The sequence below is a fragment of the Sulfuricella sp. T08 genome (genome assembly GCF_000971475.1).
Taxonomy (GTDB): Bacteria; Pseudomonadota; Gammaproteobacteria; order Burkholderiales; family Sulfuricellaceae; genus Sulfuricella.
In genome coordinates this window covers 1-57488 of sequence record NZ_DF967520.1, presented here as the reverse complement: position 1 = coordinate 57488, position 57488 = coordinate 1, and the positions used below count along the sequence as shown (strand labels likewise).

Sequence of the window (57488 nt, the reverse complement as noted above, 5' to 3'; positions counted from 1 at the left end):
TGCCAAAACACAACTCCATCTCGAATGATTTGACCTGGCGATCGAGCATCCAACGTAAATATGGTCTCTTAACCTTATAAGCATCCATCGCTCTTTTATATTCAACCAACTTAACGACATGCGCTTTGAGATACTTGTCATCCACCCTGCCACTAACTTTCAGAGTGGATTTTAGTTGCCCAATGATGCTTTCAGAGTGCTGACGGTATAAGACAAGTGGCTCCGATATGCCGGCAACACCATTGCCAAGCAAAGCACGAAAGGAATAAACAAAATCTTCAGCTATAACCCCACCGCTTAATGGCCCCACAAAGAAATGTAGCGATCTCGAATAAGCAGCTACACACCCCCCCGCAATAAAAACTTTACGACCTGTGATCGTATCGTCGATGGATGGAGTCTTTTCAACAACTATTGTATCCTTAGAAATTACATTCCCATCTTCATCAATACGTACAACGCCGGAATACACAAGATCGGGGCGCGGCTCGCGTGACATCCATGCTTCTACCAACTTCGACGTACGATGCGGCAAAGAGATGTCATCGCCCCCCTGAAAAATCACCAACTCACCTGAAGACAGCTCCCACACTTTATTCACATTTTCAGCGAGCCCAAGATTGTATGCATTTCTGTGGATAATAATTTTATGCGGCCCAGTATAGTTAGAAGCGATATTTGCTATCACGGAAAAAGTAGCATCAGTTGAGAAATCGTCGGAAACAACCACTTCCAACGGACTGTATGTCTGAGCCAGCGCGCTCTCAAGTGCTTCTGCAATAAATCGTTCGTGGTTATAGCTAATCACTGCAAAAGTAACAAGAGGACTAATGTTAGGCATATTCTCTATCACTTGTACTCGATCAGGTGTGCCGTCTTCCCTGCCAGCCTGTTATAAAGAAAGCTCAACTGCCCCATCGCCTCTGGAAACTTGCCCAGCACCAGAAATAAGGCGCGCCACCAGTTTTCCCTCACGGATCGAGTACCGCACAAAGCAAGGCGTACAACCTGAGCAGGATAAATCAGTAGTATCGCCAGACCCCACGTCCCCAACCAGATCGCCAAGCTGACTGTAACCACAGGAATCCCCAAACCCCATATCCAGATGCGCCGTGACTCCTTCACCTGATGCCTCTCCGGCGGCGCGCCGTGCAAATGCGCCCCCTCGGCAAAAGCATAGCCACCACGCAGAGACCGTTTACGCCACTGTCCAAAACGTGTCATTGCCGCATCATGCAACGTCATTTCCTCGCCGATTCTCCATATCTTCCAGCCTGCCGCCCTAAACCGCACGCAGAGCTCCGGCTCCTCTCCGGCAATCAGTCCTTCACGATATGTCCCCACGCATTCAAGGGCGTCGGTGCGCATCAAGGCGTCGCCACCGCAGGCTTTTGCCTCACCCACTGGAGTGTCCCATTCGATGTCGCACAACATGTTGTACACGGAGCGGTCCGGAAAACGTTCACGACGCCGACCGCAAACTACGGCCACATCGGTGTGTCCATCAAGAAACCGTGCTGCCTTTTCCAGCCAGCCTGGCACAACCTCACAGTCCCCATCCACAAACTGGACGTAGGTTAAACCAGGTACCAGTTCAAGCAGTTTGTTGAACCCTTCATTTCGTGCTCGAGCCGCTGTAAAAGACGTGTTCAAATCCAACTCAACAACCCCCAAACCCATGCCAAGCGCCATAGCAACGGATCCGTCAGTCGAACCGGAATCGACATAAACCACCCGATCCGCGATTTCCTTAACAGATTCCAGACACTTTCGCAGACGCTCTCCCTCATTGCGCCCGATAACGACAACCCCGATACTCATGATTGCTTCCCGACACGGGGGATAAATGCCCGGCCCGTCATGATCGCCCACAGATCACCCCACAGCAGATCAAACATGAACCATCGGGGGTCATTGTTTTTATTACTGCGGGCGCCGATGTGCAAGCCTCTGCGCAGCAGGAACGAGAATCGTCCAATAGCCCAGAGTACATCCGCTGCAACAAGCCCGGTAATGCCGTAATGCTTGACAAAAAAACGTCGTCGCGAATCGTACCAATACTTGGCCCTTCTCTTCGCTGCGGCACGTATGCCGGTAGACGCACCCTCCAGATGCATCACCAGCGAATCGGGCACATACCAGCATCCCCACCCAGCCTGCTGGGTACGGTGGCAAAAATCCACCTCCTCGAAATACAGAAAATAATTTTCGTCCATCAGACCGATATCCTCGATAACCTGGCGGCGAATAATCATGCTCGCCCCGGACACCCAGTCACAGGAATGGGCCACGGACTGCGGCGGAGAGCTGACAACATAACGACGCAGCAAACGGCTGAGCACACCCAAACGAGCCCCTGCATCCAGTTCACTCAATGGAGAGGGGAACGTATGTGCAGAGCATTCCACGTCCCCATCAGCATTTTCCAGTTGACTGCCCGCAATGCCGACGCGGGGGTGGGCATCCATGAAATCCACCAAGGTCTTCACCGCTCCTGGTCGAGTCACGGTGTCTGGGTTGAGCAGCATCACATAATCAAGCAACTCGGTCGAGGCCAGCGCCATCCGTATGCTTGCGTTGTTGCCAAAAGCAAAACCGCCATTTCTATCCAGCGGCATAACGTCAACCCATGACGACCAACCCTCGCGCTCTATGGCGGCAGTCAGTTTCTCAACAGAATCGTCCCCCGAGGCATTGTCAACCACAACGAGGCGGTTGCCCGCCAGATCGGCCGCTTGCGTGGACAGAGCGCGCAGACAGTCGATAGTCAACTCTGACGTACGGTAATTTACGATAATGATCCAGACACTGCCCATTTTCAGTTGCATCCACCCAAATTTATTAGTTATTTCAGATTTGCATCATCTATTTTATTAACCATACATCTTATACGTAGGTATGCTTCTTTAAGCCCAAGCCGCCTTGTTATGACTTCCAGGAACAGCAGCACTGCGCCATATTTCCGAATCCGGTAAATTAATGAACCAAGTCTTGAATGCCCGTAAAGGTATCGTTTTTCGATTTTTGATAGTGTAACTCTCGGATAGCCACTCAATTCGTAACCCCTTAACAGCAATCTATCACCTATTTTCTCTTCAATTTTCTGAATGACTTCCTTGCTCGTCTTTAATTTCCAATGACCAACCAAGTTAGGATTAAGCGGCTCATAAGTGCTGTTTTTAACATAGTCGAACATGCGATCACTGTATTCAACGCCAAGAAAATGACAAATCCGGGTTAATTGTTCCTTAGGATGAATTAAGATATCGTTGTAACGCACCTCGATCCATGCCTCCTCTGGAAGGGTTCCGCAGCAACGCTCCCATTCAGTTTCCGCTCGCAGCCACCAGTCTGCTGCAACATAAGCATTTCCAGCCCAACCCATCCCCACGACCGAATTAGCGACATCACGACCGTCCCGAAGCAAATAGATGTATTTCGCCTTTGGCCAGATTCTGCCAATTTTGCTGAACTGATAATGAATGGTCGCACCAACAATCGCTTTCCCATCGCGGGTTCGCTTTTGTTCGAGAAAGTCGTTCGCCATGGACACAAAATCAAAATGACCTTTAATTTCAAAGTGGCTATGCTGGAAAACACGATCGTTTCTCAAAAAATCGCAATAATCCTCGATATCAGGGTAATTCCCATCATCTGAAATCTGGCTTACCAAAAATTCAGATTCAAGATTAAAAGCGATATCAGGGTGATGATCTAGCATCAAGCGCAACAGTGTTGTCCCTGATCGCTCGGAACCAACCAAAAAAATAGGTGAATTGGAGTTCATATTCATGATATTACGAGGAACAAATATTTATAGCTTTCGGAAGTATTGTTGAGTACCCGCCCCAATTGCACCACCAACGATTTGCTTTGCCACGGTTTTGACGACACGCATCGGATCAGTTGTAACGAAAGACACTGGTTTCTTAATCGGCGCAAACCCCATACTTTCAGCGAGACCGCGCATCGTAGCCGGCGTGAAGCCATTAATGTGTTCCAAGGGATGAATTTTCCGATAGTCGTCGAGAGTGGAAATACCATTTATCCCTGAACAATCCGGTGTTTCAAGAATCAATATTCCGCCTGTAACCAAATACTCCTTGAGCACTTCAAGAAGTGATCTTGGATCATCAAGATGCTCAAGAACCTCAAAAAGGGTAATCACATGGAACGCGGAAATCCCTGAACTCTTCAGATCTTCAAGCTCTGGGAATATCCTGGCGAATCGCCCGTTTTCACGCTTTGCAGAGGATCGGTCAACACCGTATGCCTCAAAACCATATAAGTCACACATTGCAAGAAATTCACCATAGCCGCACCCAAAATCGAGGAGGCGAACAGGCTTTCCGCTACACAAACTCCTGCTGAGGCGTTCTAGCTGTAAAACATGCTTTGTATACTGTACGGCTTTACTAAAAACATATTCAGTCGTCTTAAATGGTCGCTCAAACTCTTCAATCGCCTCTTGCGTCATCCATTGCGAAAACCGCCGCTCGTTCCAGTCTGGCGCGAGAATGTACTTGTGGAACGCTTGTCCGCAGTCACTGCACTGCACATAACTCCAGTGCTTCCCCCTTAGATATGGAGCGGGGTTCTCGCCCCATGGGTCATTTAAAATGAAGTCGCACAGAGGCTTTTCATTGAACAACCCGGTTGACAATTCAGCGAGCCTAGTGGATCCACAACTAATACATGTAGTCCGTTCAACAAATTGAGCGCTATCCATATTTTTCATAAATAGCTTTTCAATCGTTCATATAATCGATGATCGACGGCAACGAGAAAAATCTCGATGTGTCCGGGGAATAACAGTTAGTCCAGAGACCCATGGGGACGAACATATGACAAAATAAAATCATTAGTTAAGCAGCGGTTTCATAATGTGCTTTATCATTACTGATGAAACATTCTCCCAAGATAGATCAAGAACCTTTTCTCTAGCTAAATCTATTTTTTGGGAAATCACTGACACATCCTCACCTACCATTTTTTCAACACAAACGGCCACACTCTTAGGATCATTTATAGGTACAAGAAACGTGGTGGTGTCATCACCCGGAAAATACCCGGTCGTTACTACGGGCGTTCCACAAGCCATAGACTCAAGCACTGGATAATGTGGAGCACCCAACTGAATAGTTGCCAATGCAAACATAATGTCGACGGACCGATAAAAATCAGCCAGCTCCTTATCATTCCTGGGGACTACAACCTCTATACGCCCCTCTAGCCCTTTCAGTTCACTTTCAGGCAAGTGGTGGCCATAAGCAACCTTAAGGCGAACATCATACCCGCGACTAATCAACTCTTTTACCGAATCGACTGCTTGAGCCGTTCCCTTCCATATGTCTTTTCTTCCGATAATCCCGATGGTGAGAGTCGCCGGAAAACCTTCAAAAGGTTTTTTCCAATACAAATCCAAATCGATACCTGGCGGGACAACCGGAGCAGCAGTCCTTATATTTTTATAACCCACATAGATCGGGGAATTTACAAAACACTTTTGCTTGGGGATTACATAATAAGTTGCCCATAAAAAGACTGAAAGTATTTTCATCCTCATCGATGGAATTGCAAAAAAAACTTCTGATTCATATAACTGAATATAATAAAAACATTTCTTCCTTACGCCAGCAGCTATCGAAGGCCATACAGTCAATGAATGATTCAGCAATACAACATCATAACCTTTTTCGATCGTTAAAATTGCTTTCCTCATTACAAGAAATAATTCAATAAACCCTAGCGATCTATTAGAGGGCTCAGGCTCATCCACTATTTCAGCCTTCGAATTAACCCAGATAACTTCTGCATCTGTAGGGAAATAAGGCGCGCCCCCCCCCGCATGCGACAGAAAAATGACTCGATGGCCAAGTTTCACCCACTCAGTTGCAAGATTGCTCAGCACCCTACTTCCCCCAGCGGGAGCAAGACTAAGAACTGGGATCAATATATTCATCTAGATCCTTAGATGGATTTTCCATTAAGTAAAACCTCAACCTTGTGGATCACACTCTCTACATCTTCATCACTCATGGTTGGCCCAAGAGGCAAACTCAACACCTCACGATGAATTATTTCTGCAATTGGGAAGTCGCCTTCCTTCTTACCCAACTCGGCATAAGCAGGTTGCAGATGAGGAGGAATTGGATAGTGAATTACTGTTCCTATACCCTGGCTAGACAAATAATCCTGCAATGCACCGCGCTGAGAATTTCTCACCACATACAGGTGCCATGCAGGAGAACTCCACTCTGGAACGTGCGGCAACACCAAGTCTGGAATCCCCTTTAACCCTTCACTATATCGTTCAGCAATTTCCGCCCGTCGACTATTGTCACTATCTAATAGTTGTAACTTGGCACTGAGAAATGCGGCCTGTAGCTCATCTAAACGACTGTTATAACCTTTAGCTAAATTATGATATTTCTTTTCCGAACCATAATTCCTGAGCATACGGATGCTCTGCGCAAGCTTGGTATCACTGGTAGTAACCGCTCCACCATCCCCCAGCGCCCCCAGGTTTTTCCCTGGATAGAAACTGAATCCTGCGGCATCGCCGAGCGAACCTGCCTTTCTACCTTTATAAAGAGCCCCATGTGCCTGGGCAGCATCTTCGACTACCTTGAGGCCATGCTTTTCCGCAATTGCCATAATAGGATCCATATCAGCGCATTGACCATAGAGATGGACGACAATAATGGCTTTAGTTCGTGGCGTAATAGCTTCTTCAATACGGTCAGGATCAATATTGTAAGTCTGTTCATCCGGTTCAACGGGAACGGGGATTGCACCTGCATAATTTACCGCCAACCACGTTGCGATATAGGTATTGGACGGAACAATCACCTCATCCCCTACACCAATCCCCATACCGCGCAAAATCAGATGCAACGCCTCTAAGCCATTGCCTACGCCTATGCATTGTCCGCTTTCACAGTACGTTGAGAATTCGGATTCAAATGCTTCCGTTTCCTTACCGAGAATCAACCAACCACTGTCCAGCACCCGGGTCAGCGCATCGGAAAACGCATCAGCGGAACGCAAGTTGATCGATTTCAGATCAAGAAATGGGATGTTCATTTGTCTTTCACCAGCTTTAAAAATTCATCATAATCTCGCACATATTCACCCGCATCGTACTTCTCTGATGTAAGTACCAGCAACACGGCATCGGCAGTATATTTATACTGAATCCCCCACACCAAAGGCGGAATATGAATAGCGATCCCGGGCGTGTTGAGTTCATACTCTTCACGATTACAGCCATCGTCAACGACAACCGAGCAAGAGCCTTTTACACATACCAGAAACTGGTGAAGTCTGCGGTGCGCATGCTCCCCACGAATTTCGTTACTCTTGACATCGAAAACAAGGAAATATCTTTTCGGTTCAAAAGGCAGGTATTGCTCAACCTGGGCAAATGACAGGCTACCTCGCATGTCTTCAATAATTGGCAGTTTATATACCCCAACACCTTTTACTCGCGGGCCCTCAATCTTGCCATACTCACCCGTAGCTTTAATCTGTTTAAGACTGGTGTCTACTCGTGAATCCGCATAGCCCTTGATGCGGGCAGGATTACCGACAACGATAGCATATGGAGGAACATCCTTGGTGACTACAGCACCCGCCCCAACCATGGCATATTTCCCTACTCTTACTCCTGCCAGGATGGTTGCATTCGCCCCGATTGAAGACCCTTTCTCAATCAGAGTTTTTTCAAAGCGTTCGGGATATTGCTTGCTGCGAGGGAACAGGTCATTGGTAAACGTGGCGTTGGGGCCAATAAAGACATCATCCTCGACCTCTATCCCATCCCAAAGCTGCACACCACTTTTGACAGTTACACGGTCACCTATAATCACTTCTGTTTCGATCAGAACATGGGCGCAGATATTGCAGTCTTTTCCGATCTTCGCACCTTCCAGAACAACACAGAATTGCCAAATTTTTGTTCCATCACCAATAGTCTGGCTCTGAACATCCGACAACTGATGCACAAACATCTTACGCTCCGTTTCTTAATCATTAAGTCAGCCAATTCACAACCGCGTGAATTACGCCGACATTTTATTTTGAACGAGTTAATGAATAAAACCAAGCCTCATTAAATGAATTAATCTTTGATCAACCTGATAACGTCACTAAAACCCGCATAAACAACCACCCCACTGCCAAAGCAAGCAAGAATACCGGCAACACGGCAAATTCCCTCCACCAGTTTAACAGCCCATGTTGCGCCTTGTAGTAAAACACCACAGGCCAGGCTGCGTAAAAACTAAGAGATATGCCATATAAAGCGCCCTCCATTCCTGCAAGCCGATAGCCCAAAGGCAACGCAGCATACAAAACCAGTAAACGAATAAAATTGGATGCGATCAAATATCGCATATGGCCTTTGGCCATCCATAGAAATTCAATTACTGCGTATCGTGCTCCTATTAAGCTAAGCGCCAATATACTTAGCATATTACCGGCGCCATGGTAACGAGCATCATATAGTATGCTGACTACCCCTTCTCCAGCGACCAAGAGAAATCCCGCGACGCCAAACAAACTGAAATCCGAGATAATCCGGATACGCTGATAAACATTTCTCAAATTCTCAGGGCGATTTTGCACAACTTCACTGAGTGCTGGAAACAACACACGCGATAGAATAGATGAGTATAAGGACATTGCTGAATTACTCAGGAGATAAGCAATCGAGTACACTCCCAACCAGGTAGCATCCAGCATTCCACCCAGAATCAGTCGATCACCATTCAGAAACAAGAAGCCCAAAAGCGAGAGCAAAAAAATCCATTTCCCGAAATGAAATATCTCCTTGAAAGCCTGCGAATCCCACCCGAATCTGTTGGCCGGACCAGGGAGCCACAAATGCCCCATTACACAACGCACTGTAGTAGAAACAATAGCGCCGCCCACAAGAGCCCATATACTGGGGTACAGCCAAACCCATATCAGCATCACAAGAAGAGCCGTAATCTGACTGAATAATTCGATGAAAGTAACCCGCTTAAGTTGAACCATGCGCTGTGCCAGCGCAAATTTGGTGCTTTCGAAACCTTGGATAAGCGAAGTAAATGAGAATAGCGTCAGTATTGACGGCAATAGTGGATCAGCATACACCGACCCGGCAGGAACCCATTTCATGCTGACAACCGCCGGTAAACTATAGGCAATAAGTAAAATCGCCACCCAAATCAACACCCCCCTTAAAATCTGCACGACCCAGGCAGTATTCAGAAATTCCGGGCTATCTCCCCGCCGGTTTTGAATAATGCTCTGATTAATCCCGAGATCTGAAAATAGCGCCAGCCCCGCCATAAGAACATAAACAATCGCCATCAACCCGAACGCCTCGGGAAAAAGCAATCGAGTGAGAACAAGGTTACCCCCCAGGCGAATGACTTGAGAAGTAACAAAACCGGTTACCGTCCACCCCCCTGCACGAATGACTCTCTTCCTAAGAGTCATCGTTGTCGTTGCCATCTGAGATACGCGAACACAGAAAACCTTTCAACAAGCCGAACTTTCATCTGGCCGATCACGCCCGCCGTATAGCGCCATTTCAGCAGCAAACCGGCAAGCCTACACATAACTCGGCAACTCTTTAGCAATAAGAACCACGCGGTGGGTCCCAAATCCTCGGCCCGAAGCAGAACCTGCCTCAGGGTGGCTGGATTTATGGATAATTATGCAAATCACATGACCGCGGCAACGATCCTCTCACACTTTTGTGTCAAGATAATGATTCGCGCATTACTTTCGCAAGGAATATAATTGATTTTTATTGAACTCGACACCACACAATAACAAACCAAGCATGCCAGAACATCTCCGAGCATTATTTATTATTCTTGTCCTTTCAACGGCTGTCTTTGCTTTCGCACACCGGCCTGCATGCGCCATTACAGCCGCCAGAGATTATACTCGAAGACGAAATCTTTGGTTCTCAATAACGCTTGCCGCCTTTCTGGCACACAGCTTTTGGGTGTATACGCTTATCGCCACACTGCTGTTGATTTACGCAAACCGACGCGAAACCAATCCACCCGCACTGTATTTTTTCATCTTGTTCGCCCTACCCGCAGCCACCATCCCCATTCCCGGGATGGGCTTGATCAACTACTTCTTCGATCTTTCCCACGCCAGGATACTGGCACTGTTCATTCTGCTTCCCGTATTTTTTGCCCTGATCCGACGAACCGGCACTCTCTCCTTCGGTAGGACAGGGCCTGACAAAGTATTAGCCGCCTATCTCTTGCTAACGGCCCTGCTCTACCTGCGCGAAACCAGTGTAACGGACACCTTGCGACAAACCTTCTACCTGTTCATCGATGTATTTCTCCCCTATTTTATCATCAGCCGCTCACTGAAAAATCTGCAAGCCTTTCGCGACGCCCTGTTAAGCCTTGTGCTGGCGATCATGGTAGTTGCACTGTTCGCGGCTTTTGAGGCCGCAAAGCAATGGCTACTCTATCAACCCCTTCTTGGTGTGCTTGGATTAGGGGGGGTGGGTGGTTACCTTATGCGGGATGGAATTCTCAGGGCGTTGGTCACAACAGGACAACCTATTGCATTGGGTTATCTCATGGTTACAGGGATGGGCTTTTACTTGTTTCTGCAACGCTCCATCCGGCAAAAGCTCGTCCGCAGGCTCGGCATGGCGTTGCTGGCTGCCGGCTTGATCGCTCCTTTGTCACGCGGCCCCTGGGTAGGTGCAGCCGTGCTATTTGTTGTTTTCATCGCCACCGGTCGTGATGCCATTCGCCGCCTGATGATCTTGGCGCTGGCGGCAATGTTCGCGTTGCCTTTGGTCGCCATACTACCCGGCGGCGAGAAGGTGATCAATTTGCTGCCCTTTATCGGATCGACGGAAAAAGGAAACATCACCTACCGCGAGGACCTGATCACTAACGCAATAATCGTGATCAAGCGCAACCCCTGGTTCGGCTCTGTCAATTATCTCAACACACCCGAGATGGAGGCCATGCGTCAGGGCCAGGGCATCATCGACATTGTCAATAGTTATATCGGAATCGCACTGGAAACAGGATTAGTGGGGCTTACGCTGTTTGTTGGTTTCTTTATCCTGACGCTCCAGGGTATATACCGAGCCATGCGCTCAATCCCCGACAGGAATAGCGAGGAACGTTTGCTTGGCAGGACATTATTGGCCACACTGCTGGCCATCCTAATAATGATATTTACCGTGAGCAGCATTACAATCATTCCAATGATGTACTGGTCCGTTGCCGGGTTGGGGGTGGCTTATGCGCAAATGGTACGAAAACGGGTGCTCAGTTCGGGAGGTTAGAGGCGTTGCGGGCAGTCGATGTACTTATCAAGTGGCTACAAATGGCATTATGTGTAAGAATGTTTCGCGTTGCGGTAGAAACTTAGAGTACACATGTTACGAAATATTGAGCATTTCATCAGCAAAACGTTGATAAGCTCAATCCTAACCGCGATCGTCCTCGCCGACCTGATGGGCGCATTTGACGTGATAGTGATGGGGTACAACCATGCTTGGCTCGGTATCGGCAGTCATCCATGCTTCTTCTAAAAAATCATGCCTTGGTAAAGATTATGCACTGGTTCCTTTCAGCCCCCTTTATCGAAAAACCTGACGCCGACACATGGCTGGCACCTTTCGTGCCAGGCACAAGGCACACGTTTCAGCCAGTACCGGCCCCATATCAGCATGACCGCTCGCGGCGGCAAACTAACACTTCCCAGTGGAAAGACTATTACTCGCATGGCGCTGCCACTTGGTCAGCAAGCAGGCAATATTCCAACAATACCGGCATCATCACCGTTTTCCCTCAGTTGGCACTCACCGTCGGCCTGCACAAAAGGCTTGCGCGCCGAGCAACGCCGTTGCTGGCTTGGACTTTCAACCTTGGCAGCACCTATGGCGGTGCCAAGAAGATACTGGCCCGCTTTGCCTTGCAGAGTGTCGACCGCTTTATCGTCCATTCAAGGCGCGAAATAACCTCTTACAGCGACTGGTTGGATATTTCGCCCGATAGATTTCGCTTCGTTCCCTTGCAACGTCCAGTCGAGCCAATAAACTTTGCAGAAGATGAGGCCCGCCCCTTCGTACTCTCCATGGGTTCGGCGCGGCGCGACTACCGCCTTTTTTTCGAGGTAATGGCTGACCTCGCCTATCCCACGGTGGTTGTGGCTGGCGCCCAAGCTCTCGAAGGCTTGCACATTCCGAGCAATGTGACAGTCCATCACAACCTGAACATCACCCAATGTCACGAGCTGGCACAGAAGGCACGCATCAATGTAGTGCCGATAGATAATTCAACCACCGCCTCGGGGCAAGTGACGCTTATCGAATCCATGATGTATGCGCGTCCAACTATTGCGACACAGTCCATCGGCACTGAAGATTATGTCGAGGATGGGAAAACAGCTTTGCTAGTCCCTGCCGGCGATCATGATTCGATGAAACTTGCCATCCGGTCGCTGTGGGAAGACCAACAGCGACGTAAAGACTTAGGTCTGGCGGGGCGAAAATATGTTGAGGATTATTTGTCAGATGCAGCGGCAGGGCGCGAACTCGCCCTGGTTCTCGACGAATTGGAAGACAGATATCAACACGTTCGATGATAAAACGAACGATCAACTTCAACCCCCTTCTACCAAATTAAACCAGAGTACGTATTCCCATGATTCAACTTCTCATTCACCTATCCGCATTATCTAGCTCGATATCTCATAGCGTAGAGGTTGTCCGTGGCTGATCAGACGAAGGGGTGGCTGGCCGGGGTTTTTACAATCGCCTCGCTTCTTACTGGTTCCGTCCATGCGGACCAGCCCGGCGATGCCATCAGGAAACCCGCCGTTTTCAGGGTGACGACGGATGTCGTCAACCAAAACGTGCTCCCATTTACCGCCACCATCAACGGCTTCGGCAACTCGCTGATTAACGAGGGAGCTGGCTTCGAACCCGTTGTCTTCCGCGACAAACTCATTGCGCTTGAGGATTCGCCCAATCGCATCATCGCCGACCCTGTTGCTATATCGCGTTATGACACACTGCGCGAGGGTTTCCTTGACCAGGCAACGGTACAGATCTACCGCATTGAGAATGGCCGTTTCAGAATGGTGCGCGAAGACCGGGTCAAGACCGGTGGCTCGCACGCCAGCGGCTGGATCCGCGCCATCGATGACAGCCAGGTCGTCGCGCCTGGCACCACCCGCTTCAGTTTCAGCTGGGCCAGCTGGAACCGGCCGCGCGCCAAGTACTACTTTACCGTCCGCGCAATCGACAAGTACGGCAGCCTGTCTCCTGCTGCCCCAGCCTTCGAAATCGATAGCCCGGAAAAACTGGGCGCAGCCCCTGCGGCACAAAATGTGCTCGTCGCCTTCAAGCCAGCCAAGGCGCTTTTCTCCAGCCCGAAGCCGACACCCGCGCCGAGGGCTCTCAAAGGAAAACTCGGCAGCAACGGAGCGCTAACACTGGAATGGAACCCGGTCGACTCTCCTGATCTGGCCGGCTATATTGTCTATCGCTCCGACTACCCACCGCACCAGCACAGCGGTTACTACCTTCAACTGACCGGCACGCCCGCATCGGCAGTCCAACACATCAAAGCGGGCGACATGGTCATCGTCAGCAAAAAAAATTATTCGCCCTCGCGCAACCGCGATCTCTCCAACCGGGTCTGGGGAGTGGGGCCTGAATACAGTAACCTGTTGCCAAAATTACTCAACACCTTCCCCGATGAAACTCCCGGCAAGGGATGGTCGCTCGCTCCGCACGCAGCCAATACGCCGGTCGAGGAACCTGGCGAAACCTGCCTCAAGCTGCAGCTCGCGTCAGGCACCAAGGAATCGTTGACCATCTACAACCATAGCGGCACCGGCCAGTTCTGGTACGACGTGCTGGAGAAGAAGCCCTATACAGTAGAGGTCTGGATGCGTCAGGAGGGCAGCGGCACAGTGCAATTCAAATTGACCGGTTTTTACGATACGGTTCCGCAAAAAATCAAGCCTATGGTCTTCAATGTCGGCCACGACTGGAAAAAATACGTCGCACACTTCACCCCCACCGTGACCCAAGGAGGATCAACCCCCAACAGGATGGAGCTTGAATTCACCGGCCCGGCCACCTTTTATGTCGACAACTTTCGCGTCTATCGGGCGGATACAGCCTATCTGGACCTGCTGCCGCACGAACTTGAAGCCATCAAGTCATCAGGCATTTCCGCCCTGCGCACTCACGGCCTGATCAAGACCGGCACCCGCACCTACGACATGGAGCAGCTCACCAACAGCGGCGGCGTGATTAGCGGAACAGGGAAATCAAACACGCTGCCTCAGACCCTGATGATGATGCGCAAGGCCGGCGTGCAGCCCTGGCTGCAAATCGAGTTCCACATGAGCCCCCAGGAGTGGCTTGCTTTCATTGAGTACATGGCCGCCCCATTCAACCCGAAAGTCGATACCCCCGCCAGCAAGCCATGGGCCTACAAGCGCTACAGCCAGGGACAGGCCAAACCATGGACCGAAGAATTCGACCATATCTATTTCGAATTAAGCAACGAGACCTGGAACGGCCTCTTCGCGCCGTGGACTTTCAGCGCCATGACCGACGCCGCGTCGAAGAAGATATACAGCCCTGGGCAGGTTTATGGCTTGTTTCAGGAACACGTACGCGCCATCATGCGGAGCAGCCCCTATTGGCTGCCGGCAGCCCTCGACCGAAAATTCGTCTTCATGCTGGGAGGATGGGCGGGCAACATGGGCTACAGCCACGATGCGGCTTCAGCTTCCCCTTCGTCGAACTTTCTCACCATCGCGGCCTACAACGGCGGCTGGGATGAGGCGGAAGACCCTCCCAAGCTGGGTGCCACCGGCCTGTTCAACACTCTGGCCCAAGTCAACCAGTTGGCCATTCCGGTGGCAGAACTTTATGCGAAAGAACTGCTCGACCTGAAGGCCAAAGGCGCGGGAAAGTTGCACCTGGGCACCTACGAAGCGGGCCCGGGCTATGTACTAAATGGCCTCAACAATGCCCGGGTTACTGAAGAGCAGGCGAACGCACAGGAGCAAGTCATGAAAAGCCTGGCGGCCGGTACGGCAACGCTGGATTCATTCCTGGCCCGTGCCTACCGAGGCTTCGACGTGCAGAATTTCTTCACATTTGACAGCGGCATGCTATGGAAGTCGCACGCAAAGTGGTATCACGGCGGGCAGGCTTACCCATCCTGGAAGCTGCTCGCCCTGTTCAACAACGAGGCCAGCGGCGATATGCTGCGCACCGAAACCTTGAGCGTCCCTAGCACGGATCTCAAGGCATTCAGCCGCCGACAGACCATCAAGGACGCCCCACTGGCAGCGGTCTACGCAACGCACAAAGGCGATCGCTACAGCCTTTTTATGCTCTCCCGCAAAGTCCCGGATTACCCTGTTGGCGACGACGATGGTTACACCCCTGTCAACGTCGAACTTCCGTTCAGCGAAGCGAAATCCGTCACGCTCTACCGGATGACGGGCACTCCACAGGCGAACAATCTGCTGAGCGACAATGTCCGGATCGAGAAGCTTGAAATACCGCCATCAAAACTCGGCCGGCGCTTCAGCCTGAATGCCGAGACCGGTGCCGACGAGCGCGGCCTGCCGCCTGCGTCCACCTTCCTTTACGTGTTCGATGGTGTCAACGCCATAAAGGGCACAATCCAGTCACCGAAAAAATGACCCGTGAATTGCCAGACCCACTGCCCGGTATGGTTGTCTGCGTTGATGTTGTTTGTGGCCGCTACATTACAGTGCGCGCTTCTAGGAGCAACGAATCGTTTTATCAGAGTGCTCCCGTTACTTAATATGTTATAAACATATTAAGTAACGAAGCTTTTTTGACGAACGTTATTAAACGATCTGACCCTGAAGCAGACGGACAGGCTTTCGGAAAGCCGGTGCTCAACGATTCGCGTAACCGGCTGTAAAAAACCCTCTTCGCTCTGCTTTTTTGCTGTCCGTGTTGACGTGATTGCTATGCAACGTATTTGTGCTAACGCAGTTTTGTTCGTAGAGCGCGTCCAAATAGAATTCCGGTTTTTTCAACATACCTCACCATAAATAAACACACTAACAGCAATGCAATTAACGCTTGAACGTCGGGATTGAAAACCGAAACGCTGAAATGGGTTAACCCTCTTTTGGCAAAGTCAAAGAACCAGTTGTGAAATAGATAAACTGCGTAGGTCATATCAGAGAGAAGCAGAACCCAGGGGGCTGCTGTCAGATACCTTCGAAAAGCCCACGACACATAAAAAATAAAGAATGCCAGGATCGCAAAGTGGGCATTAAGCCAACTTTTTTGATGGATATCCATCAGGCTATAATATTGATAAAAAACCAACCCGATAAATAATAACAAAAAAGTGAATCCTATTTGTTTTTTCTCGAAAAGGTAAAACATTGAGCCCAATAAAAGGAATGGACCATATATCGTTAAATACCCTTTGGACCAAATATCGGCAGACGGAATCGGAGCAATAAAACCGCACAGTAGCGTTGCCGCTACAAAAACATAAGGCAGGATTTTGTAATTTGTCAGCAAATTTAACGAGCGCAAGACTGCCATAAAAACATAAAACGCAATCTCCACCCTCAATGTCCACTCAACACCATTCAAAGTATATGGCGTACCAAAAAAATCACCCACAAGTAATAACTGCGGCAACAATGTTGACAAGCTTGGTGCTTGCTGCCCAACGGCGACAAGAGAAATGTACTGAGCTAGAACAGCAACAATGTAAAGCGGATATATTCTGAAGGATCTTTTTATTAAGAATTCGCCAGTCTGTTCGGTTTGTAATACATGGATAATGATGTATCCAGAGACTAAAAAAAACACCACCACCCCTGCTCCACCTCCGTACAGAAAAGGTAGCAACAGGTTTGCAATGAACCTAGGTGTGGAATGCACTGTGGGGTCATCGGATAACGCCACTACATAAGCATAAAATTTGTGACCAATAAGAACGCTTACAAAGGCAAATATTCTTAGATAATCGAGAAATACGATTCGTCTGCTGTCTGCTGTCTGCTGTCTGCTGTCTGCTGTCTGCTGTCTGCTGTCTGTAAGCTTATTGTTCATGATATCCATGCAATTCCTATTTTGATTGCCTTCTTCCAAAATTACTTGACCACTACAGGGTATCTTTTCCATCTCTGCCCTCCGTTTCCAGCGTTTTACAGAAACATCGGACTCCGTTTTTCCAGCTTACCTTAATTCGGAACATAATCGCTTATTGATGGATTCAGCGTCTTCACGAAATCAACCAAGCGGCTGTCCGCATCTGCAAAATTTTCACCCGGCCTAAGTGGCGTTGTAATTCGTACGAGTGCGGCATCCGTTCTATTGAGGGTCAACGCATCCCAGAACACATACCATTTCAAAAGATACTCGTTGGTAATGCTGCGACCATGCATCTGGAACCAGTAGTAAACCAGTTGCTTGTTTTCTTCCAATTGAATGCCTACCCGATTGACTCTGAGGTTCTCGGAACCAACCCTAATTCCACTAATCTCCTTCTGAGAAAATTCTTGAAGCTTCCATCCGCCTCCCGGCATGCATGCGCGCGGCGAATGAATAGATGCACCCTTGCTTTGCGAGCCATAATAAGCAAAATACAAATTCACTGCCTGTTTCTGGTTATTTGCATAATCTGCAATCAAGTAATCATCTAGTTCGAGCGTGTCGAGAAAAATCCTCTCCAGACGATTCGTTTCCCCGTGCCAATCGCCAAGAGCCATCGGGAAGCCCGAAAATTCCTTCCTCGGAATTTTCACTTCGTCCCGTTTCACCGGCGTGATGAAAAGCCCTGCTGCAACCATTGCCACGATAACTGCGGCCGACCAGTAGGTACGACTTATTGGATGGTAGCGGGGCTGCACATCCTTGGGAGTAGGCACAGGGAAATCCAGGCCGAACACCTGCCGCAAGGGACGCCTATCTTTTCCCAATTTGGCCAGAACCCACATCTCCAGAAGTAATATTCCAGTGCTGGCCATAAAAACCACCCAGCCTTCAAAATCGTGCAGGAATCCTTCCGCCATGGATTGACCCCAATATTCGACCAGCACGCCGATCATGCCGATTCGAAAACTGTTCATAAGAACAGTGACAGGAATGCTGGACAGGAATACAAACGCTCTTTTCCAGAAGGCAACCTTATAAAAATAAGCTGCGATAAAGCCAAGCGTCATCAACGGAAAAAGGTAACGCAAGCCACTGCAAGCCTCGACAACCTGCAATTTCAAGGTACCCAGATCAATGACATTACCTTCCAGATAAACGCTGATATTGAATAGTCGGATTACCCATACACCCAAGCTGGAAGAGATCAATTGCAACGACTCGGAAATACCCTGAAATATCACCGCAGGCAAGGGGATCATGAAAAACAAAAGCAGAAACGGCACATAAACTTCTTTAAACCCACGCCACCCCATATAGGCGAAGGCCAAACCGGCAAGTGCAATAACAAAACCATATTGCATAATAATCGTGATGGCAGCGATATTGCCCAGCATGATAATGGCGACACCGGAAAACGTAACAGCCACACCCGCCCAGGATCCGCTAAATGCAATGCGCTCCAGCACATTTTTCTTTTGCCAAATCAGAAATGCAGATATGAAAGGAATCATCACGCCATGGCTGTATTCCTCTTTTTCAAACCAATAATCCACCATCCGGTTGAGACCATGCTTGTAGAGTGCAAGCACAAACAACGATGCCAGCACGACAAATGAAATCCAAAACAGGGGAGACTCTTTCCAGAAAACATCTTTTTCACTGTCAACAGCAGAAATAGTTGAAGTCATTCTTTGGCCTTAGCGATTAAGTACGAATTAATTTCCCACCTGACATCCAGGTAGAGCAGTCAAAATGGGGATGTAACAATTTTAAGGAGCCGCTGATTTATTCGTCGCACCGGCGAAAGCCGGTGTCCAGTGCTCTGAATTTTCTAGATTCCGGCTTTCGCCGGAATGACGAGTTGTCATTTAATCAGCGCTTCCTTAATTATTTTGTATCTCGGCACACTTTATCATGCCTATGCACGATTTTTAGAGCTTCCCTCTGCTTTTCGTCTTCAATGCCACTATGGCTATAACAAAAGCCATTAACTGGTGGTCAGTCACGTTAAACTAGCGGGATACCCCCCCTTTGAAAGGGGGGCAGGGGGGATTTAACGGTGGCGGCAAGCTCCGGCTCTGGTAAATCCCCCTCAATCCCCCTTTGAAAAGGGGGAGGCAGAAATCGTGTCGTATCCATGCGATTCAACTTGACTGACTACTGACCTGATATTCCATTCCATCAAAACACAAGCCCAAAGCAGTTTGCCAATCCGGCAATGACAATCCAAAGGTATTTTGCAACTTTTCGTTAGACATCACTGAATTCTGTGGTCGTGGGGCTGGCAAGGGATATTCCGTTGTAGGAATCGGCAACATCTTTGGAGAAAACTTCGCTCCCTGGAGTATGGCAAGTTCCACGATGGTCTTGGCAAAACCAAACCAGCTCGTTTTCCCCGCAGACGTCAAATGGTAAATACCGCTGAGTTCAGTGAGGCGTGAGGGGTAAGGAGTGGCCTGACTCAGTATCTGCGCGGTTACCTCGGCGATCATCCGACTCCATGTCGGCGCACCGATCTGGTCATCCACAATTTTGAGCTCATCCCTTTCTTGCGCCAATCGCAAGATAGTGCGAAGGAAGTTCTTGCCGCGTCCGCCATATACCCAACTGGTGCGCAGAATGATGTACTGCCCATTCACCTCCTGGATAGCCTGTTCTCCTGCCAGTTTGGTCTTGCCGTATATGCTGTGAGGGTTGGGCACGTCCTGCTCGGTATAACTCCCATTCTTTGCACCGTCAAAAACGTAATCGGTAGAATAATGGACCAGAAACGCATTAATCCGTCGAGCTTCCTCAGCCATTATCCCGGGTGCGATACCGTTGATCGACATGGCAAGCTCCGGCTCTGACTCGGCTTTGTCGACGGCAGTATAGGCAGCCGCGTTGACGATAATATCGGGTTTCACTTCGCGTATGGCAGCGACGATGGTGTCTGCTTTCGCAAGATCAACCACTTTCCGGTCAACGGCGATCACCCTGCCAAGTGGCGCTAACGTGCGCTCCAGCTCCCAGCCAACCTGTCCATTCTTGCCGATGAGGAGGATACGCTTCATGGAAACACCTCAGCATCCTTCAGTGCTATGCCCGCCTTGTCTTTGGCTGATAGTTGGGGCTCGGCATCAAGCGGCCAATCTATGGCGAGGTCCGGATCATTCCAGGCAATGCAGCGCTCGAACTCGGGGGCGTAGTAATCGGTTGTCTTGTACAGAAACTCCGCGTAGTCAGACAGCCCCAGGAAGCCATGCGCGAAGCCGGGTGGCACCCACATCATGCGTTTATTCTCGGCGCTGAGGCGAATGCCTACCCATTTTCCAAACGTGGGCGAGCTCTTGCGGATATCGACAGCCACGTCGAATACTTCACCCGCGGTTACCCGCACCAGTTTTCCCTGAGGTTGCTGAATCTGGTAATGCAAGCCACGCAACACATTCCTGGCTGAGCGGGAATGATTATCCTGCACGAAGGGGATGTCTATACCTGCCAGCTCTGCCAGAGTTTTCTGATTAAAACTTTCGAAGAAGAAACCGCGTTCGTCCCCAAATACTTTGGGCTCAAGAATGAGCACGTCAGGAAGTGTCGTTTGAATGACATTCATCAGAATATTCTCTCATGCGACAATTCCAGCAAATATTGACCATAGCCGTTTTTGCGCATCGGTTCAGCAAGTTGCTGCAGTTGTTCTGCGCTAAGGTAACCTAACCGATAGGCAATCTCTTCCGGGCAGGCAATCTTCAGCCCTTGGCGTTTTTCAATGGTCTGAATGAAGAGTGACGCCTCCAGGAGCGATTCGTGCGTTCCAGTATCAAGCCATGCCATGCCTCGCCCCATCACCATGACGTCAAGCAACCCTTCTTGCAGGTAAATCCTGTTGATATCGGTAATCTCAAGCTCACCACGAGGCGAAGGTTTGAGAGACTGGGCAATTTCTACTACACGGTTATCGTAAAAATAAAGACCCGTCACGGCATAGCGCGATTTTGGCTTAGCCGGTTTTTCTTCGATGGAAAGTGCTTTGCCGGATGGAGAAAATTCGACCACACCATAACGTTCCGGGTCGTGTACGGGGTAAGCGAACACGGTAGCCCCTTGCTGCTGGTTAGCGGCAGTTTTCATGTCATTAGAAAGATCATGGCCATAGAAAATATTGTCGCCCAATACCAGTGCACAAGTATCATTGCCGATGAAACTCTTGCCTATGATGAATGCCTGGGCAATGCCTTCTGGCTCAGGCTGCACCGCATAGGAAATATTCAACCCCCAGCGACCGCCATCCCCAAGCAGCTGCTCAAAGCGCGGCGTATCCTGTGGGGTAGAGATGATCAGAACATCCCGGATTCCTGCCAGCATCAGGGTGGATAGCGGGTAATAAATCATCGGCTTGTCATAAACCGGCAACAGTTGCTTAGAGACTACCTGCGTGACCGGATATAGCCGTGTGCCTGATCCGCCGGCGAGAATGATGCCCTTCATGGTTTTTCCCTGGTGTTGTAATTGGTTGTAAGCCATTTCTGGTATTCGCCACTAACAATGTTTTGCACCCAATCCTGATGCTCAAGATACCATTGCACCGTTTTGCGGATACCGGTCTCGAAGCTCTCCCTGGGTTGCCAAGCCAATTCGCTCTCAATCTTGCACGCATCGATGGCGTAGCGCTGGTCATGGCCTGGGCGGTCTTTGACAAAGGTGATTAACGAAGCGTGAGGCGTGACGGGCGAGTCCGGTCGGAACTCGTCCAGTATGGCGCAAACGGCGTTAATGACTTCCAGGTTGGTCTTCTCGTTATTGCCCCCGATATTGTAGGTTTCGCCCAACCGACCTTTGGCCAGCACAACGCGAATCGCTTCGCAATGGTCACCCACATACAACCAATCGCGTATGTTGAGTCCATCGCCATAAACAGGCAGCGGTTTGCCATTGAGTGCGTTGAGAATAATCAGCGGAATGAGTTTTTCCGGGAACTGGTAAGGGCCATAGTTATTGGAACAGTTGGTGGTCAGCGTAGGCAGCCCGTAGGTATGATGATAGGCCCGCACAAGGTGGTCGGATGCGGCCTTGGATGCCGAGTAGGGGCTATTTGGAGCATACGTGGTAGTTTCAGAAAACGGCGGATCGTTCGGCCCAAGGGATCCATAAACTTCATCTGTTGAAACGTGCAGAAAGCGGAACGCCGATTTCTCGGGCTCAGCAAGTTGCGTCCAGTAGGCACGAGCCGCTTCCAGCAGTTGGAAGGTGCCGTTAATGTTGGTCTGGATAAAATCTTCCGGTCCATGGATAGAACGATCGACGTGGCTTTCTGCCGCGAAGTGCACAATGGCACGAGGCTTGTGCTGGTGCAATAAGCCTTCAACCAGCGCACGATCATTGATGTCGCCGCGCACGAACTCATGCCGTGCATCATTTGCCAGACTGGCGAGATTCTCCATATTCCCGGCATAAGTGAGCTTATCCAGGTTGATAACTGGCGTACCCTCTGTAGCCAGCCAGTCAAGCACAAAATTTGAGCCGATAAAACCGGCTCCACCTGTCACAAGTATTTTTTGTTTGTTAGTCATTTGATCCGTTCCTTTAATGGATTCTTTCTCACCCATCCCCGTCTGCCTGCGTGTTAACCATTATGACCGGGAAAAAATCCCAACACAGTCGCGCCAAATATCTTCCCCACTATCCGGCTAGCCCCTACCCTACCCTTCCCTCCGCAAAGTGGAAATACCCCCCCATTTCAGTAACATCGAATTCCTCACTCACTGATGCTCCCAAGTATCCCTCGCTCAACAAGTACAGAAAAATCTGCTGCGCTGCCTGAACAGGAGAAAGCTCGGCGGTATTAATGCGTAACTCCGGGTGCTCCGGTACCTCATAGGGGTCGCTAATACCGGTGAATTCCGGAATCAGACCTTGCCTGGCCTTAGCATACAGTCCCTTGCGGTCGCGGCTTTCGCAAACTTCCAGCGACGTTTCAACATGGATTTCAATGAAAGCACTATGCTGTTTTATCATATTGCGCACGCTACGACGCATGCTCATATAGGGCGCAATCGGCGCGCAGATAGCCACACCGCCGTTCTTGGTGATCTCGCTCGCCACAAAGCCGATACGACGCACATTAAGGTCGCGATGTGCCTTAGAAAAACCCAACTCACTGGATAGGTTATGGCGAACCGCATCGCCATCGAGGAGTGTCACTGGACGTCCACCTGATTCAATAAATTTTGCAAATATGATTTTTGCCAAAGTGGATTTCCCTGCACCAGACAAGCCTGTAAAGAACAAGGTGATACCTTGCTTGCTTCGAGGAGGGCTGGCTTTGGTAAGCACATTGATAACCTCAGGAAATGAATACCATGACGGCGCTCTGAGCCCACGCGCCAGACAATCTACTAACTCACGTTGCCCAAAATCAGTAGTTTGCTTATTGCCCCTGGAAATTTCATCAACGGGCATATAGCGATGCTCATCCGGCACATAGGCATATTCAGGAATTTTAACCAGACGAATTTCCATTTCTTCCTGATATCGCTCTAGCAATTTCTGTGCCGATTCTGGTGGATAAAAACGTTTTCCTTCCTCATCTAGAACAGGAGGTTCAGCATGTTTTAAACCCACCATAAAATGAGAGCACCCATAATTTTGACGGATAATTGCATTCAGAATCGCTTCACGTGGACCAGCCATACGCATCGCCATGGGAAAAAGCGAAAGCATTGCAATACTATATGGGTAATGCTTGAGAATTGCCTTATAACAATGCACGCGGGCATAGTAGTTAAGATCCCCAGGCTTTGTCATACCCACTGCAGGGTGCAGCAGGATGTTAGCCTGTGCTTCTCTGGCCGCATTAAGGGTAATTTCCAGATGCAGTCGATGCATGGGTTTACTAATGTGAAAAGCCACCACACGATTCCAGCCATGCTTGTTGAATAGAAGCCTGAGCTCCTCCGGCGTATCGCGCAGAGTTTCAAAATCATAGTGCGCGGGTAACTGAACACCCTCCAGTGTACCCCCTACATATACCTCTCCCACCTGCTCAAACAAATAACTCACACCAGGATGCACCATAGACACAGTGCCATAAACCAGTTCTGCTTCACGTTTCTTGTCTGGCTGCCAGACACTCTCAACCAGCAGAACTGCAAGCATGAAACCTTCCTCATCATGTAGCGCTAAGCGCATACCTGGTTTGAGTTTCTCGGCAATAGATGCGGACACATCGAAGTTGATCGGAATCGGCCACAGCGTGCCATCCGGCAAACGCATGTCGGCAACAACGCCATCATAAACCTCTTGTGTCATGAATCCGCTAAGCGGCGAATAAGCACCGTTCATTAACAGTTCGAGGTCGCACAACTGACGCTGCGACAAGACCACCGACATCAAGTCCCGCGATTCCAGTTTAAGCTGTGCAACTCGCTCTTCACCAGCCAGCAGGCTAATCAGGTTTCCACCATACGGTTTGATTAAGGGATCCATCTTTTAATTAATGTTGTCTCTTTTTTATGCACTTGCTGCGAAATTAAAGTGATCAGGTTTTCGTTTCGATAGCCAACGGCTCTTATGGTACTCACTTCATATTACAGTTCGACTTCCTTCGATCGTAAATCAGTTGCTCCATCCTTACATTCGCCCTCTCGCCTACCCCACAAGTGTGAGAGGGATTCCGGATGAGTAAAATATCTGCTCATTGATCTGCTTGACTTGAGGTGCAAAAGCCGTTGGTTAACCAGCCAGATCATTGACATACCAGTCCATAGCCTCCTTGAGCCCCTCGACGATATGGTGTGTCGGAGCATATCCCAGCAGATTTTTTGCCTTGCTAATATCCGCCAGCGAATGGCGTACGTCACCAGCACGGAAGTCGCGGTAGGTCGGTTTGAAGTCTTTCAGGTGGGGGAAACGCGGTTCGAGCAAGCTGCGAACACCTTCGAACAGCTGGTTCAGGCTGGTGCGATCACCAACGGCCACATTATAAACCTGACCCACTGCGTCTGGATTGTCGGTGGTGGCGGCCAGCAGGTTGGCCTGTACGGTGTTGTCAATGTAGCAGAAGTCGCGGCTGGTTTCGCCGTCGCCGTTTACAAATACCGGCTCGTTCTTGATCATGCTAGCGACCCACTTGGGGATCACTGCGGCGTAGGCGCCTTCCGGGTCCTGGCGCTGACCGAAAATATTGAAGTAACGCAGGCCGACGGTTTTGAAACCATAGCAACGGGCAAATACATCCGCATAGAGTTCATTGACGTACTTGGTCACGGCATAGGGGGAAAGAGGTTTGCCGATCAGGTCTTCCACCTTGGGCAAGCCGGGATGATCGCCGTACGTGGAACTGGATGCCGCGTACACAAACCGTCGCACCTGCGCATCCCGCGCTGCCACCAGCATATTGAGGAAACCCGTAATATTGTTTTCATTGGTCAGGATAGGGTCTTCCAGCGAACGAGGAACGGAGCCCAACGCTGCCTGGTGCAAAACATAATCGATGCCATTGCATGCCGCTGTGCAATCGGCCAGGTTACGTATATCCCCTTCGATCAGGCGGAAGCTCTGCCATTGCGCCGTAGTGACCAGTGCTTTTACCTGCTCCAGGTTATGGCGGTGACCGGTAGAGAAGTTGTCCAGCCCGACCACTTTCTGGTCTAGCTTAAGCAGCGTTTCCAGTAAATTGGAGCCGATAAACCCGGCCACGCCAGTGATCAGCCAAGTATGTGGGTTGCCCTGAAGGTGCTGTTTGAGTTCATGATATTTTGTCATCGGTTTATCGGTATGTTGGGTGCGCATGGATCGCCATTTCTAACTGTCATGGCGAATTGCCACACCGTATCATGAAACAGCGCTTCGCCATGTCCATTTCCCTCTCCCCTACCCCTCTCCCACAAGTGGGAGAGGGGAACTGCAGCCCTCTCGCCCACTTGTGGGAGAGAGTTGGAGAGAGGGTGTAAACAGGCTTGTTTCACATTTCGAATATTACAGGCGCCAGACGGTCAGGCCGGCATCACGCAGGGCCTGGGTGTCATAGACGGATTTGACGTCAATGAAGGCGCCACCCTGTTTCAGCTTACCCAGAAAGTCGGACAGCGGCCGCTCCAGGAATTCTTTGTGTGCCACGGCGGCCACAATGGCGTCGGCCTGGGGCAACTTGTCCCAGTCGGTAAGGCTGACGCCGTATTCATGCTTGGCTTCGTCGGCATCGCCTATCGGTTCGTGCACCAAAACTTCGATGCCGTAGGTTTTGAGTTCGTTAATGATGTCGATCACCTTGGAGTTGCGCAAATCACCGCAGTTTTCCTTGAAGGTGAGACCGAGCACAATGACCTTGGCACCCTTGACGTGGCTACCCGCCTGTATCATCTGCTTGACGGTCTGTTCGGCGACAAACTTGCCCATGCCGTCGTTGATGCGCCGGCCTGCCAGAATGACTTGCGGGATGTAGCCGAGCATGTCGGCCTTGTGAGTAAGGTAGTAAGGGTCTACGCCGATGCAGTGGCCGCCTACGAGGCCGGGACGGAAGGGCAGGAAATTCCATTTGGTACCTGCCGCCTGCAGGACTTCGAGGGTGTCGATGCCCATCTTGTCGAAGATGATGGCGAGTTCGTTCATCAGTGCGATGTTGAGGTCGCGCTGGGTGTTTTCGATGACTTTGGCGGCTTCGGCCACCTTGATGCTGGAGGCGCGATGCACCCCAGCGGTGATGACCATTTCGTAGAGCTGAGCGACTTTCTCCATCGATTCGGCATCGTCACCGGAGACCACCTTGAGTATTTTGGTGACGGTGTGCTCTTTGTCGCCAGGGTTGATCCGCTCCGGGGAGTAGCCAATATGGAAGTCCTGCTTCCATTTCAGGCCGGATTCCTTTTCCAGGATGGGGACGCAGATTTCTTCGGTGGCGCCTGGGTAAACCGTGGATTCATAGATGACGATGGCACCCTTCTTCATGTGGCGGCCAACGCTGGTGCTGGAGCCGACCAAGGGGCTGAAGTCCGGTTGATGCGCTTTGTCCACCGGAGTGGGTACGGCGACGATGATGTAGTCGGCCTTGGCGATCAGTGCGGGGTCGGTGGTCAACGTGAGTTGGGTAGCGGCGCGCAAGTCGTCACCACTCATTTCACCGGTCGGGTCACAGAAGCGCTTGTAGCTTTCCACTTTCTCGCTAGACAGATCGAAACCGATGGTCTCGATTTTTTTGCCGAATTCCACTGCCAGAGGCAATCCCACATAGCCCAGACCAACAACCGCAACGATACTCATGATTTTCTCCCTAAAATAATCTAATTATCAACCTAAACTGGTACTACCCCCAGCAGGCTGGGGATTTATGTAATTTGATTATCCCATGAAACCCCGCTTACTTCACCCCAGTTACCGTGGCGAGCCACATAGACCTCATCATTCCTCCAGGATTGCGCACTCAGGCGTAACCCTCTGGATTGCCTACCTGCCAGCGCCAAGCATCTTCACACATTCTTTCAACACCGAATTGCGCCTTCCAGCCAAGCAGGCGTTCAGCCAAGGCGGGGTCGGCATAACACGTTGCAATATCGCCGGGGCGTCTGTCCACAATTTTGAATGGCACTGCACGGCCACTGGCTTTTTCGAAGGCCCGAACCATGTCCAGCACGGAATAGCCATGTCCCGTTCCCAGGTTGACCGTAAGCGGCTGGCTCCCTTCCCACCCGTTCAATGCCTGCAACGCCGCAAGATGGCCTTTTGCCAGGTCGACGACGTGAATGTAATCACGCACGCCAGTTCCATCCGGTGTGAGGTAATCGCCGCCAAACACGTTGAGGTGCGGGCGACGCCCCACTGCTACCTGGGAAACAAAGGGCATCAGGTTGTTGGGAATGCCGTTCGGGTCTTCGCCAATCAGGCCGCTTTCGTGTGCGCCAACGGGATTGAAGTAGCGCAGCAATGCTACCTTCCATGAAGGATCCGAGAGGACGAGGTCGCGCAGGACATCTTCGATGATCAGCTTGGAACGGCCGTAGGGGTTGGTGGCTGAAAGCGGAAAGTCTTCACGAATCGGCACTGTGGCCGGGTTGCCATAGACGGTGGCGGAGGAACTGAAGACGATCTGCCGCACGCCGGCTTTACGCATGGCGAGGAGCAAGGTCAGCGTGCCACTGATGTTGTTGTCGTAGTATTCGAGCGGCTTTTCCACCGATTCGCCCACCGCTTTGAGGCCGGCGAAATGGATGACGGCTTGCGGTTTCTCTGCTTCAAAAATTGTTGATAGCGCTGCTCCATCGCGCACATCGGCTTCATGGAATGATATTTTTTTGCCAGTGATGCCCTCCACGCGGCGTAGCGCTTCGCGCGAGCTGTTGCACAGGTTATCCACCACCGCAACGTCAAACCCGGCTTCAAGCAGCACCAGACAGGTGTGAGAACCGATGTAGCCGGCGCCTCCAGTAATCAATATTTTGGGATTTTTTGTCATTTTTCTCATTCTCTAAATTCAATCTGAGCTTGGTCGTTTTTTCCGGCTACTGCTGGCATCCGAAATCCGTAAACAAGTTCACCACCTTCCCCCTTTAGCAAAGGGGGATTGAGGGGGATTTAGCAGAGTTGGGCTTGCCGCCACCGTTAAATCCCCCCTTCCCCCCTTTTTAAAGGGGGGTATCCCGCTAGTTTAACTTGACTGACTACTAGCGATGTTTGCTCTTGCTCGTTCCGCATGACACCTTCCAGCGCATCCCATTCAAGGATGCACAGGCATGACGGTACTCAGCCATGTAATTCTGTGTGTTCACCAGATGCAGTCTTTGCTGGTTGGACAGTATCTGCGCAAGCGTTTCCGTCAAATGTTGGTTATTTTGATAATGACGGAAACCCTTTTATTAACAATTAAATTACCACCGGCAGAGCCGGCGGCTTATTGGGTGAGCGCCTCAAAGGCGCCGAAAACCCATCCGCCGTCCAAGGCGGCTGCAATCTTTGCCTCCCCCTTTTGCAAAGGGGGATACCCTTACTTGCTACAGCCTCGCCGCATCCCCACCCGGTTCCGGCACAATTCTGTAAAACAGGTTTTTCGCATTCCTCAGTTTGATTTCCTTCAAGCCGAATCCGACACGAACATGCCTTGCCACGGGATGCGATGGGCCAATGCCTGAATCCGCACCAAGTACCGCATAAAACCCCGGTGCCAAAGCGTGGGTGCGTATCGTCAGTTCGCCATTGTTGAACGATACCTGGTTGCCACCATAGGGATTTGCCAGCGGTTCCCCGATAAAAATACCCTGGCCGGGCATCGCAACGCTTTTCCAATAGGCTTCGATCAGAGTTTCGCCGCTGGTGTAGTGGCCCACCAGTACGCCCGGATGCGGAAATTTTCCCAGGTAATTGCACGGTTCGACTACCGCACCATAGCTGCCGGTCGCTCCCGCCTCCAGCCAGCGCAGGCTACTCATCTGGGCACTGTCAGTAAGCTGACCGCCAGCGGAAGTCAGGTGATCGGCAATCGCTCCGGGAACGAATGTATTGCTTGTTAGCTTGGCGACCTGCGTCATGCCGGTGAAATAAAATAGCACGTCAGGCTTTTTCTCGATGTAGTCCTCCTTGATCTGTTCCAGCTTTACTACACGTCCGAGGTAGCGGCGTAGCGGCTCGAAACCCGCCGCCCTCACGTTGCGGTTCTTGTCGCTGGTGTCCACCAGATAGCCTGTGCCTGCCGGATAGGTGCTGTCGGATTGCACACCGCGGTCGATCAGCTTTTTCACTTCCTCAAAACTCGATCCCGCCAGGCTGATGGTCGGGCGCAGGCCGAAATCCCTGAACGGTGTGACACTGGTCGAATCAAAATAGGGGTTGGGTTTCGTTAACGCACAGCCATTTGCACAGAATTTTTTGTCAAACCCGGCGGCAAACGCAGTGGTGATAGACATACAGTCGACGCGGTAAGGCTTGGCCCAGGTAAGTGCAAAGGCCTGCACCTGCTGAGGCGTTTTGGCATCGACCATTGCCTTGATTCTGGCGAACTCGGTCTGGCTCATCACGGTTGAGCCAGGAACAAAACTGACATGGATCATATTTCCGTCCGGAATGCCGCGCCTGGTCTTGTAGTATTGGGCAATTTCGACACTGAGCGGGTCGGCGTCATTGACGACCACGGCGAGTTCATCAGGGCCGAGACTGGTTTTGGGGAAAATGACGGTGGGTGCCGACACGTCGGAAGACGAATCGGCCCTGTCTGGCGCAGCATAACCAGGCGATGCGCAGAACAAAGACAGCGCAAGGATAAGAGAGTAGCTTACGTTTCCCTTTGGCACGATTGCTTTTTATTTCCTATTAAAAAGTACTCGCATGGTTCGTTGTCACCTGAAAGAGCCACTCCCTCTCCCCCAACCCCTCTCCCGCCAGCGGGAGAGGGGAGCAATGGCAGGGTAAATATTTGGAGAGGAGGGTGAAAAAACCAGTAATCAGTCACATTGAATCGCATGGATGCAGCACAGCCGCCTCCCCCTTTGTAAAAGGGGGATTGAGGGGGATTTGGCTTAGCCGGGACTTGCCGCCACCATTAAATCCCCCCTGCCCCCCTTTTTCAAAGGGGGGATGCCCCGCTATTTTAACTTGACGGACTACTAGTTATTTCTGCTTTTTATGGAACGTACTGCAGCTATTAATTTTTCATACAATTCAGTGTGCACCAGTTTCAGATACTGGATAACCCCGATATCGATCGCCTTGAATCCCGTTTTTCCAGGTTCTCCAACCGGATCCACGTTATTACTGTTAACAGCCGAGGGATTTTCCACGCCTTCCGGCCCGTAATTACCTGAAGCTGCTTCCTGCTTAAATCCGGATACACGCTCGGAAATTAATGCCGAATTGATTCCGGTCAGGAAATCGCTAGTCTTTTTTTTTCCTGCACAGGGAAAATGCCGCCCTTTTGCTTGTCCGCCGCCACGTCGTGCACGATTTGCGCGTCGATCTTCGCTTTTTGTTCCGCGAAGCCATAAACCAGGGAGGTGTCGCACAACAGGTTGATCAGTCGCGGCACACCCTGGCTATGCTGATAAACGGCATCACAAGCCGCATCGTCGAACAATCCAGGATTATCCACGCCGGCAATCTTGATCCGATGACGAATATAGGTTCGAGTTTCATCCTGATTCAGCGCCTCCAGATGGTAATCCACCGCAATGCGCTGGGCAAACTGTTCCAGATCGGGACGGCGCAGTGTGTCGCGCAGCCCTGCCTGCCCCACCAGAATCACTTGCAGCACTTGATCCTTGTCGGCATTGACGTTGGAAAGCATGCGCAATTCTTCCAGGGTTTCGGCAGACATGTTCTGCGCTTCGTCGACAATCAGGACGGCGCGCTTGTTCTGGCCATACTGCTGAACAAGGAAATCGAGGAAGGTGTGGAACATCTCGACCTTTTCCTTGCCGCGATATTCCAGGTTGAAGGCGAACAATATCCATTGCAGCAATTCGCCGAATGACTGATGGGTATTGGAGATCAAGCCAACGGTCACGTCCGGCCCCATCTGCCCCAGCAGATGACGAATCAGCGTAGTTTTGCCAGTGCCGATTTCGCCGGTGATCACGTTGAAACCCGCCTGATTCATCAGGCCGTATTCCAGCAGATCGAATGCCATCCGGTGTTTCGGGCTGAAATAAAGGAACCCGGGATCAGGAATGATGGAAAAGGGTTTTTCGCGAAACCCGTAAAAAGCCTCGTACATGCTCAGGAACCCTTACGCTTGAGGAAATGCTTGATCCAGCCGGTAGGTGTCTTGGAACGGGTGTCCGGTTCAAGGGATTTATTCAGCACCGTGCCTATCAGGTGGGTTGAATCAAGCAATCCGGCAGCGCGGGTAATATCCTCAGCCTTGGTTTTAGCTTCTTCCACCACCAGCAGGGCAGCATCCACGTAGGGCGAGAAAGCCAGCGCATCGGCAGCGGACAGCACGGGAGGAAGGTCGAACAGAACAATACGCGATGGATAGCGACTCTTGAGTTCCTGCACCAGTTCAACCATTTTCGGAGATCTCAGCATTTCCGATGAATTCAGCAGTGGTTTGCCACCAGGCAGAATCACGAAACGTCCGATCCCCGGATGTACCAGTATTTCCTCTAGTGGCGTACCTGCCGTCAGATAATCGCTAAGACCCGGGCCGTCGCGCAGACCGAAATGCTGATGTACACTAGGATGGCGCAAATCCGCATCAACCAGCAACACGGTCTGGTCTACTTCCATTGCCAGGCTGACGGCCAGATTGATTGCTGTCAGTGTTTTGCCTTCGTCCTCTCCCGGGCTGGTTACCGCCAGCGCATTCCATCCGTTCTCACGCATCTTCTGCAGCACCTTGGTACGCAAAATTTTATAGGCATCGGTAAAAATCCCCTGTTCGAAGCCGCTAACAATCCGCTGCTCGCGCAAAAAATCCCGGGAAACCTTAATGGTTCGTGTCTGCGTATATTCAATCAGATCAACCGTCTCGTTGCCTTTGGATATTGACGCCGCAGGCTGATTCGAGCCGCCGAACCCCTTGCCAGTATGGGTTCGCTCTTCCCTTGCTCTTTCAAGCGCTTCTCTTATACGTTCCATATCATCCTCAGCCTAACCATACATCCAGCTTGCGCATAATCATGTACCAAAGCACGTCAAGCGGTTGCCATAAAAAATGTATCGACAATAAAATCAGCGCAATTCCCACAATAGCTCCTATAACGAGCGATGTCTTAAGCTTTGTTTTTTTACTTCTGTCTTCGGAATTCTCCATGAAGGGAATCACCGAGAGTAGAGGCGCATTAAGCAAACCCGCCAGAACTTTCGAGCTCTTGATGGAACTATCCATACCTTCTAGCACGCCCGCATAGGCAAACCCGCCCCCCAGCGACAAAACCATACCAATCAACAGAATAGACGGCCGATTCGGGCTATTCGCCTTTTCTGGCAGTTGCGCTGGATCGATTAGCGAAAAGCGTTCGCCCTTGCTGTCTTTCTCCATCTGCTGCGCCACCTCGGCTTCCATCAGCTTGGCCTTGAATTCCTGATAACGCTTTATGGAATTCTCGTGATCGCGGCTCAAATCGAGATACTCGCGTTCGACTTGCGGCGCTTGCTCAAGGCGCGATTCATAGGATGCCATTTTCGCTTTCAAGTCGGCACGCTTGGTGCGCAATGTCTTCAGTTCGCTATTGGTCGACTCAAGTTGCGTTTGCATGGAAATATAGGCAGGGTTTTCTGGCTTCCTGAATTTTGGGGCATCGCTGCTGGTTGCCAACGTCTTTTTATGAGATTCTTCCAGTGCTGCAAGGGCTTTCTTCAACTTGACAACATCAGGATGATTATCCGAATATTTTTCGCGCATCATCGCCAGATCAGAGCGCATACGAGTCAATTGCTTGGCCTGTTCCTGCATATCGCCATCGCCGCCCGTTTCCTTTTTCAGCGCATCTATTTCCCGACGCATTTTGATTACATCAGGATGATCAGCTGAATAAATGCCGGACAGACTGACATATTGAGCCTGCAATGACTTGAGGCGCTCATCTGAATCGAGAATACGTTCCCCGCTGGCAGACGTCATCGGGCTGTTGGGCTTCAATTGAGACAATTGACCTTCCAGGTAAATTTTTCGCTCGTCAAGCACGTTAAGTTGCCGGTCTACTTCCATGACTTCAGAATCGGTGCGATCCCGCATCTGCATGTTAAGGCCAGCCAGTTCCGGCAGGCGGCCAGCGTTCTTTTCCTTGAATTCTGCCAGTTTAGCCTCGATTTCCGAGATGTGCTCGCTTAACCGGGCAGACTCTTCGGATAGAAACGTAGAGGTCTCACTTGTTTTCTGCTGCCGGGTTTTAAGATTTTGGTTGAGATAGAGGGTAGTCAGTTCATTCACGACTTTTTGCGCCCCAGCTGCCGTTTCGCTGTCATACCCCAAGGTAAACGCAATGGTAGCCACTGTATTCGCGCCGCTACGGCGGTCCCTCACATCAGCGCTCACCATATTGAGCTTGATATCCTTGCGCATCCGATCCAGGATCTCTTCAGTGGTCTCACGCTTGCGCTGCCGGGGATATAGATTGTATTTCTCGACAATCTGCATCATGTTGGCGCGGGTCATCACATGTTGGCTAATCACCTGGATGCGCTGATCCGCGTAGCTGGTTATCGTGGAGCGCACCATATCTACCGGGATTTCCTGTTCCTCGATCAGGATGGTTGCACTGGAGCGATAGACGGGAGGCAGCAATAAGGCCACCAGCACACTGATCACAGCCAGAATACCCGTAGCCGTCAGGATCTGCTTCTTGCGACGGCGGAATGCAACAAGATAATCCTTCAGGTCTGTTGTCTGCTCTTCCATGATTCCTCTTATTTCGTGATATCCGGGCGATGCGCCACTAGATTATTGTCAGGATTTTTCAGCCCCGGTTGTCATGCTACCGGGAAATGGCCTTTTTTGGCCAGTTATAGACCAGATTGAGATACACCACGTTCGCTGTCGTGGCATTGGTAACAGCATCTGATTCAGATCGCGCATAACGATAGCCGGCATCGAGTGTCCACCACTCCGTAAAACGCCAGTTCAATTTCGGCTCAAACGTATAATAACGACTGGCAGGAGCAGTTGCATCAATATACTTGGTACGGTACGCGGTCGCGTCGAATGAGCCCGTTAGCTTTTCCGTCAGACTCCTGTTCAGCGACACGCCAAATTTGTCTGTCTCAACCAAGCCGCTGCCACTCGCATTCGTGTCCCTGGAAGCAAACCCACTCACCGTAGACGATTCGAAGGTCTTCCCCAGATTGGCACTGAACGTAGTGCCAGCACTCTGAGTTTCACTTTTCACGTTCACCGGCGTCGCACAAGCCAAACCCAGACAGAGAGCCTGGCTTTGCTCTTTCATCGTTATGGTATTACGCTTTCCTAACGTCAACGAACCACGAAGCGTCTCTGAAAACGCATGGTCAATACCCAGTTGCACATTGCTCAGGTCAGACTTATTAAGAGTAGTGGTCGAAAGATAAAATGGCGATGGATCGCTAACCTTCGTCTCGGGCGCATAGTCCGATTTTGAATAATTCGCGGACAGACTCACCTGATCCTGCTCTGTCAAACGGTATTGCAACGTGCCGCCCACCTGCTGTGAAGTGTAATCGTTCAGGTTGTTGGTATGCGCGCCGTATTTTACTTCCTGATAACTGTAATCCAGATTGAGTGAACTTCGCTCCGTCAGGGTGCGCATCCAGGAGGGGCTCAGGCTAAGCGTGCTACGTTGGGTAAAATTCTGTGCAACACCCGTGGTGTTACGCTCGTCAGCGGTGGAATCCTGCTTATACGACACATTCATGGCCCAGGCATTGAGTTCCGACTGATAACGGGTGAGCAGGCTAAAAACCTGATCGTTGCGGTTTTCTACCTGAGGATCTCCGGCAAACTGAATAATGTTCAACTGCGCCAATCCACTGACTTCCGCCACCTCGGTGTTACTGCTCATCCTGATGCTGGGTGAAAGCCGACTCTGCCACACGCCGGGATGAGGCGATGTCACAAAACGAATATTGTCGTTGTATTCTTCGCGCAAGCTGACGGAAGGCTCGATCGACCACTCGGCTGCAACCGCGGCACCCGATGAAAAAAGGCAAAACAGCACGGCACAAAATGCAGGCGCCTTTCTCCAGTGCAGCGAATCAAATTGCTTCAACTAGTTAATCCTTCAGCCATCGGCTCGCTCAGATCCGCCTTCGACTCACGGCACCACTACCACGTCTCCGCCCTTAAGCTGAATATTCTGCCCCAGGTCTTCACCATTTTTCACGTCGGAATAGCGGAATGGGAACACGATGTCCTTGCCGCCTTCCTTGCGCATGATCTTGATGCCGTTCTCTGAAGCAAATGGCGTCAAACCCTTAGCCATGCTGAGCGCTTGGAGCACGTCCACATAACGGCCGGCGGGAAACTCGCCGGGATTATTCACTTTCCCGATAACAAAAATCTTGTTGCCGCCCACCTTCAGAAAGGCAATCGACACCACCGGATCAGGAATGAACTTTTCCAGGCGTTGGGCAATTTCTTTCTTCAACTGCCCCACCGTCTTTCCTGCTGCCTGAACCTCTCCAATCAATGGGAAAGACAAACCTCCATCGGGCCGAACCAGCGCTTCTTTTTTAAGGCCTTCTTCTTTCCATACAGAAATTTCCAGAACATCTTCCGGTCCGATCTGGTAACCAGAGTCCACTTCCTCGACAGCAGGTTCAACCTTCGCTGCCGCATCCATGGCAACGGACTCAACCTTCACAACTTCGGCCTGTGCCTGCTCTTCTGGCTGTTCTGCCAGTGCACCGAAGCTCAACATCATCCCAAGAGCGATGGAAAATAATATCCTTACAAAATTTTGTGTCATCTTGTCGACCTGTATTTATCTGAAAATATACCCAAGCAGCCCTGCCGCCTAAGGAACCCCTGATTAACCCCCTCTCCCCCTGCGGGAGAGGGTTGGGGAGAGGGGTAATGCATAATTTCTCACCCTCTCCCCAGCCCTCCCCCATCAAGGGGGAGGGTGCGTTGGACTTGTTCAGTGCTCCCTTGGTGCAAACATACTATCATTAGTTTTGTGTCATATAAATGACAATTCAAAACCGAAAATGGGAAAACCTCATTTTTATCACTCGTCCCTTTATCTATTTTCTCAACTTGAAATGAGAAATTACAATCTGGTAGACACCGTTACTCTGCTCGCTACCCAATAACCTCAGAAAATCACGCAATTCAGCTCTTTTTGACGGATCGGCTAACGCTGTACCACGAAAGCTCAGCCCGTCACTCTCCGACCATCCCCCTTTGCCAACCAGATGCAACACCCCCGATATCGTGGAAACGCTGATCTGCGCAATTTTCTGATCGCCCTGGATGTTCACCCGATAGTCACCGAGCGGATTGACTTGGCTCAAGCCCAGGGAGGCATTACGCCATTCCAGTTCAGCCGTACCACGGACGCCTTGCTGGCTGAGGGTAAATTCATCCGTGCTGATTTTCAACGCTCCATTCGGCTTCCAGGTTTGCCAGGTCGGCATGAATTCAGACAGGAGCGATACCGGCAAGGTGGCTCTCATCTGACGCAAGTGCAGCTTGCCGAATCCCGCTGCAATAATGCCACTGGAGTTGCTTTGCCCATCAGCCACTTCCAGCCTCGCCGCCAATTCCAGCTTCAACAAGGGTAAAAGAAGAATTTCCCAGTTGACGCTACCCATGGACCTAAGCCCGCCATCAGCCGTTTTGAGCATCAGGTTCCGCGCCTTCCCATACCATAACCCGCCTTCCGGCTGTACCAGGATAATCCGGTTATTGGTCAGACGCAGCAACATCCAATCCATCATGCTGGCGGGCGCAGTGGCAATCAGGCTTACCACGTACAGGCCGACCCCCGCCAGTGCGTAAAGCAGGCGGCGATGGCGCGGCAATACGGTTGCTTCAGACCTCATCCCGCTTTCCCGGCCAATACTGCTTTGATCCTGACCATGCCCGGTTGCGGCAATGCCTCGACCCGACAGGATTCCAGGCGTATCCGATATTGTTCCTGCAGGTGACCAAGCCATCTGACCCAGTTATCGAAGGGAACCGTGGCCATCGTGATGCTGATGCGTCCATCACCCTCGACGCTAACTTGACTCAAGCTGTCGCGCAGCTTGAAGGCCGCTGCCGAATTCTCAACTGCGCCGCGTATCCCGCCATTCGCCATTGAAGCTGATGAAGGCAGAGTTTTCAGCCTGACCACTTCTGCCGCGTTTAAACGCATCTGCTCTGCACTCACCCTTAACTGCGGCAGGTTGGCACGCAATTTCTGGCGATCATGAACGAGTGGCTGCCACACATAAAAAACCAGCACTACAACCAGCAACAGGCCGAAGCCGCCGCCGATCAGCCAGCGCTCCATCGGGGATGCCTGCATCCAGAACTGCTGAACTCTTTCCTTCACAAGCCATCTCCCCTCAGCATCAGGCGCACTATCGTACCGCCTGATTTTGGCGTTTCCACTTTTTCAATATCGGCCTTCATCCCATCAGACTGGAAACGGCTTCGAACTTGTCCAGGCGTTTGTGAGCCTTGCAGGTGCACATCGAGCCTCAGAATGCCATTCTCGTATTGCATGGACTGGATAGAAACCGACTCCGGCTGAGAGAGGATGGGTGCTGCTTTAGCCAGCACCGGCAGGAAATCCACCGGATCGGACAAACCCCGCACATGCCGCAACTCCGCAAGATTGCGCTGCATTTGCAGGGGCGCATCCACAACTGCCTTGGCCTCCGGAAAAGCCTGGCGGAAGGACTTTTGCATGTAGGCATCAAGCTGGCGCTTTTCATAATTCAGCATCAGCCAGTCGGCCAGGCCGCCGCCAAACTGCAGCGCAATAATAATGCCCACCAATATCATGGGAATGCGCAGGCGCTGCCGCATGCCCGACTCAAACCTCGCCGGGGTAAACTCGCCTTGCAGCAGGTTGACCCCTTTCTCCATGCCGTATGCAGCAGCAGACCAGTCCCACGCGCCAGTTACCTCAACCTTGACGTCCAACCGGCTTGCCCAGCTTTCCAGATCAGGCTGATCGGAGCCTTCGGCGAGTATTAAATTGATTTTTCGGAGAGCGCTGCCTTTTTCTGCAGCTTCCTTCGCTGCCAGCAACAAACCCAGGGGTGGAGCCTCGGCACTGCCGCCATCCAGAGACTGGCCCGACACCATGCCCGTGCGCACGAAACCTTCCCGCCCGTTCCAGACCACTGTCCACGTCCCCAGCGGCACTGCAGGCATCAGGGTTTCTGGCCACATTCGCCAGGGCGGCAGGCCTGCACTTTGCAACGCCCCGATGACGCGCTTCATCCAGGCCTTGTCGATCACCGCCACCACCGTTTCACCGCCGGGAAGCTGAGGCCCTGCAGCCACATGGATGGAATCGGGGTCGTACATCAATTTCTCTTCCACAATGTAGGGAAGCAGCTGGAACATTTTCCGGCGGTTACGCGAAGGCACTTTCACCTGTGCCAAAAGCACCATGCTCGCCGGCACCACAGCCTGAACGCTATCAGCCTTGGGCATGGCGACCAAAGGCCCTTCTCCGCGGCGCAGGACGGCCCCGGCCTGATCACGCAATACCCAGCGGCACGCCTCGCTCGGTTGCCCATCGGGTGAAGCAGACATCAGCGGAGAATCGTCACCGGTAAAGTGCTCAGGGATGTAAATCTGCAGAAGCGACAAGAATCTTCCTTTTAAAAAAATGGCGTCTCACCGCGAAGGACGCAAAGGATCGCGAGATGGCTCGCATTTTTCTTTCCTTTGCGCACCTTTGCGTCCTTTGCGGTGAAACGGTTATCCAATCATGCCAAATCAGGCTAACAAGTCAGTTGGTTTTTTTCCAGACCACCACAGGCCACTTTTCCACCTGCCTCGCCAGCAAGACCTTGTAGCCAGACTGGGCGCGCCCGAAATTGGCCGAACTCGTCACCATGAAATATCGGCTGTTCACGCTAAAATCGGTATCCCGAATCTGTCCCGCCTTGGTTGCTGGCAGGTGTGCCCGAAAGTCGGCTTGATCCTTAAAATGGCTGGACTTTCTTGCCTCCACCAGCGCTTTCGCGTCGGCCAGCGACAGGCCCTGAAACAATGCCGCCAGCACCTCCGCCGGCGCCGTATTGACATTGACCGGCGTCGGCTCAGGCAGGGCCGTCACAAAAGGACGCAGGCGCTCAACCAATTCAGGCGAGAACCCCTTGACCCGATACAGGTTGCCCACTTCGGTCATCATCTGGTTTGCCGCCCGGTAAGATGGGTCCATGGCCAGATAATCGATGTCTTCGGCGCCGCCCGGATAGGTCGTCTCGGAATCCGCATCAATCCAGTCCACTGCGCCATTGGCCAAATCGGCCGGCAGGCCGAGCAGTTCCAGCAAGCGCCTGAAAACGGCCAGATCCGGCTGGCTGACCTTGCCGTTGCGCACCAGGTTGTTGAAATTGAACAATCCCTGCTGATCGGCCACACTCCCCGTTACCCGTCCATTCTCAACCGGCAGCGGCGCCAGCACCGTTGCCCATTTTTCACCCAGGTGATCGACATTGTTATTGCGCGCATCGTCGGCCAGAATCGCCCGCGCCCAGTCAATCGCCGCGCGGGCAACGGCTTGCGCCTGAGCCTGGTCGCGCAGGTTCTCTACCTGTCTCACCCATATCTGCTGCTGCCATGCCATGAATGCTGCCATGCTGGCAGCCAGCGCTACGATCAGGATAACGGTAATGAGGGCGACACCCCGTTCTCTTGCGCCATTACAGGGATCAGGCTGAACATTCATGGCGCGAACACCCGGGTCACCTGCTCGCCCGATACCAGGCCGAGCCTGACCTCGACCGCTCGCGGCAAGACGTCATTCTGCCCGATTACCGGCCATTTTGCCTGCCATACTCCCTTATCATCCAGGTAGCGCACCACAAAGCTTGATACATGGCCCAGCGCAATGCTGACGGTGGGACGCGTATGCGGCGCCTGATCCAGCACCGGCCATACCAACAGCTCGATGTTCCGGTCGCGCAAACGATAGCCGAAGCGCTGCAAATCTCCCAAAGATCCCTGCTGGCCGGAAAAACCCATGCGCGTGAATATCAGCTGGGCATCGTTCTCGCCTACCACATCCGGTTTACCCAGAAATGAGGGGGCTAGCAAATCGCCGCTGTCGCGCACCGGGCGGTCAACAGCATTGGTCACACTCTCTTTCATCTGTGCGAAAAAAACCGCCAGTTCGCGCCATTTTCGATTATCGGCCATCAGGTGTTCGCGCGTTTCCAGCACCGCATTCAATCCCCGGTATGCCACTACCGACATCACGGAAAAAATGGCCAGCGCCACCAGAAGTTCGACCAGGGTGAAGCCTTGCAACGGAAAAAACGCGCGCGGACTGCGAACAAGTATTTTCTTTCCGCTCTTTATGATGCTCACCCCTGGTAGTCAGTCAAGTTGAATCGAGTAAATGTAATACAGACAGACCGCCTCCCCCTTTGCAAAAGGGGGATTGAGGGGGATTTGGCAGAGTCGGGATTTGCCGCCACTGTTAAATCCCCCCTACCCCCATTTTTGCGAGTTGGGCGAAAAGCCGCCCATCCCTGCCAACCCCGCTTCAAAGGGGGGAGTTGTCCCGCTGTTTCAACTTGACTGACTACTGGCATTTTCAGTCCTTGCCCTTTCCCAGATACCCCACCAATTGCGCCAAGGCGTGATCCTCATGATCGTGGGCGTACACCCTGATTTCTATCCGGCGAAAAGCAGTATTGGGCGTATTGGTAACGCGCTCTTCCCATCGCAATGGCAATCCCGCCTGCTCAACCTCACCACTTTTTACCCCAAGATCGGGCCACACCGACTGGGCTGCATGTTCCGCCATATGGTTATCCGCAACCCAGCTCGCCAACAGCCGGAGCTTGAGTTCGTGAGAACTATCCGTCATCTGTGCGGATGCACGCGCCACTGCGGCCATGGCAATGGCCAGAATAGCCAGCGCAATCAGAACTTCCAGCAGGGTAAATCCGTTATCCCTATTCATAGCTCTTCAGGGCAAGCTTACCCAGGTTGTCGCCCGCAATCGACACGTGACTGGTGTTCAATCCAAGATCAAGTTTGAATGGCATGTTCATACCGCCCGGTGAAAAAATCAGGCGTTCATTCATGGCCGCTTTCACCGAGTTGATTTGCAGTTCCAAGAGCTTCACCCCGGGGGCAAGATCGCGCTCACGGAACAGCTCATCCCCGCTGACGGGTGTCCACTTGCCTTTATCGTCCTTGCGCCAGAAACGGGTTTTATCTCCCTCAACCGACCACGCAATTTCCTTTCCGCTGATGATCGCCTCATCACGCGCCTGCTCGAACAACAGCGCCAGCTTCTGAGCCTCTGTCGTCAGCACGCGCTTATCGTCCGGCATGAGATTGATGCTGACCATGGCCACGGTAATGCCGATAATCACCAGCACCACCAGGATCTCAATCAGAGTAAAGCCGGCCTGTCGCAAGACCTTCATTTTGGAATTACAGGTTCCACGACCCGATATCCGCATCATTGCCTTCACCGCCGGGAGCGCCATCCGCACCCAGGCTGAACACATCGATTTCCCCGTGCATGCCCGGATTCAGGTACTGGTAATCATGGCCCCAGGGGTCTTTCGGCAGGCGATCGAGATAACCGCCAGGTTTCCAGTTAGGAGGGATCGGCTCGCTGGTCGGCCTGACTACCAGCGCCTGCAAGCCCTGATCCGTTGCCGGATAGCGGATATTGTCCAGGCGGTAAAGCTTGAGCGCCTGTCCCAGTGCGGCAATATCCTGCTTTGCGGCGATGACTCGCGCCTCATCGGGTCGCCCCATGACCTTCGGGACAATCAGCGCCGCCAGAATACCCAGAATCACCACCACGATCATGATCTCGATCAGGGTAAATCCTGACTGCCGACACTTCGAAATACTATCCATTTGCATACTCCTACCGTTAACTAACCGCCTCATGATTCCTTCTCCCTAAGCGGGGAGGGAATGTAGTGCCCCAAGCGAAAAAAATCCCATATTATAATAAACATGCAACACCAAAGAAGGTGTGATGTTCCCATACCTGTCGCGGAAATGCCCGAATACCAGAGAAGGCACGAACACGGCAAGGGCCCAAAGCGGCGGATGGTAAAACGCATGGGCCAGTACAAACAAGACCGAAGTCAGCAGATTTGCCTGGGTCATGCCCCAGTGCTTTTTCCCGCCCCAGGTGCGCAGCCGGAGTTGCCCCTGAACAACCCCTCTGAACAGCAGCTCTTCCAACAGCGGTTGCCATAGCACCATGGACACTAAAAAGGGAACATTCATCTTGCCGTGAACCACCGGAAGCAAGTCCGGAAAAACCAGCCAGAATGACAGCCAGACAACCATTCCCGCCAGCAGCGCCAGCACAAACTGTCGATCGCGGTAAAACGACCGATATCCGGTAAGCCCCACATCCGCCAGCAGGCCTTTGAGCATCAATGCACCAGCTGATTCATCTCGAAAATCGGCAGCAGGATCGCCAGCACGATCACCAGTACCACCCCTCCCATCAGCAGGATCAGCAGGGGCTCGAGCAAGCCGGTCAGGGTCGCGACGCGGCTTTGCATTTCCTGGGATTGCTGCACCGCAATGCGTTCCAGCATCTGATCCAGCGTGCCGCTGGCTTCCCCGCTGGCAATAAGGTGAATCATCACGGGGGGGAACATTTTTCCATGTGCCAGCGAGCGACTGAGGCTGCCACCTTCTCTGACCATGCGCACGGTTTCCTCCAGAGCCTTGCGCATGGGCAGGTTGCCCAGCACACCTGCCCCAGCCTGCAATGCAGTCAATAACGGCACCCCGCTGCCAACAAGGATGGCCAGGGTACTGGCCAGGCGCGCGGTATTGACGCCGCGGATCAATCTTCCAATCAGCGGCAAGCCCAGCAACCACAGATGAAAACGGTAGCGCACGGGTTCGCGCCTCAGTGCCCAGCGTGCGCTCCATGTTCCCGCAACAAGGGCTGCCAGCCAGATGAACCAGGTAGTACGCAGAAAGCTGCTTAGTCCAATCAAGGCACGGGTGAGCAAAGGAAGCTGCTGGTGGGTATTCTGAAAAACGTTGACCACTTGCGGCACCACGTAGGTCAAAAGCCCGATCACCACTGCCACCGCAACCAGGGTCACCATGGCCGGGTAAATAAAAGCCAGCGCCACTTTTTGACGCAACGCATGCCGGTCTTCCATGTAATCCGCCAGACGCAGCAGCACCTTGCTCAGCTGGCCGGACTGCTCGCCGCTCTGCACCAGGGTTTGGTACAGTTCCGGGAACACGCTCGGATACTGCGACAACGCGCGAGCCAACTCATGCCCGGCGAGCACTTCACTGCGCACACCGGCTAGTATTTGCCGCAGGTGCTGCGATTCGGACTGTTCGATCAGGGCATTCAGGGTCTGCTCGATGGGCAGACCGGCATTCAGCAATGTCGCCATCTGACGTGTCAACAGGCTGAGCTCGGACAACGGCAAGCCGCGCCGCAACCACCATCGTCGCCCACCCGACACGACCTTTTCCGACAGCGCCTCGACTCGCACTGCTATCAGGCCCTGCTCGCGCAGTTTCAAGCGAACCTGGCGCGGCGTATCCGCCTCGATCACCCCCGTTCGGCTACGCCCCTCGGGATCGACGGCTTCGTATTTATACCCGGACATCTCTCGCCACGCGTAACACTTCTTCGAGCGTAGTATCGCCGCTCGCCACCCAGCGCATACCATCCTGCCGCAAGCCGATCGAACCCGCGCCCATGGAGTAATCGCGCAAGGACTGCTCGGATTCGCCATCATAAATCATGCGGCGCAAATTCGCGTCCACGGTCAGCAACTCGTAAATGCCTGTGCGCCCACGGTAACCTGTCATATTGCAGCTTGGGCAACCGGTGGCCGCAAAAAGGGTGTGGGGAGGTTGCGGCATATTCAGCATGGACAGTTCGGTCGCATTGGGTGCATAGGAACTGCGGCAATCCGGGCAGGTGCGCCGCACCAGTCGCTGCGCCAACACCCCCAGCAAGCTGGAAGCCAGCAGGAAAGGCTCTACGCCCATATCCATCATGCGCGTCACCGCACCGGCCGCATCATTGGTGTGCAGCGTGGCCAGCACCAGATGGCCGGTAAGACTGGCCTGAACGGCAATTTGCGCAGTTTCCAGATCGCGGATTTCACCGATCATGATCACATCCGGGTCCTGGCGCAAAATCGCTCGCAAAGCCCGGGCAAAAGTCATGTCGATACGCGTGTTGACCTGGGTCTGGCCAATGCCGTCCAGGTCGTATTCGATCGGGTCTTCGACGGTCATGATGTTGCGGGTGGCCGCATCCAGGCGCGACAGTGCGGCATACAGCGTCGTCGTCTTGCCCGACCCAGTTGGCCCAGTCACCAACACGATGCCATGCTGCTGATGGATCAGGCTGTCCAGGCCAACCATCATTGCGGCACCCATGCCCAGGCCATCCAGATCAAGACGCCCATGCTGCTTGTCCAGCAGGCGCAACACCACACGCTCGCCATGCCCGGTAGGCAAGGTCGACACACGCACATCCACGGGGCGGCCCGCGATGCGCAGGGTAATCCGGCCATCCTGCGGCAGACGCTTTTCCGCGATATCCAGTTGCGCCATCACCTTGATCCGCGACACCACGGCGGCATGCAGGGTGCGTTGAGGCTCGATCACGTCGCGCAGTTGGCCATCGACGCGAAAACGTACGACTGAACGTGTTTCATAGGGCTCGATATGAATGTCAGAGGCGTTTTCGCGCAAGGCCTGTGTCAGCAGCGCGTTGATCAAGCGGATGATCGGGGCATCATCTTCGACATCCAGCAAATCGCCGATCACCGGAAGATCCTGAGTCAGCTGCCGCAAATCAAGATCCTGCTCCATGTCGTCCATCAGGCGCGCGGCGTGATCGTCCGCGCGTGCATAAACCTGGGCAAGGCACTGCTCGAAGATGGCTGGCTCAAGCACCACCGTGTGCAGCGGCCGTCCCAGAGTTCTGCGGGTCTCGGCCAGGGTTTCCGCCTGCAAGCCATCGCGCACCCACACCTCGATCTCGACACCGATCCGGCGCACTGCGATCACCCCCTTGCTTTTGGCGACATGGTAAGGCAGAAGCTGCGTGATCTTGGGGTCTGGAGTAGATAGTTTTTGATTGGGCATGGCGTGCTATTGAGAGTTTCCTGGAAGTAAGAGCCCGCCCCTTCTCGAGGGGGAGGATTGGGGTGAGGATGAGGTTAGACCGGCGAACCATTCTCCCCCATCACCATCCGGTTTTTTCTTGTCAGGGGTTAGGAACCGCATCAGCCGGCATAGGCGGCACTTCATTCACCTTCGCGTCATTGGCTTTACCAGCCTCTTCCTTTTTCTTCTTCAATTCCGGCATCTGAGGCGCGGCAATATCCGGCAGGAACAAATGCGACCCCATCTGGGTCTTGCCCTGAACATTGCGAATATAGTCGTAGCGGTCTCCGGTCAATGACTCGGATGCCACGGAACTGCGCAACACCACAGGCCGAAGGAAGACCATCAGGTTGGTTTTTACATGCTTGCGCTTCTCGTACCTGAACAAGCTACCCAGAATCGGTATATCGCCCAACCCTGGCACCTTGTCGACGCCATCCTGCACATCGTCCTGAATCAGGCCGCCCAGCACGATGATTTCCCCGTCATCCACCAACACCGTCGACTCAATGGAACGCTTGTTGGTAATGATGCCGGCCTGGTTGGTCGTATCCTGGATACTGGACACCTCCTGCAAAATCTGCAGCTTGACCGTTCCTCCTTCTGCCACTTGCGGCTTGACCTTCAAGGTCAGCCCCACATCCTTGCGCTCGATGGTCTGAAACGGGTTAACCGAAACCGACCCGCCCGTAACGGCAGCCGCCTGGGCATAGCTGCCGGTGATAAAGGGAACGTTCTTGCCGATAACGATTTTGGCTTCCTCGTTATCCATGGTCAGCAGATTGGGAGTGGAAAGAATATTCGCGTTCACGTCCGACTCAAGCGCCCGTGCCAGGGCGGTCAACCCCGCGATTTCCTTACCGCCGACAGTAATCCGGCGCAGCAATCCCAGATTGAAGCCTGTCGCAGGCTGCGCCGTACCCGTGGCCAGATTTACAATATTGGAACCCCCTGAACCAAAGTTAACCCCACCCACCAAGGCGCGGTTCCTGCTATCACTACTAAGTGGCGACTGCCACTGGATGCCGAATTCCGCCGCCTTGTCCAGGGTCACTTCAGCGATCAGCGCCTCGACAAACACCTGGGCACGACGCGCATCCAGCTTGTCGATAACTGCACGCAATGAATTGTAAATATTTTCCGGCGCGGTAATGATCAGTGAATTGGTAGAGGGATCGGCCTGAACGATTCCAGCCCCGGCAGGCGCTTGCCCCCCTCCTGCGACAGGAGGCTGGCCGGCCACGGCAGACTGGGCGCTCCTGGCCTCGCCGGAAAGAATCGCGCGCAGGGTTTCTGCCAGCTTGCTCGCTTCGGCATTGCGCAAATAAACCACATGCATATTCCCCGAGTCGCTGGACGGCGTATCCATTTGCGCAACCAGGCTACGCACACGACCTATCTGAGCAGGGTTATCGGAGCGGATGAGCAGGCTGTTAGTACGGACATCCGGGGTAACCAGAAACCGCAATCCAGGTTCGCCCGTGACCCCACCCGGCGCTCCGGGCACCGTAGCCATACCCTCCACCAGCAGTCGGCTGAGCTGCTGCGCCAAATCCAGAGCCGACGCATATTGCAGCTTGATGACGACCAACTCGCCATTGTTGGGCTGGTCGATCGAGTCAATAATTTTATTGATGCGCTTAATATTATCCGCATAGTCCGTGATCACCAGTGTGTTGGTATTGGGATAAGCGGCTATTGTATTGTTCGGGCCGATCAGCGGGCGCAGCACCGGCACCAGCTGGGCTGCGGACTCATACTGGAGCGGGTAAACCTGGGTGACTATCCGGTCTCCGCTGGCCGCCAGCGATTTCCCTGTCGTTACGCTGAAATTCTGTTTGGCATCCGCCTCGGGAACAATCTTCACCACACCCTGACCTTCGACTGCGGCAAATCCCTGCAAGCGCAAAGCTGATAGCAGAATCTGGTAAGTCAGGTTGCGCGGAACCGGCTTCGAGGAAACAATATTTACCGTCCCTTTCACCCGAGGATCGATCACAAAATTCTTACCGGTGATCACCCCGACCGCCTTAACCACCGATTCGATGTCGGCATTCACGAAATTCAGAGTAACCTGCTCCTCCTCGGCATGCGCGGACACCATCCCCAACCCGCACAACATCGCACCCATGGCCAACCAGACCCGGCAAAGCGTTCTACTCATACTTCCCCCCACTACCTTTTTGAATTCTTATTGAATCGAATAATTTAACGTCATCGCCTTGCCGTCGCGCAAGCCGATGAGCCTGACCTGTCCTGTCTGGTTCAGCTGCTGATAAAACCGGCCGATATCCTCATTGCTGGTCACAGGCTGGCCATTCAGCTGAGAAACCACATCGTTCTGCTGCAAGCCCAGCTTTTCTGCCAGACTGCCGTTCCGCGCATCTTCGACAACCAGCCCACCCGGTCGCGCAACAAACCTGCCCAGATTCGCCATCTGTTGCGGATCCTGCAGCGCCTGATTCAACTCCTTTCTGGAAAAGCTGAAATTGTCTGGTGCGCGCGACTGAACATTCAACCTGAAATCCGCACCCTTGGCAACGCCACTTGGCCCGCCCGCTTTGCTTTCCAGGTTGAGCCGCTCAACCACTCCATTGCGGCGCACCTCTACGTGATCGGGATAAACCATTCCCAGCACCACCCCAGGTGCAATCTCCGTTTCCGCTTTAACCGGCTGATCCGGCTTACCATCCACGCTCAGAATGGCAAAGGCCGGCAAAGAACCGATCGCTGCGAAAACCCCATGCAGCTTCAGGTTGGAAAACGTTGCGGGTTGCGATTCAGGCGCGCTGCTTTCACCCGGCGCACTACCGAAGAGATGGGAGGCAAAAACCGCATCAGCCGCCGCCGGACCAGACAACAGCGTAGCATCGACAGTCATCCGCTTGGCTTTCGGGGTCAGCACCAGCCAAGTCCATTGCGCCAGCAGCCAGCACAATAAAACAACCAACCCACCCGACAACAGCGAAGCCCATCGCGCATGGAAAAATTGACGCAGTATTCGCTGAAAATTGGGGATTCCGGACATATCCGAAAAGGATACCGTATATGGGTATTTATGGGAATCACCTTAGGCAGCGACAATCTTCGCCTCCACCTTTAAAAAGTGGGAAAGAAGGGGATTTAATATTCCGGATCACGCAGTTCTGGTGTTGACTATTGTTCGCATTATTGCTAACCTTTAACCTTCATTCATGGCGTTTTCTGTTGAGTATTTCCATGCACGAATGCTGGCCGAGATCGAATCTTGGCCTGTCGACGTTCTCGCTGACTATGCACGAATTGTCGAGTTGCTAGTCGAGCATGGCCCCAACCTGAAACTGCCTTACTCGCGAGCTTTCGGCGATGGTTTGTTTGAGTTACGGCCTCGCGGCCGGTCGGGTATTGGTCGGGCATTCTACTGCTTCCTTGTCGGGAAGCGCGTAGTCGTACTCCACGCCTTTATCAAGAAATCTCAGCAAACACCCGACCACGAAATCAAGCTCGCCCGAAAGCGATTGAAGGAGATTCAAAATGACTGATCTGAAATTCAAACCTGTGCGCCATGACCACAAGGAGTTCCTGGAAAAGGCATCCAAGCGCCATGGCTTTAGCGAAGCATATGAAGCCCTTGAAGTCGAATACGCGCTCGCTCATGAAATGCTGGCCGCCCGCGCTCGCGCCGGTCTTACCCAAGAGGCGGTTGCTGGCCGTATGGGGACCACCAAAAGTGCAATCTCTCGCCTGGAGTCTGCTGGAAGGCATGCCCCCTCAATGGCGTCGCTGAAAAAATATGCCGCTGCTGTTGGCTGCACACTCAAGATCGAACTCGTCCCCATTAGCTCCAAGCGGCGAAAGGGTGCCCAATCCGGCAGTCAACCGGACGCTGCGCGATAAAACCGTAACTATAAGGGCCCCTTTTCTTTTTTTTGCGTCCCATGCTTCAAACTAAAAATTTACAGAAGGGTATCATTCGCTATATAATTTTAGTTATATAGGAGATAGGTATGCTTACATTCAAAGTCACCACAGTAGGTGCGTCAGAAGGCTTCATTCTCAACAAGGAAGCAAAGGCCAAGCTCAATGTTCAGAAAGGCGATACGCTTTATCTGACTGAGGCTCCTGACGGTGGTTTGAGGATCACTCCCTACAACCCCGATTTCCAGCGACAGATGGCATTGGCCGAACAAATTATGCACGACGACCGTGAAATTTTGCGGGCGTTAGCTAAATGAGTTCTTGGCGCTGGATCAGGGCCGATTTAGTCTATGCCGTTCATGAAATCCAGTTGGCGCGGCATGGCGGGTTGGATGGCATACGTGACAAAAACGCGGTGGAATCTGCGCTGGCCCGTCCAGAGCAACTAGATGCTTATGGGAACCCAAAACCGGATACGGCAGACTTGGCCGCAGCCTACGCATATGGCTTTGCGCGCAATCATGGCTTTAGCGACGGAAACAAACGCACGGCTTGGGTGATTGCTCGCGTATTCCTGGCAGACAACGGTCTCAGTTTGCAATTTTCAGAAATTGATGCAATCCATACGATGGAATCGGTCGCAAACGGATCACTTGAAGAAAAGCAGCTTGCGGACTGGTTCAGACAGCGAATCGTTTAAGTCCCCTCACCCATTTGCGGACCAGAGGCCATCTTCTGCACAAACCGGGCGCGCAACCGCTTCACTTGTTCGGAAAGATGCCGTTTCTTGTTACTATCCATGGGGGCTGATCCTTTCGCGTTATCCTGCACGGATTCGACACCCGCATGGTAACGCGACAAGGCTCTCAGCCCCTCTCTATCTCTATGATCGGAAAGATACTTCTCTTAAGTTAGTGCCATTGTGGTCTGTCCCCTATTATTTTTTAAGCCGGTAAAACATGAGCCGGCCCAGGCAGCCGCAATCTTCGCCTCCCCCTTTAACAAAGGGGGAATGAGGGGGATTTAATAGGCCGGATTCACGCCTCCAAATTACGCAGCCTGTGCCATTGGCGAGATATCCTGATCAATGCGTGCACCAATCTCGGCCAAGGTGATTTTCATCTCGAAGTCCGACTGCAATCCAAGCCAGAATTCCGCGCTCGTGCCAAAGTAGCGGGCCAAACGCAAGGCCGTATCAGCAGTAATTGCCCGGCGTTCACGTGCAATATCGTTGATGCGTGGGGTAGGCACGCGCAGAGCCATCGCCAGCGCATTGGCAGAAAGCCCCAGCGGGATCATGAACTCCTCTCGCAACACCTCACCTGGATGGATCGGGCGCATTCCATTAACCACACTCATCATAGTCTCCTTTCAGTGATAATCGACGATCTCGACATCAAAGGCGTTGCCATCCTCAAAGCGAAAGCACACTCGCCACTGGTCGTTAATACGGATGCTCCACGTCCCCTTCCTGTTGCCCTTCAACTTTTCCAGGCGGTTCTGTGGAGGTATGCGCAAATCATCAATACGCACAGCTCGGTGCAGCATCTGCAACTTGCGCTCAGCCACAGCCTTGAAATTCACAAAACATGGCACTACCCCACCAGCGAACAAGGCTTGCGTATCGGCGCATTTGAATGACTGGATCATATATTAAATACTATAACGTGAAGCGTTTAATGTAAAGCGTTAAGCGTGCGTTAGTCATGTTGGGTTAGCGGCTTTATTTCGACAAACTCACCACCGACGGACGTAACCCAACAAACCCAATCCTCACCACGAATAGGCGCCTCCAGGGCGACACTGAATGCCCCAAGCAGGATGCGCCTTGCGCGCCCTGTTCAGGTTTGTTGCGTCAACAGGTCTTCACGTGCGGGCGCCGGTGATTTTCGCGGCCTGCCGGATTGGCCGGGGGTAACGCGCCGCCCCAACGCCACTGAAATCTGAGCGGCAAACCGCGCATCGCCCAAGGCAAAGTTACCGTTCGTCGCTCGCCGGATTTCATCTACCAACCCCGGCTCCAGTTCATATCGAAAAAGCTCCCGGTAGGTTGCCTGCCGACTCATCGCCTCGGCCCCCAGCGCGGTATAGAGTGAATGCGGTCGCACCAGGCCGTCCGCCTCGCCTTGTGCATTGGCGCGGTAGCTCGACCAGCGGTAGTCCGCCGGTTGTGCCACCATGCCCGCCCGCACCGGGTTAAGTTCGATATAACGCTGGCACGCTAGCAAATAGGTTTCATCCTGAGTCAGGCAGGAACGAAAACGCCCCTCCCACAGCGTGCCGCTCCGCCGATACGTCCGATTCACATACTGCACATAACGTTGCCCCAGCGCCTTCATCAAAGCCCCTGCTGCCTGCGCAGTTTCAGCAGAAAGCAGCAGATGCACATGATTAGTCATCAGCACATAAGCATGCACCTGACAACCCGTTTTGCCGGCGTGCTCGGCCAGCCAGTCAAGATAGAAGCGATAATCCTCATCGGAGAAGAAACAAGCCTGGCGATTATTGCCGCGCTGGATCAGGTGCAGGGGAATGTTGGGAAGAGCGAGGCGGGCGCGACGGGGCATGGGGGAAATCCATAAGGAACTCAGGCAATCGCCATGAGCCCTTTTTTCTGAATCACGGTCAGCAAGCGCAAGGCCGGGCCACCCGGTTTCTTGACACCGCGTTCCCAATCGGAAACCAGGTTCTTCGAGACGTTCAGGTAACGGGCAAAAACCGGCTGGGAGATGTGCTCACGCATTCGAAGGGACTTGATTTCTTCGGGACTGAGCGCTTGCACGGGCGTCAGGCACGCATTATCAAACTCGCGCATCGTGTGCTTGTCGATAGCGCCAACTTCATGCAACGCCTCCATCGTTTCATGGATGGCGGCGAAGGCATCACTGCGATATTTCTTGTCCATCTTTTGCAACCTCCTCAAACTGTCCGTTTGCAACCAACTCGCTCAACTGCGCGTCCGTCAGGGATAGGACGTGCTTGGCCATTTTCTTAAACTGCTCCTCTTCATCCTCGCGGATGTTGCCGAGCTCGCTCTTGGGAAAACCGTACACGAAGAACGAATTCTCCCCCTTGCGGAAAAGAACGATACTGCGGTAGCCCTTGGTTTACCTTCCCTAGGACGGGCAATCCGTTGCTTGATGACCCCACCGCCAAGGTCCGCATCGATCTGCCCCTTTTCCGCACGCTCGACAGCATCCCAAAGCGCCTCAGCCGAGATTCTCTCCTTCCGGGCAAAGCGCCCAAACCATGCTTTTTTGAAAACCTTCAAGCCGATCACTCCATGTCCATTAAGGGTGTTGTTTGCTTATTTGCTCAATTAAGTAACCAGCAAAGCCGGTAAAACATGAGCCACCCCAGGTAGCCGCAATCTTCGCCTCCCCCTTTAAAAAAGGGGGAATGAGGGGGATTTGTACTAGCGCACGCCCCTATTATGAATTTTTCTTCAGCGGCCTGCCGCGGCGCGCAAAACCCACCTTAAAATCCAATGCCGCTTCAATTTCCTCCTTGAACCTCTCATTACCCAGCGGCGCCCCCGTTTGCAAAGCACACCTCAGCAGCGCCAACTCGTCAGAATCCGCCACCCTGTCAAACAGGCCGCGATAAACAGACTCGCGATCGTCAGGCAAACGGCCCAAAGCAACAGCTGGGGATCCCCTTTGTTTGTAACTGTTTGTAACCACAAAAAGCTTGACATGACTTGCTTTTTGTAACTACAATAAATACATGATCGTCTGGAACGAAACCAAGCGCGAGAAGAACCTTAAGGATCACGGCATTGACTTGGCTGAAGTTGGTTGTGTGTTCGATGCCCCGATGGTCACGGTGGAAGATGAGCGAGAGAAATATGGTGAGCAGCGCCTGCAAAGTTTGGGCTGGTTTCACGACCGTGTTGTCTTCCTGGTATGGACGGAGCGCAATGACAGCGCCCGAGTAATTTCCTGTCGTTATGGTGACAAACATGAAGCGCGAGCCTACTTCGAAGCCCTTAGCATTTAGCAAAGAACAGATAGCGGCAGCCATTGCTGCCGCGCCAGACCGAGCGAACGATCCTGAGTGCCCATACGATCCAAATGACGCTGCCGCAGTGGCGGCATTCTGGGCCAAAGGCAATGTTCGCCTTCCCGGCCAGCGCGGGCAGCAAAAGCGGCCAACCAAAGTACCAGTAACGGTGCGATATAGCCCGGAGGTCGTGGAGTACTTCAAAGCAACCGGCGAAGGCTGGCAGACTCGCATGAACGATGCCCTGCGGGAGTATGTAGAACAGCACCGTGTGGCGTAGCTCATTGGCATTTTAGTGGCCCAGCGTCCGAATTAACCGACTGGCGCGACTTTATCGCGCCAGTCCGAGTTGAAAGGAACAGCCAGGCCAGAAAACCGTGTCCCCTGTTGTTCCTACGCCCTCGGTGATGCTGAGGGTCGGGGCTGCCAGGTTAATCGGGCTACGTCCCCTATTACACGTCCCCTATTACACTAGCGCACGCCCCTTTATGAATTTTTCTTCTGCGGCCTGCCTCGGCGCGCAAAACCCACCTTCAAATCCAATGCCGCTTCAATTTCCGCCTTGAACCTCTCATTACCCAGCGGCGTCCCCGTTTGCAAAGCGCACCTCAGCAGCGCCAACTCGCCAGAATCCGCCACACTGTCGAACAGGCCGCGATAAACAGACTGGCGATCGTCGGGCAAACGGCCCAAAGCAACATACTCAGCCTGCGCCGATAGGACAGCATTACTTACCCCCAGCGCATTGGCCGCATAGCTGGACCAACGGTATTTGGCCGGATGATCCACCATGCCGGCCCTGACAGGATTCAGCTCAATATAACGCATGCACGACAGCAGATAAGCCTGAGACTCAATGACATTGCACTTATATCGCCCCTCCCACAAACCGCCATGACGTTGATAGGTTTCGTTGATATATCGCACATAATGCCGCCCCACACTCTGAAACAAGCGCCCCACCGAATCAGCGCGCTCCGGTGTCAGCAGCAAATGCACATGATTGGTCATCAGTGCGTAGGCATGAACCGCGCAACCGCAGCTATCAGCGGCCTGCTTCAGGCAACGCAGATATTCCAGATAATCGAGATCGTCAAAGAAAACTGCGGACCCGTTATGTCCCCGCTGAACCGCATGAACGGGCGCTCCGGGCACGTAAAACCGTGGCTTTCTCGGCATGGCGCTTCCTTATTTGAGCGGATGGCGCACACGCAACCCCTTGAAACGGCGAAATCCCTTATCAGCGGTGACCCAATCGCAGTCCCACTCCAGCGCCAGCGCTGCATGGTAAGCATCGGGAATATCGTTACCCTGTGCGGAAATCGACTGTACGCACTGCAAAAACAAATCCCAATGATTTCTACCGGGCGCCAAACAAACCGCGTACTCCGCAGACCTGAATTGCTGTGCAAAGGCGATTGCCACTTCCAGTGAGCTCGGTTTTTCAAAAACTTTCGGATGAGTCACCACACGAATAAAACCACTCAATACCAGCTCTGAAAAACCGTATGCCGTATTGGAATTAATCACGAACTCCAGCCAGTCACGGTACGCCCGATGATCCTTCGCGTCTTCCCTGTGCGCATAAACCAACACATTTACATCCATCAACATCATGATGGATCGTCCATGATATCCAGTAACGAACGCCCATTATCCAAGTCCACCCCCGGTTTCACGCCAGGGCCGGACGCAGTGATCAGCTGTATCGTTTCGCGCTTTGCCCTCGGCTTTGCCAGAGACTCACGCAACGCATTCTCAATCACATGCGCCAAGGAAACACCCTCTTCGACAGCCTGATGCTTGGCGTAAGTAAGCAATTGATCGTCGAGATTCAATGTGGTTCGCATGATGGACTCTTCGTTCGGTGATATAAGGTGCCAACGTATCATTACGTTACGCTTGATGTCAATATATGCCGAAATTATAAGGGTTCCGACCCCTTTTTTTTCAATTCAAAGCAGGATGAAATGGGGTTGCACGGTCACGTGGGTCACATCGAGCAACATCGCAAGTCTCCTCACTTGAGTGGGTCAATCCGGAAAGGTTCGACACCCTCCTTGGCAAGCTCCCAATCCAGGATCAACCCGTGGAAAACCACAGGAAGTATCCACTATTTAGTTCCTGGAGAAAGCGGCTTCCCACGAAGGTATAGTGTATCAGGTGACAAATCGATCTCGTCATTCCAGATTACAGTGCCGTAAGCAACATGCGCCTTCATGAACAGGCCCTCTTCAGTCAAGGGAGCGAAAGCTGAGTAGCCCAAATACGGCTTCATGTCGAACCAACGGCGCTCACCTGTAGAAAACTCGGCCTCAAGGCAATAATCCTGCAATGGTTTTACACAAACGACATCAGGTGACATTTTCAACCTCTTACCGCAAAGGATCAATCTTGAAGGGGGTTTGGCCACTGGATGCCAATATCCAGTCAGCCATGAGATCTTCACGATGCAGCTCTATCCACGCCTGCACCAACTTCATTTGACGCGCCGGGATGCTACCATCCAACACATTACCCTCAGGAATGCCGAGCACAATATTGAATTCGTTGTAGCGAACATGAATATGAGGGGAATGATGCTTCTCAATATCCAGCACATACATTGCAACCAAAATTCCATAGAACATGCTGATGGTTGGCATAGCAAACCTCTGTTATGAAGAATTATGCAATTATAGCCAATATCAGCACAAAACAATAAGAGTCTGTCCCCCATCATTATTGTGATTTTTTCTTTTCGTCAATTGGCTGCGTTTTTTGCTACACTGCGCAGTCAGTCGATTTATTGGAGAATGCCATGGAAAAGGCTTTGTTTGTTCGTGCAGAGTGGGATGAAGATGCTGAAGTGTGGGTTGCCACGAGCGACGATGTTCCCGGTTTGGTTGCCGAAGCCGATACCGCAGAAGCTTTGTTGACAAAATTGCGTTCGTTGATACCTGAATTGCTGGATGCCAACGGATATCCGGATGCAGGCGAGGTGCCGTTTGAGTTGTTCTCCCGGCGTTTTGATGTCGCACATCGTCAAATTGCTTGATGGAAAGTTTTACCGCGCAGTTAAAGGCACTTCTGCTCAAGGCGGGATGCCGATTTGAAAGACAGGGTAAAGGCGATCACGAGATTTGGTTCAGCCCGATTACGGAAATTCGCTTTCCTGTGGATAGCAAAATCAAATCAAGGCACACGGCGAACGCTGTTCTGAAACAAGCCGGATTGCCCAAGCAGTTTTGATATTGGGGGTTTGCATTGCGAATATGTTAATGAAGACTTGCCCCAAGACGTTCTTCACCAATTGTTGCCGGAACTTGTTGATGTCTATTATTTAAGGGTTCTGACCCCTTTTTACGTCACGGTATCAATGCCTTCATGAAAAAAAACCCACCTCTCACAAAGAGGCGGGGTTTTAGCGTTGCTACACCCTCGGTGGTGTTGAGGGTCGGGGCTGCCAGGTTAATCGGGCTACCGTCCCCTATTACGCAAAGCACAAGGGACACAGAAGCCACTAAAGATTAACCCTCAGCGTCCTCTGCGTCCCTTGCGGTGTAACTTTTGCGCTTACAGCTTAACTACTTTCCTTCTCGTCCTCGCCACGCCGACCCAATAATAGGAGTCTGTCCCCAATGGCACTAACTTAAGCATGCCGCAATCTGCCGTTGCTGTTGTTCCAGGAGCCGTGCCTGCAAGAGGGAACGCGGCTCCGTGAGCAGTGAC

60 protein-coding genes and 1 pseudogene (1 of these 61 running past the window's edge) are annotated in these 57488 nt (G+C 52.3%); 11 read left to right on the top strand and 50 right to left on the bottom strand.

Going from position 1 to position 57488, the window contains the following annotated elements; genetic code table 11:
- The 9 genes from SCT_RS00300 to SCT_RS00260 form a co-directional block, all read right to left on the bottom strand.
- Positions 1-853 carry the 5' portion of a glycosyltransferase gene (locus SCT_RS00300; protein WP_144408185.1) on the bottom strand. 113 nt of this gene lie to the left of the window's left edge, so the window shows 853 of its 966 coding nt (coding positions 1-853); it begins with the start codon at positions 851-853; the stop codon falls past the left edge of the window.
- A complete protein-coding gene (locus SCT_RS00295; RefSeq protein ID WP_059417617.1) occupies positions 850-1821 on the bottom strand; it encodes a glycosyltransferase family 2 protein in 972 nt (323 codons plus the stop codon). Before SCT_RS00295 ends, SCT_RS00300 begins: the two co-directional genes overlap by 4 nt.
- Positions 1818-2816: a glycosyltransferase family 2 protein gene (locus SCT_RS00290; RefSeq protein WP_159107861.1), complete on the bottom strand. Its 999-nt coding sequence runs from the start codon at positions 2814-2816 to the stop codon at positions 1818-1820. Before SCT_RS00290 ends, SCT_RS00295 begins: the two co-directional genes overlap by 4 nt.
- 29 nt (positions 2817-2845) lie before the next feature.
- Positions 2846-3793 carry a sulfotransferase gene (locus SCT_RS00285; protein ID WP_082098105.1) on the bottom strand — a complete coding sequence of 316 codons (948 nt, stop codon included), beginning with the start codon at positions 3791-3793 and terminating at the stop codon, positions 2846-2848.
- 21 nt (positions 3794-3814) lie between these two features.
- Entirely contained in the window at positions 3815-4738 is a 924-nt protein-coding gene (locus tag SCT_RS00280; protein WP_059417611.1) for a class I SAM-dependent methyltransferase, read from the bottom strand.
- A gap of 123 nt (positions 4739-4861) precedes the next feature.
- A complete protein-coding gene (locus SCT_RS00275) occupies positions 4862-5962 on the bottom strand; it encodes a glycosyltransferase family 4 protein (protein ID WP_059417609.1) in 1101 nt (366 codons plus the stop codon).
- A gap of 8 nt (positions 5963-5970) precedes the next feature.
- Positions 5971-7086, bottom strand: a complete 1116-nt coding sequence (locus SCT_RS00270; protein WP_059417606.1) for a DegT/DnrJ/EryC1/StrS aminotransferase family protein — start codon at positions 7084-7086, stop codon at positions 5971-5973.
- Complete coding sequence (locus tag SCT_RS17840) at positions 7083-8012, bottom strand: WxcM-like domain-containing protein (RefSeq protein WP_059417605.1); 930 nt, start codon at positions 8010-8012, stop codon at positions 7083-7085. Before SCT_RS17840 ends, SCT_RS00270 begins: the two co-directional genes overlap by 4 nt.
- A gap of 121 nt (positions 8013-8133) precedes the next feature.
- Positions 8134-9501, bottom strand: coding sequence for an oligosaccharide flippase family protein (locus tag SCT_RS00260; protein WP_059417603.1), 1368 nt, complete (start codon positions 9499-9501; stop codon positions 8134-8136).
- Between the two features lie 334 nt (positions 9502-9835).
- Here SCT_RS00260 and SCT_RS00255 point away from each other — a divergent pair, with 334 nt between their 5' ends.
- From SCT_RS00255 to SCT_RS00245, 3 genes are all read left to right on the top strand, one after another.
- The gene (locus tag SCT_RS00255) at positions 9836-11329 is read left to right on the top strand and encodes an O-antigen ligase (RefSeq protein ID WP_059417601.1); all 1494 of its coding nucleotides are present in this window, start codon (positions 9836-9838) and stop codon (positions 11327-11329) included.
- 236 nt (positions 11330-11565) lie between these two features.
- Positions 11566-12633 (top strand): glycosyltransferase, encoded by a 1068-nt coding sequence (locus SCT_RS00250; protein ID WP_059417599.1) that lies wholly within the window; start codon positions 11566-11568, stop codon positions 12631-12633.
- A 126-nt stretch (positions 12634-12759) separates the two neighbouring features.
- The gene (locus SCT_RS00245) at positions 12760-15726 is read left to right on the top strand and encodes a hypothetical protein (protein ID WP_144408184.1); all 2967 of its coding nucleotides are present in this window, start codon (positions 12760-12762) and stop codon (positions 15724-15726) included.
- 313 nt (positions 15727-16039) lie between these two features.
- Here the strand turns inward: SCT_RS00245 and SCT_RS00240 are convergent, their stop codons facing one another.
- From SCT_RS00240 to SCT_RS00100, 29 genes are all read right to left on the bottom strand, one after another.
- On the bottom strand, positions 16040-17203 hold the full coding sequence (locus SCT_RS00240; RefSeq protein ID WP_059417595.1) for an acyltransferase: 1164 nt from the start codon (positions 17201-17203) through the stop codon (positions 16040-16042).
- Positions 17204-17262: 59 nt separating this feature from the next.
- A complete protein-coding gene (gene xrtD / locus SCT_RS00235; protein WP_082098104.1) occupies positions 17263-18864 on the bottom strand; it encodes a VPLPA-CTERM-specific exosortase XrtD in 1602 nt (533 codons plus the stop codon).
- Between the two features lie 456 nt (positions 18865-19320).
- Complete coding sequence (rfbD, locus tag SCT_RS00230) at positions 19321-20229, bottom strand: dTDP-4-dehydrorhamnose reductase (protein WP_059417593.1); 909 nt, start codon at positions 20227-20229, stop codon at positions 19321-19323.
- Positions 20226-20771, bottom strand: a complete 546-nt coding sequence (rfbC, locus tag SCT_RS00225) for a dTDP-4-dehydrorhamnose 3,5-epimerase (RefSeq protein ID WP_059417592.1) — start codon at positions 20769-20771, stop codon at positions 20226-20228. Before rfbC ends, rfbD begins: the two co-directional genes overlap by 4 nt.
- A complete protein-coding gene (gene rfbA, locus SCT_RS00220; RefSeq protein ID WP_059417590.1) occupies positions 20771-21646 on the bottom strand; it encodes a glucose-1-phosphate thymidylyltransferase RfbA in 876 nt (291 codons plus the stop codon). Before rfbA ends, rfbC begins: the two co-directional genes overlap by 1 nt.
- Entirely contained in the window at positions 21643-22764 is a 1122-nt protein-coding gene (gene rfbB, locus SCT_RS00215; RefSeq protein WP_371257720.1) for a dTDP-glucose 4,6-dehydratase, read from the bottom strand. Before rfbB ends, rfbA begins: the two co-directional genes overlap by 4 nt.
- A gap of 88 nt (positions 22765-22852) precedes the next feature.
- A complete protein-coding gene (locus SCT_RS00210; RefSeq protein WP_082098103.1) occupies positions 22853-24643 on the bottom strand; it encodes a bifunctional sulfate adenylyltransferase/adenylylsulfate kinase in 1791 nt (596 codons plus the stop codon).
- 246 nt (positions 24644-24889) lie between these two features.
- Positions 24890-25921, bottom strand: coding sequence for an SDR family oxidoreductase (locus tag SCT_RS00205; protein ID WP_059417653.1), 1032 nt, complete (start codon positions 25919-25921; stop codon positions 24890-24892).
- A 213-nt stretch (positions 25922-26134) separates the two neighbouring features.
- Positions 26135-27415, bottom strand: a complete 1281-nt coding sequence (locus SCT_RS00200) for a nucleotide sugar dehydrogenase (protein WP_059417588.1) — start codon at positions 27413-27415, stop codon at positions 26135-26137.
- 160 nt (positions 27416-27575) lie between these two features.
- Complete coding sequence (galE, locus tag SCT_RS00195) at positions 27576-28604, bottom strand: UDP-glucose 4-epimerase GalE (RefSeq protein WP_059417585.1); 1029 nt, start codon at positions 28602-28604, stop codon at positions 27576-27578.
- A 535-nt stretch (positions 28605-29139) separates the two neighbouring features.
- Positions 29140-30432: a TIGR03790 family protein gene (locus SCT_RS00190; protein ID WP_059417583.1), complete on the bottom strand. Its 1293-nt coding sequence runs from the start codon at positions 30430-30432 to the stop codon at positions 29140-29142.
- Positions 30433-31001: 569 nt separating this feature from the next.
- Complete coding sequence (locus SCT_RS00185; RefSeq protein ID WP_059417581.1) at positions 31002-31850, bottom strand: ExeA family protein; 849 nt, start codon at positions 31848-31850, stop codon at positions 31002-31004.
- Between the two features lie 2 nt (positions 31851-31852).
- Positions 31853-32716: a CpsD/CapB family tyrosine-protein kinase gene (locus tag SCT_RS00180; protein ID WP_059417579.1), complete on the bottom strand. Its 864-nt coding sequence runs from the start codon at positions 32714-32716 to the stop codon at positions 31853-31855.
- Positions 32717-32723: 7 nt separating this feature from the next.
- Complete coding sequence (locus tag SCT_RS00175; protein WP_059417577.1) at positions 32724-34478, bottom strand: Wzz/FepE/Etk N-terminal domain-containing protein; 1755 nt, start codon at positions 34476-34478, stop codon at positions 32724-32726.
- A gap of 76 nt (positions 34479-34554) precedes the next feature.
- Positions 34555-35820, bottom strand: a complete 1266-nt coding sequence (locus tag SCT_RS00170; protein ID WP_059417576.1) for an outer membrane beta-barrel protein — start codon at positions 35818-35820, stop codon at positions 34555-34557.
- Positions 35821-35865: 45 nt separating this feature from the next.
- Positions 35866-36519, bottom strand: coding sequence for a polysaccharide biosynthesis/export family protein (locus tag SCT_RS00165; RefSeq protein WP_202812090.1), 654 nt, complete (start codon positions 36517-36519; stop codon positions 35866-35868).
- Positions 36520-36796: 277 nt separating this feature from the next.
- Entirely contained in the window at positions 36797-37597 is an 801-nt protein-coding gene (locus tag SCT_RS00160) for a type II secretion system protein N (RefSeq protein WP_059417574.1), read from the bottom strand.
- Complete coding sequence (gene gspM / locus SCT_RS00155) at positions 37594-38091, bottom strand: type II secretion system protein GspM (protein ID WP_059417572.1); 498 nt, start codon at positions 38089-38091, stop codon at positions 37594-37596. Before gspM ends, SCT_RS00160 begins: the two co-directional genes overlap by 4 nt.
- Positions 38088-39365 (bottom strand): type II secretion system protein GspL, encoded by a 1278-nt coding sequence (gspL, locus tag SCT_RS00150; RefSeq protein ID WP_059417570.1) that lies wholly within the window; start codon positions 39363-39365, stop codon positions 38088-38090. The genes gspM and gspL overlap by 4 nt, the downstream gene beginning before the upstream one ends.
- Before the next feature lie 142 nt (positions 39366-39507).
- Entirely contained in the window at positions 39508-40452 is a 945-nt protein-coding gene (gspK, locus tag SCT_RS00145; protein WP_059417568.1) for a type II secretion system minor pseudopilin GspK, read from the bottom strand.
- On the bottom strand, positions 40449-41093 hold the full coding sequence (gspJ, locus tag SCT_RS00140; RefSeq protein WP_059417566.1) for a type II secretion system minor pseudopilin GspJ: 645 nt from the start codon (positions 41091-41093) through the stop codon (positions 40449-40451). The genes gspK and gspJ overlap by 4 nt, the downstream gene beginning before the upstream one ends.
- A gap of 229 nt (positions 41094-41322) precedes the next feature.
- Complete coding sequence (gene gspI / locus SCT_RS00135) at positions 41323-41694, bottom strand: type II secretion system minor pseudopilin GspI (protein WP_059417564.1); 372 nt, start codon at positions 41692-41694, stop codon at positions 41323-41325.
- Positions 41687-42166, bottom strand: a complete 480-nt coding sequence (gene gspH / locus SCT_RS00130) for a type II secretion system minor pseudopilin GspH (RefSeq protein ID WP_059417562.1) — start codon at positions 42164-42166, stop codon at positions 41687-41689. The genes gspI and gspH overlap by 8 nt, the downstream gene beginning before the upstream one ends.
- A 7-nt stretch (positions 42167-42173) precedes the next feature.
- Positions 42174-42611, bottom strand: coding sequence for a type II secretion system major pseudopilin GspG (gene gspG / locus SCT_RS00125; protein ID WP_059417649.1), 438 nt, complete (start codon positions 42609-42611; stop codon positions 42174-42176).
- A 45-nt stretch (positions 42612-42656) separates the two neighbouring features.
- A complete protein-coding gene (mrtJ, locus tag SCT_RS00120; RefSeq protein WP_059417560.1) occupies positions 42657-43145 on the bottom strand; it encodes a JDVT-CTERM system glutamic-type intramembrane protease in 489 nt (162 codons plus the stop codon).
- Positions 43145-44359, bottom strand: coding sequence for a type II secretion system inner membrane protein GspF (gene gspF, locus SCT_RS00115; protein WP_059417559.1), 1215 nt, complete (start codon positions 44357-44359; stop codon positions 43145-43147). The genes mrtJ and gspF overlap by 1 nt, the downstream gene beginning before the upstream one ends.
- A complete protein-coding gene (gene gspE, locus SCT_RS00110) occupies positions 44346-45857 on the bottom strand; it encodes a type II secretion system ATPase GspE (protein ID WP_059417557.1) in 1512 nt (503 codons plus the stop codon). The genes gspF and gspE overlap by 14 nt, the downstream gene beginning before the upstream one ends.
- A gap of 121 nt (positions 45858-45978) precedes the next feature.
- A complete protein-coding gene (gene gspD, locus SCT_RS00105) occupies positions 45979-48042 on the bottom strand; it encodes a type II secretion system secretin GspD (RefSeq protein ID WP_159107860.1) in 2064 nt (687 codons plus the stop codon).
- Positions 48043-48069: 27 nt separating this feature from the next.
- Entirely contained in the window at positions 48070-48906 is an 837-nt protein-coding gene (locus SCT_RS00100) for a type II secretion system protein N (protein ID WP_059417554.1), read from the bottom strand.
- A gap of 166 nt (positions 48907-49072) precedes the next feature.
- Between SCT_RS00100 and SCT_RS00095 the strand changes: the two genes are divergently transcribed.
- The 4 genes from SCT_RS00095 (at position 49073) to SCT_RS00080 (ending at position 50475) form a co-directional block, all read left to right on the top strand.
- Positions 49073-49399: a type II toxin-antitoxin system RelE/ParE family toxin gene (locus tag SCT_RS00095; RefSeq protein WP_059417551.1), complete on the top strand. Its 327-nt coding sequence runs from the start codon at positions 49073-49075 to the stop codon at positions 49397-49399.
- Positions 49392-49754: a helix-turn-helix domain-containing protein gene (locus tag SCT_RS00090; RefSeq protein ID WP_059417550.1), complete on the top strand. Its 363-nt coding sequence runs from the start codon at positions 49392-49394 to the stop codon at positions 49752-49754. The genes SCT_RS00095 and SCT_RS00090 overlap by 8 nt, the downstream gene beginning before the upstream one ends.
- A 110-nt stretch (positions 49755-49864) precedes the next feature.
- Positions 49865-50092: a transcriptional regulator gene (locus tag SCT_RS00085; protein WP_059417548.1), complete on the top strand. Its 228-nt coding sequence runs from the start codon at positions 49865-49867 to the stop codon at positions 50090-50092.
- Positions 50089-50475: a type II toxin-antitoxin system death-on-curing family toxin gene (locus SCT_RS00080; RefSeq protein WP_059417546.1), complete on the top strand. Its 387-nt coding sequence runs from the start codon at positions 50089-50091 to the stop codon at positions 50473-50475. The genes SCT_RS00085 and SCT_RS00080 overlap by 4 nt, the downstream gene beginning before the upstream one ends.
- Positions 50476-50825: 350 nt before the next feature.
- On the opposite strand, the gene SCT_RS00075 is transcribed toward SCT_RS00080, so the two are convergent.
- From SCT_RS00075 to SCT_RS00050, 7 genes and pseudogenes are all read right to left on the bottom strand, one after another.
- A complete protein-coding gene (locus SCT_RS00075) occupies positions 50826-51134 on the bottom strand; it encodes a HigA family addiction module antitoxin (RefSeq protein ID WP_059417544.1) in 309 nt (102 codons plus the stop codon).
- Positions 51135-51146: 12 nt separating this feature from the next.
- Complete coding sequence (locus SCT_RS16590; RefSeq protein WP_082098099.1) at positions 51147-51425, bottom strand: type II toxin-antitoxin system RelE/ParE family toxin; 279 nt, start codon at positions 51423-51425, stop codon at positions 51147-51149.
- A gap of 191 nt (positions 51426-51616) precedes the next feature.
- Positions 51617-52342: a transposase gene (locus tag SCT_RS00065; protein WP_059417540.1), complete on the bottom strand. Its 726-nt coding sequence runs from the start codon at positions 52340-52342 to the stop codon at positions 51617-51619.
- 20 nt (positions 52343-52362) lie between these two features.
- Positions 52363-52680 carry a DNA-binding transcriptional regulator gene (locus tag SCT_RS00060; RefSeq protein WP_059417539.1) on the bottom strand — a complete coding sequence of 106 codons (318 nt, stop codon included), beginning with the start codon at positions 52678-52680 and terminating at the stop codon, positions 52363-52365.
- Positions 52658-52828 carry a type II toxin-antitoxin system RelE/ParE family toxin gene (locus tag SCT_RS17785; protein ID WP_371257719.1) on the bottom strand — a complete coding sequence of 57 codons (171 nt, stop codon included), beginning with the start codon at positions 52826-52828 and terminating at the stop codon, positions 52658-52660. Before SCT_RS17785 ends, SCT_RS00060 begins: the two co-directional genes overlap by 23 nt.
- 110 nt (positions 52829-52938) lie before the next feature.
- A pseudogene (locus SCT_RS17880) lies at positions 52939-53055 on the bottom strand (type II toxin-antitoxin system RelE/ParE family toxin); the annotation flags it as partial.
- Positions 53056-53206: 151 nt separating this feature from the next.
- Entirely contained in the window at positions 53207-53413 is a 207-nt protein-coding gene (locus SCT_RS00050; RefSeq protein ID WP_082098098.1) for a hypothetical protein, read from the bottom strand.
- Positions 53414-53501: 88 nt separating this feature from the next.
- Between SCT_RS00050 and SCT_RS16585 the strand changes: the two genes are divergently transcribed.
- The gene (locus SCT_RS16585; RefSeq protein WP_082098097.1) at positions 53502-53774 is read left to right on the top strand and encodes a BrnT family toxin; all 273 of its coding nucleotides are present in this window, start codon (positions 53502-53504) and stop codon (positions 53772-53774) included.
- On the top strand, positions 53737-54057 hold the full coding sequence (locus SCT_RS00040; RefSeq protein ID WP_059417536.1) for a BrnA antitoxin family protein: 321 nt from the start codon (positions 53737-53739) through the stop codon (positions 54055-54057). The genes SCT_RS16585 and SCT_RS00040 overlap by 38 nt, the downstream gene beginning before the upstream one ends.
- A gap of 206 nt (positions 54058-54263) precedes the next feature.
- Here SCT_RS00040 and SCT_RS00035 read toward each other — a convergent pair whose 3' ends face one another.
- The 5 genes from SCT_RS00035 to SCT_RS00015 form a co-directional block, all read right to left on the bottom strand.
- Positions 54264-54956: a transposase gene (locus SCT_RS00035; RefSeq protein ID WP_059417534.1), complete on the bottom strand. Its 693-nt coding sequence runs from the start codon at positions 54954-54956 to the stop codon at positions 54264-54266.
- 9 nt (positions 54957-54965) lie between these two features.
- Positions 54966-55394, bottom strand: coding sequence for a type II toxin-antitoxin system VapC family toxin (locus tag SCT_RS00030; protein WP_059417532.1), 429 nt, complete (start codon positions 55392-55394; stop codon positions 54966-54968).
- Positions 55391-55627: a DUF2191 domain-containing protein gene (locus SCT_RS00025; RefSeq protein ID WP_059417644.1), complete on the bottom strand. Its 237-nt coding sequence runs from the start codon at positions 55625-55627 to the stop codon at positions 55391-55393. Before SCT_RS00025 ends, SCT_RS00030 begins: the two co-directional genes overlap by 4 nt.
- A 263-nt stretch (positions 55628-55890) precedes the next feature.
- The gene (locus SCT_RS00020; RefSeq protein ID WP_059417642.1) at positions 55891-56142 is read right to left on the bottom strand and encodes a DUF2442 domain-containing protein; all 252 of its coding nucleotides are present in this window, start codon (positions 56140-56142) and stop codon (positions 55891-55893) included.
- Between the two features lie 10 nt (positions 56143-56152).
- Entirely contained in the window at positions 56153-56422 is a 270-nt protein-coding gene (locus SCT_RS00015; protein WP_059417530.1) for a DUF4160 domain-containing protein, read from the bottom strand.
- 155 nt (positions 56423-56577) lie between these two features.
- Between SCT_RS00015 and SCT_RS00010 the strand changes: the two genes are divergently transcribed.
- Together SCT_RS00010 and SCT_RS00005 are read left to right on the top strand one after the other, a co-directional pair.
- Positions 56578-56814, top strand: a complete 237-nt coding sequence (locus SCT_RS00010; RefSeq protein WP_059417529.1) for a DUF1902 domain-containing protein — start codon at positions 56578-56580, stop codon at positions 56812-56814.
- Positions 56814-57008 carry a type II toxin-antitoxin system HicA family toxin gene (locus SCT_RS00005; RefSeq protein WP_059417526.1) on the top strand — a complete coding sequence of 65 codons (195 nt, stop codon included), beginning with the start codon at positions 56814-56816 and terminating at the stop codon, positions 57006-57008. Before SCT_RS00010 ends, SCT_RS00005 begins: the two co-directional genes overlap by 1 nt.
- The last annotated feature ends 480 nt before the right edge of the window (positions 57009-57488 follow it).

Bases quoted from the DNA above. Each gene is read 5' to 3' on its own strand.
- SCT_RS00165 (WP_202812090.1), bottom strand. From the start codon at position 36,519: ATGACACAAAATTTTGTAAGGATATTATTTTCCATCGCTCTTGGGATG.
- SCT_RS17840 (WP_059417605.1), bottom strand. From the start codon at position 8,012: ATGTTTGTGCATCAGTTGTCGGATGTTCAGAGCCAGACTATTGGTGAT.
- SCT_RS00095 (WP_059417551.1), top strand. From the start codon at position 49,073: ATGGCGTTTTCTGTTGAGTATTTCCATGCACGAATGCTGGCCGAGATC.
- SCT_RS00200 (WP_059417588.1), bottom strand. From the start codon at position 27,415: ATGAGTATCGTTGCGGTTGTTGGTCTGGGCTATGTGGGATTGCCTCTG.
- SCT_RS00260 (WP_059417603.1), bottom strand. From the start codon at position 9,501: ATGGCAACGACAACGATGACTCTTAGGAAGAGAGTCATTCGTGCAGGG.
- SCT_RS00210 (WP_082098103.1), bottom strand. From the start codon at position 24,643: ATGGATCCCTTAATCAAACCGTATGGTGGAAACCTGATTAGCCTGCTG.
- xrtD (WP_082098104.1), bottom strand. From the start codon at position 18,864: ATGACTTCAACTATTTCTGCTGTTGACAGTGAAAAAGATGTTTTCTGG.
- SCT_RS00270 (WP_059417606.1), bottom strand. From the start codon at position 7,086: ATGAACATCCCATTTCTTGATCTGAAATCGATCAACTTGCGTTCCGCT.
- SCT_RS00185 (WP_059417581.1), bottom strand. From the start codon at position 31,850: ATGTACGAGGCTTTTTACGGGTTTCGCGAAAAACCCTTTTCCATCATT.
- SCT_RS00080 (WP_059417546.1), top strand. From the start codon at position 50,089: ATGAGTTCTTGGCGCTGGATCAGGGCCGATTTAGTCTATGCCGTTCAT.
- SCT_RS00175 (WP_059417577.1), bottom strand. From the start codon at position 34,478: ATGGAAGAGCAGACAACAGACCTGAAGGATTATCTTGTTGCATTCCGC.
- SCT_RS00205 (WP_059417653.1), bottom strand. From the start codon at position 25,921: ATGACAAAATATCATGAACTCAAACAGCACCTTCAGGGCAACCCACAT.
- SCT_RS00020 (WP_059417642.1), bottom strand. From the start codon at position 56,142: ATGTCACCTGATGTCGTTTGTGTAAAACCATTGCAGGATTATTGCCTT.
- SCT_RS00285 (WP_082098105.1), bottom strand. From the start codon at position 3,793: ATGAATATGAACTCCAATTCACCTATTTTTTTGGTTGGTTCCGAGCGA.
- rfbC (WP_059417592.1), bottom strand. From the start codon at position 20,771: ATGAATGTCATTCAAACGACACTTCCTGACGTGCTCATTCTTGAGCCC.
- SCT_RS00100 (WP_059417554.1), bottom strand. From the start codon at position 48,906: ATGTCCGGAATCCCCAATTTTCAGCGAATACTGCGTCAATTTTTCCAT.
- SCT_RS00160 (WP_059417574.1), bottom strand. From the start codon at position 37,597: ATGAGGTCTGAAGCAACCGTATTGCCGCGCCATCGCCGCCTGCTTTAC.
- SCT_RS00040 (WP_059417536.1), top strand. From the start codon at position 53,737: ATGAAGCGCGAGCCTACTTCGAAGCCCTTAGCATTTAGCAAAGAACAG.
- rfbB (WP_371257720.1), bottom strand. From the start codon at position 22,764: ATGGGTGAGAAAGAATCCATTAAAGGAACGGATCAAATGACTAACAAA.
- SCT_RS00255 (WP_059417601.1), top strand. From the start codon at position 9,836: ATGCCAGAACATCTCCGAGCATTATTTATTATTCTTGTCCTTTCAACG.
- SCT_RS00010 (WP_059417529.1), top strand. From the start codon at position 56,578: ATGGAAAAGGCTTTGTTTGTTCGTGCAGAGTGGGATGAAGATGCTGAA.
- SCT_RS00280 (WP_059417611.1), bottom strand. From the start codon at position 4,738: ATGAAAAATATGGATAGCGCTCAATTTGTTGAACGGACTACATGTATT.
- SCT_RS00275 (WP_059417609.1), bottom strand. From the start codon at position 5,962: ATGAATATATTGATCCCAGTTCTTAGTCTTGCTCCCGCTGGGGGAAGT.
- SCT_RS00085 (WP_059417548.1), top strand. From the start codon at position 49,865: ATGCTTACATTCAAAGTCACCACAGTAGGTGCGTCAGAAGGCTTCATT.
- gspI (WP_059417564.1), bottom strand. From the start codon at position 41,694: ATGAATAGGGATAACGGATTTACCCTGCTGGAAGTTCTGATTGCGCTG.
- gspD (WP_159107860.1), bottom strand. From the start codon at position 48,042: ATGAGTAGAACGCTTTGCCGGGTCTGGTTGGCCATGGGTGCGATGTTG.
- gspK (WP_059417568.1), bottom strand. From the start codon at position 40,452: ATGAATGTTCAGCCTGATCCCTGTAATGGCGCAAGAGAACGGGGTGTC.
- galE (WP_059417585.1), bottom strand. From the start codon at position 28,604: ATGACAAAAAATCCCAAAATATTGATTACTGGAGGCGCCGGCTACATC.
- SCT_RS00005 (WP_059417526.1), top strand. From the start codon at position 56,814: ATGGAAAGTTTTACCGCGCAGTTAAAGGCACTTCTGCTCAAGGCGGGA.
- gspE (WP_059417557.1), bottom strand. From the start codon at position 45,857: ATGCCCAATCAAAAACTATCTACTCCAGACCCCAAGATCACGCAGCTT.
- SCT_RS00060 (WP_059417539.1), bottom strand. From the start codon at position 52,680: ATGGACAAGAAATATCGCAGTGATGCCTTCGCCGCCATCCATGAAACG.
- SCT_RS00035 (WP_059417534.1), bottom strand. From the start codon at position 54,956: ATGCCGAGAAAGCCACGGTTTTACGTGCCCGGAGCGCCCGTTCATGCG.
- SCT_RS00065 (WP_059417540.1), bottom strand. From the start codon at position 52,342: ATGCCCCGTCGCGCCCGCCTCGCTCTTCCCAACATTCCCCTGCACCTG.
- SCT_RS00290 (WP_159107861.1), bottom strand. From the start codon at position 2,816: ATGGGCAGTGTCTGGATCATTATCGTAAATTACCGTACGTCAGAGTTG.
- SCT_RS00075 (WP_059417544.1), bottom strand. From the start codon at position 51,134: ATGAGTGTGGTTAATGGAATGCGCCCGATCCATCCAGGTGAGGTGTTG.
- gspG (WP_059417649.1), bottom strand. From the start codon at position 42,611: ATGGATAGTATTTCGAAGTGTCGGCAGTCAGGATTTACCCTGATCGAG.
- SCT_RS00180 (WP_059417579.1), bottom strand. From the start codon at position 32,716: ATGGAACGTATAAGAGAAGCGCTTGAAAGAGCAAGGGAAGAGCGAACC.
- SCT_RS00025 (WP_059417644.1), bottom strand. From the start codon at position 55,627: ATGCGAACCACATTGAATCTCGACGATCAATTGCTTACTTACGCCAAG.
- mrtJ (WP_059417560.1), bottom strand. From the start codon at position 43,145: ATGCTCAAAGGCCTGCTGGCGGATGTGGGGCTTACCGGATATCGGTCG.
- SCT_RS00015 (WP_059417530.1), bottom strand. From the start codon at position 56,422: ATGCCAACCATCAGCATGTTCTATGGAATTTTGGTTGCAATGTATGTG.
- rfbD (WP_059417593.1), bottom strand. From the start codon at position 20,229: ATGAAGCGTATCCTCCTCATCGGCAAGAATGGACAGGTTGGCTGGGAG.
- SCT_RS00295 (WP_059417617.1), bottom strand. From the start codon at position 1,821: ATGAGTATCGGGGTTGTCGTTATCGGGCGCAATGAGGGAGAGCGTCTG.
- SCT_RS00030 (WP_059417532.1), bottom strand. From the start codon at position 55,394: ATGATGTTGATGGATGTAAATGTGTTGGTTTATGCGCACAGGGAAGAC.
- SCT_RS00090 (WP_059417550.1), top strand. From the start codon at position 49,392: ATGACTGATCTGAAATTCAAACCTGTGCGCCATGACCACAAGGAGTTC.
- SCT_RS16590 (WP_082098099.1), bottom strand. From the start codon at position 51,425: ATGATCCAGTCATTCAAATGCGCCGATACGCAAGCCTTGTTCGCTGGT.
- SCT_RS16585 (WP_082098097.1), top strand. From the start codon at position 53,502: ATGATCGTCTGGAACGAAACCAAGCGCGAGAAGAACCTTAAGGATCAC.
- rfbA (WP_059417590.1), bottom strand. From the start codon at position 21,646: ATGAAGGGCATCATTCTCGCCGGCGGATCAGGCACACGGCTATATCCG.
- SCT_RS00240 (WP_059417595.1), bottom strand. From the start codon at position 17,203: ATGGAAAAGATACCCTGTAGTGGTCAAGTAATTTTGGAAGAAGGCAAT.
- gspH (WP_059417562.1), bottom strand. From the start codon at position 42,166: ATGAAGGTCTTGCGACAGGCCGGCTTTACTCTGATTGAGATCCTGGTG.
- gspF (WP_059417559.1), bottom strand. From the start codon at position 44,359: ATGTCCGGGTATAAATACGAAGCCGTCGATCCCGAGGGGCGTAGCCGA.
- SCT_RS00250 (WP_059417599.1), top strand. From the start codon at position 11,566: ATGCTTCTTCTAAAAAATCATGCCTTGGTAAAGATTATGCACTGGTTC.